Origin of the sequence: Pantoea sp. FN0305, assembly GCF_050113845.1 — a bacterium.
GTDB classification, from domain to species: Bacteria; Pseudomonadota; Gammaproteobacteria; order Enterobacterales; family Enterobacteriaceae; genus Mixta; species Mixta alhagi.
In genome coordinates, this window is record NZ_JBNJSN010000003.1 from 1 (window position 1) to 56,544 (window position 56,544).

Consider the following 56,544-nt stretch of genomic DNA (forward strand, 5'->3'; position numbering starts at 1 on the left):
CACGGGTCTGCGGCATCGGGCCGTCAGTCGCAGCAACAACCAGGATAGCGCCGTCCATCTGAGCAGCACCGGTGATCATGTTTTTCACATAGTCGGCGTGGCCCGGGCAGTCAACGTGCGCGTAGTGACGGGTCGGGGTTTCATATTCAACGTGAGAGGTGTTGATGGTGATACCACGAGCCTTCTCTTCCGGCGCGTTATCAATCTGATCGAACGCACGAGCCTGGCCACCGAAAGTTTTAGACAGAACGGTGGTGATAGCTGCGGTCAGAGTGGTTTTACCGTGGTCAACGTGGCCGATAGTACCAACGTTAACGTGCGTTTTGTTACGCTGAAATTGCTCTTTCGCCATGGCGATATTCCTTACTGTTATGCCCTCATCCATGATGAGGGCATCTGTTCAATATTCTAAAACCGTAGCTTATTTGCTACGAGATTCAATAACGGCCTGAGCGACGTTGTTCGGCGCTTCCGCGTACTTCAGGAACTCCATGGAGTAAGAAGCACGGCCCTGGGTCTGAGAACGCAGGTCAGTAGCATAACCAAACATTTCAGACAGCGGTACCTGAGCGCGAACGGTCTTACCGGTAGCGGTGTCATCCATACCTTCGATGATACCGCGACGACGGTTCAGGTCACCGATTACGTCACCCATGTTCTCTTCCGGCGTTTCAACTTCAACCTTCATGATAGGCTCAAGCAGAACCGGCTTCGCTTTCTTAAAGCCATCTTTAAACGCCAGAGAAGCAGCCAGTTTAAACGCCAGTTCAGAGGAGTCCACATCATGGTAAGAACCGAAGTGCAGACGAACGCCCAAGTCAACTACCGGATAACCAGCCAGCGGACCAGATTTCAGCTGTTCCTGGATACCTTTGTCAACCGCAGGGATGTATTCACCAGGAATCACACCGCCTTTGATGTCGTTGACAAATTCGTAGCCTTTGCCGCCCGGCTCCAGCGGGTACAGATCGATCACAACGTGACCGTACTGACCACGACCACCAGACTGTTTCGCGTGTTTACCTTCGACATCCTTAATGGTGTCGCGGATAGTTTCACGGTAAGCAACCTGCGGTTTACCTACGTTCGCTTCAACGTTGAACTCACGCTTCATACGGTCAACGATGATGTCGAGGTGCAGCTCACCCATACCAGCGATGATGGTCTGGTTAGATTCTTCATCAGTCCATACGCGGAATGATGGGTCTTCTTTCGCCAGACGGCCCAGAGCCAGACCCATTTTTTCCTGGTCAGCTTTGGTTTTCGGTTCAACCGCGATAGAGATAACCGGCTCCGGGAACTCCATACGTTCCAGGATGATCGGGTTGTTCGGATCACACAGGGTATCACCAGTGATCACGTCTTTCAGACCGATCGCCGCTGCGATATCGCCCGCGCGAACTTCTTTGATCTCTTCACGTTTGTTGGCGTGCATCTGTACGATACGACCAAAACGCTCACGCTGTGATTTCACAGAGTTCAGTACGGTATCACCTGAGTTAACCACGCCTGAGTAAACGCGGAAGAAGGTCAGGTTACCAACGAACGGGTCGTTCGCAATTTTGAACGCCAGAGCAGAGAACGGCTCTTTATCGTCAGAGTGACGCTCTGCCGGAGTATCTTTACCGTCGTCCAGCATACCTTTGATAGCCGGAACGTCGGTCGGTGCTGGCAGGAATTCAACCACTGCATCCAGCATCGCCTGAACACCTTTGTTCTTGAATGCAGAACCACAGGTAACCAGGATGATTTCGTTGTTCAGCACGCGCAGGCGCAGTGCTTTTTTGATCTCTTCTTCAGTCAGCTCTTCGCCGCCGAGGTATTTCTCCATCAGCTCTTCAGAGGCTTCTGCCGCAGATTCGATCAGGTTCTGATGCCATTCTTCAGCCAGGTCAACCATGTCAGCCGGGATCTCTTCATAAGTGAAGGTCACGCCTGCATCTTCTTCGTTCCAGTTGATGGCTTTCATTTTGATCAGGTCAACAACACCGGTGAATTTCTCTTCTGCACCGATAGCCAGCTGCAGAGGAACCGGGTTTGCACCCAGACGGGTTTTGATCTGACCAACAACTTTCAGGAAGTTAGCGCCCATGCGGTCCATTTTGTTAACGAACGCGATGCGCGGAACTTTATATTTGTTAGCCTGACGCCATACGGTTTCAGACTGCGGCTGAACACCACCAACCGCACAGTAAACCATTACCGCGCCATCAAGAACACGCATGGAACGTTCAACTTCGATAGTGAAGTCAACGTGTCCCGGGGTGTCGATGATGTTGATGCGGTGCGGCTCAAACTGCTTGGCCATACCTGACCAGAACGCGGTGGTCGCAGCAGAAGTAATGGTGATACCACGTTCCTGCTCCTGAGCCATCCAGTCCATGGTTGCAGCGCCATCATGTACTTCACCGATTTTGTGGTTAACGCCGGTGTAGAACAGGATACGCTCGGTGGTAGTGGTCTTACCGGCGTCGATGTGAGCACTGATACCGATGTTACGGTAACGTGAAATGGGTGTTGTACGAGCCATTTGATTCCTCTGATTCTCGGACGTTCAAAATAAGTCATCCCCAGCGGGTTGGCTAATTGAGCGCCCGCTGGGTTAACAATAACTACGCGGTTATTACCAGCGGTAGTGAGCGAACGCCTTGTTGGCTTCGGCCATACGGTGAACGTCTTCACGTTTCTTCACTGCAGTACCTTTGTTCTCAGCAGCATCAGAAAGTTCGTTCGCCAGGCGCAGAGCCATCGATTTATCACCGCGTTTACGAGCAGCTTCTACGATCCAACGCATTGCCAGAGCATTACGACGGACCGGACGGACTTCAACTGGTACCTGATAAGTAGAACCACCAACGCGACGTGACTTAACTTCTACAGTCGGGCGTACGTTGTCCAGAGCTACTTCAAAAGCTTCCAGTTCGGTTTTACCAGAACGCTGAGCCAGGGTCTCCAGCGCGGTATATACGATTGCTTCAGCGGTAGATTTTTTACCGTCTACCATCAGGATATTTACAAATTTGGCCAGCAGCTCAGATCCGAACTTAGGATCCGGCAGAATTTTACGTTGACCAATGACGCGACGACGTGGCATGGAAATACTCCGTTGTTAATTCAGGATTGTCCAAAACTCTACGAGTTTATTTTGACATTTAATTTAAAACGTTTGGCCTTACTTAACGGAGAACCATTAAGCCTTTGGCTTCTTCACGCCATACTTGGAGCGAGCCTGCTTACGGTCTTTAACACCAGAGCAGTCAAGCGCGCCACGAACGGTGTGGTAACGCACACCTGGCAGGTCTTTAACACGACCGCCACGAATCAGGATTACGGAGTGTTCCTGCAGGTTGTGGCCTTCACCACCGATGTAGGAAGTTACTTCGAAACCGTTGGTTAAACGAACACGGCATACTTTACGCAGTGCGGAGTTCGGTTTTTTCGGGGTAGTGGTGTACACACGGGTACAAACACCACGTTTTTGCGGGCAAGCTTCCAGCGCCGGCACGTTGCTTTTAGCAACTTTGCGTACGCGCGGTTTGCGAACCAGCTGATTAACTGTTGCCATTAAATAGCTCCTGGATTTAGCTTTTGCTTCGTAAACACGTAATAAATCGCCTCGTATTAATACGAGGACGCAGAATTTTAGGGCTGAGCAGAAAAGGTGTCAAGAAATAACCAGGCGTCTTATGTTCACCAGGGCATTTGTTGTTGCTGTTTTACCGTCAGCATGACGAAATCATTATAGTCGATAACGGTAATTTTGGATGAAATTTGCGCGGCCAATCCACGCGCCTCTACATCCTCTTTCAGCGCCCAAAGCCGCGCTGGTGCTTGCAACAGCTGCGGTAGCAGACAATTATTTTGCAGACCGGCCAGCACGCCATCCTGCATCAACAATAGATCATCATCTGCCCGTAGCATGCGCAGCAATAAATTATAATCACACTGCCAGGGGGAACTCATCAGCGTATGCAGCATTAGCGCTCCTTAAAAGGTCAGGATATGGTCAGCCTGCGACAGACGCGCACGTAGCGCCGCGCTATCAAGGACCTCAGCAGGCAGCACGCGTGGGCTCTCCGACGTGAGCCCGCGCTCCGCAAGCGAGTCCGCGCAAATATAACATTCCTCAACGTCATATAGCGGCAGTACGCCAAACGTGGCGATATAGTTACGCGCCAGCACTTTTTCTGGCTGTTGATGTTCGCTTAGCTGTAGCACGCCATCACCGATAAAAAAGAGTGAAACCTGTTCACACAGAGCCGCAGTGGCCAGCGCCGCGTCCAGCCCTTCTCTTCCGCTGCTGTTGCCGTGAGGCGCGCGGGTAAAAACAAAGGCGACCGATTTCATCAGAACTGTACCACTCTGTCGCTGGTGAGCATCGCTTCAGCTAATGCGCCAAGTCCCGCCAGCGTAAAACCAGGCTGAAGATTCGCTGCGGCTAATCCCAACCCAGCGGCCTCCTGCTCATCGGTTACGCCGCGCCTTAATGCTGCCGCCACACAGATGTTCAGCGTCACGCCCTGTTGCTGCAATGCCTGCCAGGCGCGTACGATATCAAATTCATCGCCAGCGGGAGCGGTAAGCTGATTACCGTTGAGCACGCCTTCCCGATAAAAAAAGATGCTGTTCAGCTGATGACCGGCTTTCAGCAGCGCACGTGCAAAAAGCAGCGCACTGCTCGCTTGCTGCGTGCCGTAAGCGGGTCCCGTTACCAAAAGCGTGTAATGCATTAACGTTCCTGCCCCTGCATATCGCCACTTTTAAACTGGCGGATATAGAGGTAGACCGTATGTTTGGAAATATTCAGACGGTCGGCGACCTGGTTAATCGCATCTTTAATATCAAAAATACCTTTTTCGTACAGATTGAGAACAATCTGACGATTCTTCATATTGTTTGCTACGTTGCGATCGGCGCTAACTTCTTCAATGGTGAACTCCAGCGTTTGCGTCACCAGATCCTCTACTGAGGAGGCGAAGTTAACCTGTGAAGCAACATCCGGCGTTTCCGGCGGCATAAAGGTCGACATAATCTGTGAGAATGGAACGTCCAGATTCATGTTGATGCACAGCAGGCCGATCACACGTTGTTGCCGATTACGGATAGCGATGGTTACCGACTTCATCAACACCCCGCTTTTCGCGCGGGTGAAATAGGCCCGGGAGACATTACTGTCGGCCCCGGTCATATCATGCAGCATACGCAACGCCAGATCGGTAATCGGCGAGCCGACTTTACGGCCAGTGTGTTCACCATTGGCGATACGCACTGCGGAACATTTCAAATCTTCCAGCGAGTGCAGCACGATTTCACAATGAGAGCCAATCAGCATCGCAAGGCCATCAACGACGGCTTCGTAAGATTTCAGGATATCGTAGTCCGTTTGATCGAACGGATGTTGCTCCAGTAAATCGATATCGGTCAGATCGCCTGGATTGAATGGATTAGACATGAAAGACATTACCCTAATTGGCTGGAGCCTGTCTCAGCGCGGCCAGGGCAGACTCATCATACAAATTTGCGCAGCGCTAGTCTGGCAAATGTCTGCAGGTTATGCCAGATTTTTGTCCAGCCGGGGAGTGCGAGTCATACAAATAAAACCGCCGCGTTAACGCGGCGGTTGCAGAATTACTGTGCTTTCTTCTCGTCAGCGACCGGAGCCTGCGCTTTCGCGTCAGCTTTCGGTGCCGGTTTGATATCCAGTAATTCAACATCAAACACCAGCGTGGAGTTAGCCGGAATTCCCGGCACGCCATTTTTACCATAAGCGAGCTGCGGTGGAATAACCAACTTGATTTTCCCGCCTTTCTTCACGTGCTTCAGGCCTTCGGTCCAGCCCGGGATCACGCCGTCAAGACGGAAAGAGAGCGGCTCGCCACGCGTGTAAGAGTTATCGAACTCCGTACCGTCAATCAGCGTGCCTTTATAGTTAACCACAACGGTATCGCTATCTTTCGGCGCGTCGCCGCTACCCGCTTTTTCTACCAGATAGAGCAGGCCGCTGTCGGTTTTCTTCACGCCCTTCTGTTTAGCGAATTTCGCGGTGTAGGCATCCCCTTTCTCCGCGTTTTCTTTCGCATCTTTTTCCATCTTCGCCTGAGCGGCACCCTTCACACGGCCTTCAAAAGACTGCAGGGTTTGTTCAATTTCCTGATCGGATAATTTGCTCTTACCGGCGAAAGCGTCCTGAACGCCAGCAATCAGCTGTGCTTTATCTAACTGAATGCCCAGTTTTTCCTGTTCTTTCAGCGAATTTTCCATATAGCGGCCCAGCGATGCGCCCAGTGCATAAGCGGACTGCTGGTCTTCGTTATTGAAAGCCGCATTTTTAGGGGCCTGAGGCGCAGCTTGTTCAGCCGGTGCGGAGTCTGCTGCCAATGCCACTGGTGCATTGAGCGTGGCGGCCATCGTGGCGGCTAACAGCGTAATTTTAAACAGTGATTTCATCCATTATCTCCAAAACCGAAGCCTCTCACCTCGGCAATCGTTGCAGACCATCAGGTCTGTACTATAACTGTGCGGAACAACTTATCATGCCCGCCCGGCAAACTTAAGTGTACATCCGACCCTTTTTTGTGTCGGGAAGTTCCAACGGATATGACGATAAGACTGTGCTTTTTCAACCATCGCGGGCAAAATCGGACAATCTAACGTTGGATATGCGGTTTTATCTTACACAAGGCAAGCCGACATGTCTGGCATGGGCAACAGGGGAACAGCTATGCAGCAATATACCTTTGAACAACAGTTGGAACGGCTGGAAAGTAAACTCGCCTTTCAGGAACAAACCATTGAAGATCTGAACCAAACGGTTGTACAGCACGAAATGGAAATGGCGAAGATGCGTGAGCAAATACGGCTGCTGATAGATAAACTTAAAGCTGCGGCACCTTCAATGGTCGCACATCCATCGGAAGAAACGCCGCCACCGCACTATTAACTGTCCCGCAGTCACTAACGCTGCGGCACCTTATTACGGGGTCGCTGCGTAGCTCGCTTGCTGCCAGCTCTGTTAGTTAGCGGTGGTAGGTTTTCTTTCAGAGGAGGCCAACGGCGGGCATAAAATGGAAGGATCGATGCGGCCTGACGCATTTTCTTGCGTTTAATGCGAGGGATATACTGAAAGGAAACCGTACTATTGGGCTGTGCAAAATGCCCCGTTCTGGAAAGCATTAAGGCAAAAATAATAAGGGCAGAGCGCGCACCGCACTCTGCCCCCTGTCATGCTGTACGTACGATTAGTGACAGCCGCAGCCGCCAGTACCGCAGCCGCCTTTACCATGTTCATGACCGTGGTCATGGTCATGATGGTGATCGTGTTCGCCGTGTACATGACCATGAGCCAGTTCTTCCGGCGTCGCTTCACGGATAGCAACCACTTCTACGTGGAAGTTCAGGTCCTGACCCGCCAGCATATGGTTACCATCAACCACAACGTGATCGTCTTCCACTTCGGTGATTTCTACCGGTACCGGACCCTGATCGGTTTCAGCCAGGAAGCGCATGCCAACCTGCAGTTCATCCACGCCCATAAACACATCTTTAGGCACACGCTGAACCAGGTTGTCATCATACTGGCCGTAAGCGTCATTGGCGGCAATATGCACGTCAAAGTTGTCGCCGACTTCATGATCTTCCAGTGCCTTTTCCAGACCAGAAATCAGGGAACCATGACCGTGCAGATAGTCCAACGGCGCGCTCACCGGAGACTCGTCGACCAACACACCGTCTTCTGTACGTACCTGGTAAGCCAGGCTGACCACCAGGTCTTTTGCTACTTTCATGATATCTCCTAACCGTTGAGAGCTTTGATCCCGACTCATTGGTCTATTTTTGCGTGCAATAACACCAACCAGAAAGATCCAGATGCTGACCCTTTGCGTGCCATACAGGCAATACGCTCAGGCAATGTTAACGATGCCGATTGTAACGGAATTCAGTGCCGCTGTAAGGGTAAGCTTAAAAAAAGCTGCGCTGTTCCGCTACTCTGGATGAAAAATTCCGATGACTTGCTCCTGACTGCGGATCTGATCGCGTACCTGCTTATCCGCCTCGCGCATTTGATGACCGCATTTCACGCACTCCACCACATCGACATTATTTTCACGCCACATTGCCAACGTATCTTTCTGTTGGCAGTGCGGGCAGGTTGCATCAGCAATAAAACGTTTACGCATTTCTCTTTCCTGCAGTTTTGGGTCAACGCGCTCAGCAGCGCCAGTTATTCAAATTCATCCCAGCTGTCCAGCTGGCGCTTCTCCTGCTGCATCTCGCGCTGGAAAATATCTTCAAGCTCGCGCCGCGCCTCACGCGCACGGGAGATTTGCGCATTATCCGTATGGACAGGCATCAGCTCGCGTAGCATACGCATATCCAGCCGCCGGAAGTGCTCCTGCGCGCGGTGCGCCTGATGCGGATGCATGCCCAACGACATCAATGTTTTACGTCCCAGCTCCAGTGCGCTGGAGAACGTCTCGCGGGAAAATTGCGTCACCCCCGCCTGCAGCAGTTCATGGGCCTCAACGCGCCCGCGCGCCCGCGCCAGAATATGCAGGTGGGGGAAATGCTGCTGACAGAGATGAACAATATTCATGGTGTCTTCTGGCGTGTTACAGGTAATCACGATCGACTGCGCGCTGGCAGCGCCTGCGGCCCGTAGCAGCTCCAGTTCTGTTGCATCTCCATAGTATACTTTATAACCATAATTGCGCATCAGACTCACGGCGCTGATGTCCCGCTCAAGCACGGTAATGCGTTTTTTATTCGCCATCAGCAGACGTCCAATCACCTGACCGAAACGACCAAATCCCACCACGATCACCTGCGGCTGATCGTCATCTACCCAGGGTTTTTCCGTTTGCTCATCCCCATCGTTAAAGCGCCGCACCAGAATGCGGTCTACGCCCCGCATCAGTAACGGCGTGGTCATCATAGAGAGGGTAACGGTCACCAGCAGCAGCGGCAGTTGATCGTCATGAAACAGCCGCACTGCCGAGGCGGCAGAAAACAGTACAAACGCGAACTCACCGCCCTGACTCAGCACGCTGGCGAACTGCAAACGCTCCGAGCTACCCAGGCCATAAATCCGCGCCAGCAGATAAAGCACCAGCGTTTTGACCGCCACCAGCACCAGCACACCGAGCAGCACCGTAAAAATATGCGTATAGAGCACGCCCAAATTCAGCGCCATGCCAACGGAAATAAAAAACAGCCCAAGCAGCAAACCTTTAAATGGCTCAATGGCGATCTCCAGCTCATGGCGATATTCGCTTTCCGCCAGCAGAATGCCGGAAATAAAGGTGCCCAGCGCCATCGACAGCCCCAACGCATCCATAAACAGTGCCGAACTCAGCACCAGCAGCAGCGCCGCAGCGGTAAAAACTTCGCGTACGCCGGAAGCGGCGATATAGCGGAAGATCGGTCGCAGCAGTAGCCTGCCGCCAATCAGCATGCCCGCAAAAGCCAGCACCTTGATGCCTACCTTCATCCAGTCGGTATGGCCGCTATCAGTGCCAGCCAGCAGCGGCACCAGCGCCAGCGCCGGGATCACCGCCAGGTCCTGAAACAGCAGTACGGAAAAGCCCAGTTGCCCCGCCTCGCTGCGATTCATTCCCTTATCGCGCATCAGCTGTAAAGCCATCGCCGTTGAAGACATCGCCAGGCCGATCCCGCCAACCACTGCCGCCTGCCATGAAAAATCGGTTAACAGCAGCAGCCCGGCCAGCACCGCAGTGCTAAAGATAACCTGAGCGGCACCTACGCCGAAAATCGAGCGGCGCAGCGCCCATAGCTTCGAAGGATTCAGCTCCAGGCCAATCAGGAACATCAGGAATACCACGCCGATTTCCGAAAAGTGCAGGATCTCGTCAACGTCACTGATAAAGCCCAGGCCCCAGGGACCAATCGCAATACCCGCCAGCAAATAGCCCAGTACCGCGCCAATTCCCAGCCGGGCGGCGATGGGGACAGCGACCACGGCGGCGAACAGATAGACCACGCCCGCCGACAGTAAAGTATGCCCTTCCATTTATAATGCTCCAGCAGACAAAGGAGAGGAAAGCCAGCTGCCATAGGCCTCGGCATAATTTTTCATGACTTCCGGCGGTTGACGACGCGCCCAGTAAACAACCATCGGCGATAACCAGTGCATACGACACATCTGAGCCGTCAGCTCAAAGGGCCGCATAATCTCCGTCATGGGATAGCGATTAAGGCCATCCTGATGATAGGCCGTCTCCGGTTCGCCGGTGGTAATCACGCTGCGCCAATATTTTCCCTTTAGCGCATCACCGCCGACGCCGCTGGCAAAGCCACGCGAAAGCACGCGATCCAGCCACTCTTTCAGCAATGCCGGACAGCTCCAGGTATAAAGAGGATGCTGGAAAATAATGATCTGATGCTCCCGCAGCAACTGCTGTTCAAAATGAATATCGATAAAAAAATCGGGATAGTGTGCATACAGGTCGTGTACGGTAACGTGGGATAATTGCTGCGCCGGCTGCAGCAAGATCCGATTGGCTATCGAATCTTGTGATTCCGGATGGGCATACAGCAGCAAAACCTTAGGCGGCTGCGCCATCTCTCTCCTCCAAATCGTCGTCATGATGCAGGATTTCCGCTACCATGCACGACATAACGGAATCTATGATTCCTGACTGATTATGATGACAATAAATTAACATATTCTGACAATACGGCGCTTATGATTGTATTCTCTTCGTTACAGATCCGACGCGGTACCCGCGTGCTGCTGGACAATGCCACTGCCACCATCAATCCTGGCCAAAAAGTTGGGCTGGTGGGTAAAAACGGCTGTGGCAAATCGACGCTGCTGTCGCTGTTAAAAAATGAGCTCAGCGCCGATGCGGGCAGCGTCACCTTTCCCGGCACCTGGTCGCTGGCCTGGGTTAACCAGGAAACGCCAGCGCTGTCGGTGGCCGCCATTGAGTACGTTATTGATGGCGATCGTGAATATCGACAGCTTGAAGCCGAGCTACAGCGCGCCAATGAAAAAAACGACGGCAACGCAATCGCGCTGCTGCACGGCAAGCTGGATGCGATACAGGCATGGAGCATACAGGCGCGCGCCGCCAGTCTGCTTCACGGTTTGGGTTTTAGCCAGCAACAGCTGCAGCGCCCGGTCAGTGACTTTTCCGGCGGCTGGCGCATGCGTCTCAATCTGGCGCAGGCGTTGATATGCCGTTCCGATCTGCTGCTGCTGGATGAACCCACCAACCACCTCGACCTGGATGCGGTTATCTGGCTGGAGCGCTGGCTGAAGAGTTACGACGGCACGCTGCTTCTGATTTCGCACGATCGCGATTTTCTCGATCCGGTGGTGGATAAAATCCTGCATATCGAACAGCAGTCCCTGTTTGAATATACCGGCAACTACAGCTCTTTTGAGCAGCAGCGAGCCACCAGGCTTTCTCAGCAGCAGTCGCAGTATGAGCATCAGCAGCGTAAAGTGGCGCATCTGCAAAGCTATATCGATCGTTTCCGCGCCAAAGCCAGTAAAGCGAAACAGGCGCAGAGCCGTATCAAAATGCTTGAGCGCATGGAGTTTCTCTCCCCCGCACATGTGGATAATCCCTTTAGTTTCAGCTTCCGCCCGCCGGAAAACTTGCCTAATCCGATACTGAATATGGAGAAGGTCACCGCTGGCTATGATGATCGCGTTGTGCTGGATTCGATCAAACTGAATCTGGTGCCCGGCTCGCGTATTGGCCTGCTCGGCCGCAACGGTGCGGGGAAATCCACGCTAATTAAACTGCTGGCAGGCGAACTCGCGCCGCAAAAAGGGGAGATCGGCCTGGCGAAAGGCGTCCAGCTGGGTTATTTCGCCCAGCATCAGCTGGAATTTTTACGCGCCGGAGAGTCTCCTCTACAGCATCTGGCGCGTCTGGCACCAAAACTGCCGGAGCAGCAGCTGCGCGATTACCTGGGCGGCTTCGGCTTCCAGGGCGATAAAGTCAGCGAACCGACTGAGCGTTTCTCCGGCGGCGAAAAAGCGCGTCTGGTGCTGGCGCTAATCGTCTGGCAGCGTCCCAATCTGCTGCTGCTGGATGAACCAACCAACCATCTCGATCTTGATATGCGGCAGGCATTAACCGAAGCGCTGATCGATTTTGAGGGCGCGCTGGTGGTGGTTTCGCACGATCGTCATTTGCTGCGTTCCACCACTGACGATCTTTATCTGGTGCATGACGGCAAAGTGGAAGTGTTCGCCGGCGATCTGGATGATTACCAGCAGTGGTTAAACGATTTACAAAAACGGCAGACGCAAGAGAGCGAGCCAAAACAGGATAACGGCAACAGTGCTCAGGCGCGTAAAGATCAGAAGCGTCGCGAAGCCGAGCTGCGCGCGCAAACGCAACCGCTGCGTAAACAGATCGAAAAGCTGGAAAAAGAGATGGAGACGTTTAACGCTCAGCTCTCCGCTGCAGAGGCGAAGCTGGCCGATGCGGCTATTTACGATGCGAGTCGTAAAACCGATCTGACCGCCGCGTTACAGCAGCAGGCCGCGGCGAAATCGGCGCTGGAAGAGTGCGAAATGGCCTGGCTGGATGCTCAGGAACAGCTGGAAGCCATGCTGACTCATTAACTCTTGCTACGGCCTTATTTTGCTGAGGTTTTTAAATGCAAAATAAGGCCGGGCTTTCGACTGGCGAGCAGCGCCTGTTAACAATTCAAAGCGGCGAAGCGCTTTTCAAATAAAAAGAAACGGTTCGCTGAACTTCACCTGGCTGCGTTGTACCTTTTCCGCATCATTTTCTTCATAAACAACCAACGTTTATCGAATTTTTTACGTTCTGTTTCCTTGTGCGCAGAGTTCAATGTTTTTACTATTGCGCCCTGCATAAATTGCTTATTTTTTGAACTCAGGGTAAACCGTGTCAGAGCGCTGCGTAAATCTGCTGAAAAAAAACCTGACGGCTTTTGGGCTGTTGATTTTTTTCACGCCTCTTGCCCATTTTTTATCACCTTTGTACCTGGTTGCAGATCGCACTGTTTACCTTTGCTATTTGCCCTACGGTTTAGCGATCGCCGCCATCTATATTTTCGGCCGCTCCGCCGTGGTTCCCCTTTATCTGGCTTTCTTTATTACGTTCCAGCTCTGCTTTTCGCTATTCTCGCTGGCGGCGGCGCTCGCCTTTGCTTTTTTAACGCCATTGTTTGTTAGCTGTTGGCTGATTCGCCGCTGGTCTGGCCGCCGCTGGCGCTATAACCTCGGTAACCAGGGACTGGGTGTCCGGCTGCTCCTGCTGAATACGCTGGCCCCTGTCCTGACGATGCTGCTGCTGGCAGCGCTTGGGCAAAAACTGCCGGTGATCCCAGAGATGCCCGGCAGCTATTTTACCGGCAGGCTGGATATGTTCAGCATACTCAGTCTGCAAAACCTGATGCTCTCTGCGACGCTATTTACCATTCTTTTTTACTTTCCGCTGCGTATGCTGGCCGCGCCGCGCAGCGGCTTTACTTTCTGTCGTCGGGCCAGGCATGCCCTGTATGGAAACTGTCTGAGCGCGCTTTGGTGGGGCTGCCTGCTGGCCGCGCTGATGCTGCTGCTTTGTTTTCCGGTGCGCCATATGCTGATTTCCAGCTATCTGGTCCCGCTGGTTTTCGTTATCTTCACTTACGGCATTATGCGCTTCACCTCACGGAGCGTGCTCTGGCTCTGGGCGCTCTGCTGTCTGTTGCTGATGCACTTTAACCTTGATGTGCTGCCGTTAAAGTCCATCTTTTCCGCCACCTTTTTATCCTCAGCGTTTATCGCTTTTACCATCAGCCTGCTTTATATCGCGGCGGGATACTGGAAAAGTCGTCGCCTGCAGCGCATTGCGCTTAACCTTGCCGTGACCGATCCGGTGGTCCAGCGGCTTAATCTGCGAGCGCTACAGAAAAAGCTTAAACAGCACCCATCGGGCACCCTTTGCTATCTCTATCTGCATCAGCTGAAATTTCTTGGCTGCCATTATGGCCTGATGATGAAAACCTATACCAAACGCTGCATCATTGATGAGATTGGCACGCAGCTGCGGGAAAATGAAGGGGTTTACCAAATCACCTGCGACGGCGTTATTGTGCTGCTACAGGGTGAAGGCATCGGCGAGCGTCTGTCGCAGCTACGCACGCGCCTAAAGCAGCAACAGATTTTCTGGCACAACCAGCTGATAGATATCGATTATGCTTTTGCCGCCGGTAAATTCACCAGGGAAAACAGTAATCTTTACCGTCTGGCAGGGCAGCTGAATTATCTGGCAGAACAGGCCCTGATGTCGGGCGGCGTAGCGCTGCTGGATAAGGATAATTCACGCTTGCTTGGTCATGTCTCCGACCAGGTTTTACTGCTACAAAAAATCAAACAGGCGCTAACCGGGCAGGATATCGTGCTGTTTGCACAGCCGATTGTCCCCTGTAAACAGGGTTGCCTTTATTACGAAGTGCTGACGCGGCTACGTTCGGCAGACGAACTTATTATGCCGGATCGGTTTATTCCGCTGATTGCAGAGTTTCGCCTTAGCGCCCAGTTTGATCGCCTGGTAGTAAAGGAAACCGTGGCGTTTATTCATCAGCGTCAACGCGTGAATAACCCGCCGCCGCGCCTGGCCATTAATCTGTTGCCAATGACGCTGACCGAGCCGGGAGTAGCAGAGGAGATCATTGCCCTTTTTCAGCGCTTTTCCGTCTCCTCTGAAGCGGTTATTTTCGAAGTGACCGAGCAGCAGGGATTGATCAATAATCTGCAGGTCAATAATGCGATTGCCACGCTGCGTCAGGCAGGCTTTCGTATTGCGATAGATGATTTCGGCACCGGTTTCGCCAACTATGAGCGCGTGAAACATCTTAGCGCCGATATTATTAAAATTGATGGCCTGTTTGTTAAAAACAGCCTTGATGACAATATCGATCGCATTATTATTAAATCGATCTGCGCCATCGCCCAGGAAAAACGCGTATCCGTTGTGGCGGAATATGTGGAAACCGAGGCGCAAAAAGCGCTGTTAACCGAGCTGGGCGTTGATTATATACAGGGCTGGCTAACCGGTCAGCCAGCCCCGCTGCTTTCCCTGCCCTGATCGGCTCAGGCGGGACGATAAAACGGCTTATCACCCAAAATGGTGGCGGGCTGCGAAGCCAGCAGGAAAACTTCAATCGGCAGCTTCTGACTGGCGGCGACCGCCAACGGACTGGAGCCGATATTGCCGATTTGTACATTCCCGGATGCCAGCGCACGAACGACACTGGAGCCACTGTCAAATTTACGCCAGTTAACCTGCGCGCCGCTTTGCTGAGCGAAAGTGTTATCCGCCTGAGCAACTTTCGCCGGTTCCGCCGAGGTCTGATAAGCCACTGTAACCTCAACGGCGTGCGCCTGGGTCGCCAGCAGCGATAACGTCGCTGCCCATGCTAAAAACCGCGTGATCCTCACCATCTTACGTTCCGCCTGTTGCTATCATCGTGATGGCTCAGTTGTAACTGAGAGGCGGATACAACATGAAGTAATTAAAAATTATGTTTAATCGCTAAATTGCCTTAGAAGAGATATCGCTATCTTTATCTGAAAATTAAAAAAGTCTGATTTTTCTGATGAAAAATGGACCTGAATCGGCCACTGTATAACGATGTTTTACAGGCTATTCATTGGTGAGTTGTCAGAGGGTTTTCCATGTCGATTGAGAAAGTTGCCCGTTTCGCTGGTGTATCGACCGCGACCGTTTCACGTGTGCTGAACGGTTATAAGGGCGTTCGGCCTGCAACCCGTGAACGCGTTTTAGCTGCTATTGCCGCCTGTCAATACCAGCCTAACCTGCTGGCGCGCCAGCTACGCACCTCTCAGAGCCATATGTTACTGGTGCTGGTTTCCAATATTATCAATCCTTTCTGTTCACGCGTGGTGCGCGGCATTGAGGCAGAAGCGGAGGCGCACGGCTACCATATTCTGCTGTGCAATTCCGATTCACAAACCCAGCGCGAATCTGCTTATCTCACGCTGCTGAGCGGCAAAGTGGTGGATGGCGTTATTACCATGGATGCGGCAAGCAACCTGCCTGAACTGCGCCGAATGATTGGCGATTCCCCCTGGGTACAATGTGCCGAAGGCGATCCTGATGTCGCTGGCTCATCGGTCACTATTGATAATCAACAGGCCGCGCGGGCGGCAGTGCAACATCTGGCGCAGCGCGGACGGCGACGGATTGCGATGATCAACGGCGATCCACGCTATCTCTATGCGCAACAGCGTGAGTTGGGATATCGATCGGCGTTAGCCGAACTGGGTTTGTCATGGTCCGGCGTTGAATATGCTAATGAAGTAGAGTGCGAGGCGGGCTTTGCGGCCATGAAACGGCTGCTGGAAACAAAAGAGCCGCCAGACGCCGTGTTTACCGTATCTGATGTGCTGGCAGTAGGCGCGATACACTGCGCACGTCAGTACCAGCTCGCCATCCCTGAGGATATCGCCGTGCTGGGCTTTGACGGCCTGCCGTGGAGCGCAATGCTGTCGCCGCCACTCAGTACGCTGGAACAGCCAATGCATCAGTTGGGCACGCGCAGCGTACAGCTGCTGTTACAGCGCATTCAGGATCCGCTGACGCCACAGGTTCATGAGCGGCTCCCCTGTGAGCTGGTGGTACGCGCCTCCAGCTAATCAGTGCCATATCAACAGTACGCAGGCGGCAGTCAGCACGCCCATCGTCAAATTAAAAATTTTCCATGCGCGGCGGCTACGCAGCAGACGGCCTATCAGGGTGCCAAAGCCAAGCCAAAGAATGCCAGCGACCAGATTAACCAACGCCATCCCCATGCTGATAGCCACAACTGAACTGCGATAGGCTTCACCTGCCAGGCTAAAGCTGGCCACGGCCCCCAGCGCCATTAACCAGGCTTTGGGATTAACCAACTGCAGCAGTCCTCCCTGCCATAAAGGCATAGGACGAGGCGGCGCTTCACCCATCTCAATCTTTTCATAGGCCGCCGTTGCAATTTTCCATGCCAGCCACAGCAGATAGAGACTACCCACAATTTTCAAAAACAGGTGCAGAGAGGGGTAAACCAGAATCAGCCCGCCCACGCCAAACGCCACCAGCAACAGCATAAGCTGCATACCGAGCATAATTCCTGCCATTAAAGGGAGCGAACGCAGAAAACCAAAATTGGCGCCAGCCGTGGTCAATAGCGTATTATTTGGCCCTGGCGTAATCGCCGCCACCCAGAGAAAACCAAGCATCGATAAAAACAGACTGAGTTCCATAAAATGGGTGCTCCTCACCCGGTAAAATGTTAACCCGTTTAAACTAACAGTGCGCCTGAATGCGTACAAGCGTGAAACGATGAGCTTTGATCACAGTCAGGAATCCTTTATTCCCTTGAAAGGACTGCATAATCCCCACCTGCAAACGGTGCTGCCGCGTCTGTTTCGCCGTCGGGTCTCTTTACGCCCTCACTGGCAGCGTCTGGATCTGCCGGACGGCGATTTTATCGATCTTGCCTGGAGCGAAGATCCCATGCAGGCGCGGCATAAACCGCGTGCGGTGTTGTTTCACGGACTGGAAGGAAGCTTCCATAGCCCCTATGCGCACGGCCTGCTGCAGGTGTGGCAACAGCGCGGCTGGCTGGGCGTGGTGATGCACTTTCGCGGCTGCAGCGGCGTGCCTAACCGCATGGGGCGCATTTATCACTCCGGCGAAACCGGGGACGCCAGCTACTTTTTACGCTGGCTGCGAACCACTCTGGGCCATGCGCCGACCGTGGCTGTCGGCGTGTCGCTGGGCGGAAACATGCTGGCCTGTTTGCTGGGCCAACAGGGCGATGATTGTCCGCTGGATGCCGCCGTTACGGTCTCGGCGCCGCTAATGCTGGAACCGTGCAGCGCCAAACTTGAGCAGGGATTTTCCCGCGTCTATCAGCGTTATCTGTTAAGCCAGCTCAAGCTCAACGCCCGCCGCAAGCTACAGGCCTGGCCCGGCACGCTGCCGGTAGATCTGTTACAGCTGAACGCGCTAAAGCGCCTGCGTGACTTTGATGATGCCATCACCGCCCGCGCCCACGGTTTTTCCGATGCCGGTGACTATTACCGACGGGCCAGCGCCATGCCGCTGCTGCCCGGCATACGTAAACCGCTGTTAATTATCCATGCGCAGGACGATCCCTTTATGACCGATGAGGTGATCCCGGATATGGCGCGGTTACCTGCTAACATTGAATATCAACTAACGGAATATGGTGGCCATGTCGGTTTTGTCGGCGGCACGTTACGTCGTCCGCAAATGTGGCTGGAGCAGCGTATTCCTCAATGGCTATCACCTTATCTGGATAACTAAGCTGTGATTATTCCCTGGCAAGATCTCTCCCCGGAAACTCTGGAAAACCTGATTGAAGGTTTTGTATTGCGCGAAGGCACGGATTATGGCGAGCAGGAGCGCTCCCTGTCGGAAAAGGTGGAAGATGTCCGTCGCCAGCTGAAAAGCGGCGAAGCCGTGCTGGTCTGGTCGGAACTGCATGAAACGGTCAATATTATGCCGCGCGGTCAGTTCCGCGAGGGATAGTGATGCGGTCAGCTCTGTGCGGCTCGTCACATTAACGTGGTCTGGCGGACCTGCCCGATGATGACACCTCTGACCGAAACGTGATAACAATGCTCATCGCCCGATTTAATCCAGAGAGTATTTATGTCAGCCAGACATCCGATCATCGCGGTGACCGGCTCCAGCGGAGCGGGAACCACCACCACCAGCCTTGCCTTTCGTAAGATTTTTCAGCAGCTTAATCTGCATGCCGCTGAACTGGAGGGTGACAGTTTCCATCGCTATACGCGCCCGGAAATGGATATGGCGATCCGCAAAGCCCGCGATTTGGGGCGTCATATCAGTTACTTTGGACCAGAAGCCAACGACTTTGGCCTGCTTGAGCAAACCTTTGTTGAATATGGCGAAAATGGCCGTGGCCAGTCGCGTAAATACCTGCATACCTATGATGAGGCGGTGCCGTGGAATCAGGTGCCTGGTACCTTTACGCCGTGGCAGCCATTGCCGGAGCCAACGGATGTGTTGTTTTATGAAGGACTGCACGGCGGCGTGGTGACGCAGCAGCATAACGTGGCAGAAAAAGTGGATTTGCTGGTTGGCGTGGTGCCCATCGTGAACCTGGAGTGGATTCAGAAGCTGGTGCGCGATACCAGCGAGCGCGGCCATTCTCGCGAAGCGGTGATGGATTCCGTGGTGCGCTCAATGGAAGATTATATTAACTACATTACGCCACAGTTCTCACGTACCCATCTTAACTTCCAGCGCGTACCCACAATAGACACCTCAAACCCTTTTGCCGCACGCGCTATTCCTTCGCTGGATGAAAGCTTTGTGGTGATTCATTTTCGCGGGCTGGAAGATATCGATTTCCCCTACCTGCTTGCCATGCTGCAGGGCTCCTTTATTTCACATATTAATACGCTGGTGGTGCCGGGCGGAAAAATGGGACTGGCGATGGAGCTGATTATGCTGCCGCTGGTGAAACGCCTGATAGAAGGCAAAAAAATTGAATAAGAGGCTTGCCACTGTCTCTTGTCTGACTCCTGATAAGTAAGCAAATTGTCAGCCGGGGCGTTCATCAGCTAAACGGCAATTGTCCGATTCAGCACAAGCTGAAGCGAGACAACAGGAGACAGTAAGATAAAGCTGTGCTACAAACAAAGCTGTAATATTTTCGTTCTATGAAACGAAAACGGGACGACGGCACGCCTTGAGGCCTCGCAGTTGCCCGTATAAATTTCCAGCAGGAAACGCTTGAAGATTTCAACGCCTGACAGGGAAAACTGCCCCCTGTATTTAGGGCACGATTACAACAGAGGATAATAGCGAATGGTTCTCGGCAAACCGCAAACAGACCCTACACTCGAATGGTTCCTGTCACATTGCCATATTCACAAATATCCATCAAAAAGCACATTGATTCATCAGGGTGAAAAGGCCGAGACGCTCTATTACATTGTAAAAGGTGCGGTTGCGGTACTGATCAAAGATGAAGAAGGCAAAGAGATGATCCTTTCCTATCTTAATCAGGGTGATTTCATTGGCGAGCTTGGCCTGTTTGAAGAAGGTCAGGAACGCAGTGCATGGGTACGCGCGAAAACCGCCTGTGAAGTGGCTGAAATTTCGTATAAAAAATTCCGTCAGCTGATTCAGGTTAATCCTGACATTCTGATGCGTCTCTCTTCCCAGATGGCTCGTCGCCTGCAGGTGACTTCAGAGAAAGTAGGCAATTTAGCTTTCCTTGACGTGACCGGCCGTATTGCACAGACGTTGCTCAACCTTGCTAAACAGCCGGATGCGATGACGCACCCGGACGGGATGCAAATCAAGATTACCCGTCAGGAGATCGGCCAGATCGTCGGCTGCTCACGTGAGACGGTGGGCCGTATTCTGAAAATGCTGGAAGATCAAAACCTGATCTCCGCTCACGGTAAAACGATTGTCGTTTACGGCACCCGTTAAGCTACGCTGAAGACACGGCGTGGTGCCTGGCATCACGCCGTGTCTGTTTTGGTGATGTAGCGATGTGGCGGAGAATTATTTATCATCCCGAAGTGAACTATGCCCTGCGTCAGACGCTGGTGCTCTGTTTACCGGTGGCCTTTGGCTGGCTGCTGGGGGATTTGCAAAAAGGATTGCTCTTCTCGCTGGTTCCCGCCTGCTGCAATATTGCCGGACTCGATACCCCACACCGCCGCTTCTTTAAACGCCTGATTACAGGCGGCTCGCTGTTCGCACTCAGCAGTTTTCTTCTTCAGTGGCTATCGCTACAGCAGGTGCCCCTGCCCGCGACGCTGTTTGTCATGGCATTATTGCTGGGCGTTACCGGCGAAATCGGCCCGCTTCATGCACGTCTGCTGCCAGCTTCCTTGATTGCCGCTATTTTTACGCTCGGTCTGGTGGGCAATATACCGATCTGGGGGCCGCCGTTGCTCTATATCGGCGGCACCTTCTGGTACGGGCTGTTTAACTGGTTCTGGTTCCGGCTGTGGAAAGAGCAGCCGATGCGGGAAACGCTCAGCCTGCTCTATCGCGAACTGGCGGATTACTGCGAAGCTAAATATACCCTGCTGACGCAGCTTACCGATCCGGAAAAAGCCTTGCCTCCGCTGCTGGCGCGCCAGCAGAAGGTGGTTGATCTGATTAACACCTGTTATCAGCAAATGCATATGCTGGCCGCCAACCGCGATCATAACCATCGACGCCTGACGCGCGCTTTTCAGGTGGCGCTGGATCTGCAGGAGCATATTGCCGTTAGTCTGCATCAGCCGGAAGAGGTGCAAAAGCTGGTAGAGCAAAGCCATGCGGAAGCGGTCATCCGCTGGAACGCGCAAACCATCGCCGCACGGCTACGCGAGCTGGCGGACGATATGCTTTATCACCGGCTGCCAGCACGTTTCACCATGGAAAAGCCGCTGCTGGGACTGGAGAAAATTGCGCGTCGGCATCCGGAGAATCCGGTCGGCCACTTCTGCTATTACCATTTCAGCCGCATCGCTCGCGTGCTGCGTACCCAGCGCCCTCTTTATCGTCGCGATCTTATGGCCGATCGCCAGCGCCGGCTGCCGCTGCTTTCCGCACTGCGCAGCTATCTGTCATTTAAATCTTCCGCTCTGCGTACCGCGGCTCGCTTTGCGGTGATGCTGGTATTCGGCAGCGTGCTGGCGCTGGCGTTCAACGTACCGAAACCCTGGTGGATCTTAATGACCATCATGTTCGTCAGTCAGAATGGCTACAGCGCAACGCGTGTGCGTATCCAGCACCGCGCGCTTGGCACGCTGGCTGGGCTGATTATCGCCGCTGCAGCCCTGCGTCTTGCGGTACCGGAATCGCTGGTGCTGTTAATCATGCTGATCATTACCTTAGTCAGCTATCTGTTTATCCGTAAATATTACGGCTGGGCGACAATCGGTTTTACCGTGACCGCCGTTTATTCATTACAGCTGCTGTCGTTGAACGGCGCGCATTTCCTGTTGCCGCGTCTGATGGATACGCTGATGGGATGCTGCATCGCTTTTGGCGGCATGGTCTGGCTGTGGCCGCAGTGGCAAAGCGGGCTGCTGCGACAGAATGCGCATGATGCACTGGAAGCGTATCAGGATGCTTTACGGATGCTGCTGGGGAGCGAGGCATCACCGCAGAAGCTTGCCTGGCAGCGGGTACGCGTTAATCAGGCGCATAATGCGCTGTTTAACTCCCTGAGCCAGGCGATGCAGGAGCCAGCGTTTAATACCCGCTATCTGAATGATATGAAACTTTGGGTCACGCACAGCCAGTTTATCGTTGAGCATATCAATGCGATGACTATTCTGGCCCGTGAGCACACCATGCTGACGCCTGCGCTGGCGCAAAGTTATCTGCAGTCGTGTGAAATTGCGCTGCAGCGCTGTCAGCAGCGGCTGGCATATGACGGGCCGGGACAGGATACCAATATCCTGCAAGGAGATGCAGAGAACCAGGAAGGGCCGATGACCATTATGGAGCGTCATGTAAAGCGTATCCTTGAGCACCTTTCAGTGATGCATACTATCTCATCTCTGGCGTGGAGCCAGCGGCCGCACCACGGTAAATGGCTGGTACGCCGCCTGCGTAAGGATAAGCGCGCCCTGACATCGGGCGCGCCCTGAATCATGCGGGTTTTAATACTTTTTCGGCAGCCCTGGCCAGACGCGCCATGCCATCACCAATATCCGCCAGCGGAATCACCAGCGAAGGCGCAAAGCGCAGAACATCGGTGCCCGCCGTTAAAATCATCAGGCCTTCCGCAGCGGCGGCGTTAAGAATATCGCGCGCTTTGCCTTTATGCTGCGGCTGAAGCTCCGCCCCGATCAGCAACCCTTTGCCACGGATTTCGCTGAAGATATCCAGCTTGGCGTTGATGGCTTCCAGTGCCTCAATAAAGCGCTGACGGCGTTGCTCAATGCCATCCAGCACCGAAGGCGTATTAATTACATCCAGCGCAGCTTCCGCTACTGCGCAGGCCAGCGGATTACCGCCATAGGTGGTGCCGTGTACGCCAGGCGCCATCGCCGAGGCGATCTCATTAGTGGTCAGCATCGCACTAATGGGGAAGCCGCCGCCCAGCGCTTTCGCTGAGGTCAGAATATCGGGCTGCACACCATAATGCTGATAGGCAAACAGCTTACCGCTGCGCCCCATCCCACTCTGGACCTCATCCAGTACCAGCAGCGCCTGATATTGATCGCACAGCTGGCGCAGGCCCTGCATAAATTCCTGCGTGGCGGGCATAACGCCGCCTTCGCCCTGAATCGGCTCAACCACAATGGCACAGGTGTGATCGTCGATCACGGCCTTCACCGCCGCAAGATCGTTAAAAGGTACGTGGACGATATCGGCCGGTTTGGGTCCAAAACCATCAGAGTATTTCGGCTGCCCGCCGACGGAAACGGTAAACAGCGTGCGGCCATGAAACGCGTTATGGAACGCGATGATTTTGCTTTTATAAGGGCTGTGGCGCGTGGAAGCATAGTAGCGCGCCAGTTTGAAGGCGGCCTCGTTGGCTTCAGCCCCTGAGTTCGCAAAGAAAACGCGCTCAGCGAAAGTCGCGTTAATCAGCTTGCTGGCAAGACGCAGCGCGGGTTCATTAGTGAAAACGTTGCTGGTATGCCACAGCATTTCGCCCTGAGTTTTCAGCGCCTCTACTAACGCCGGATGGCAGTGACCCAGCGCGGTTACGGCGATACCGGCGGTAAAATCGATATATTCGTTGCCCTGCTGATCCCACACCCGGCTGCCTTTGCCTTTTACCGGCACAAACTGTGCTGGTGCATAAACCGGCAATATAACCTCATCAAAGGTCTGCCGCGTAACCGCCATTTTTTCCGCTGCCATTCGCTACCTCATTTAATTTCACACAGATACCCAGTGAAAAAATAATCATTAAATATGCATAATAAGTCAAACGGAATCGCAGCGTATGCAATTAAACAGCGGCCTGTCTACGCAAAAAATTAGCCAGCAACGCATGTCCCTGCTGGCTCAGGATGCTTTCCGGATGAAACTGCACGCCCTCAACATCCAGCGTCTTATGACGTAATCCCATGATTTCATCCGGCTTGCCATCACGCAGGCTCCATGCGGTAACCTCCAGACAGGCTGGCAGCGTCTCTTTTTCCACAATCAACGAGTGATAGCGCGTCACCGTCAGTGGCTGCGCCAATCCGGCAAATACGCCAGCCTGTTGATGAGCAATCGCGGAGGTTTTACCGTGCATAACCTGACGCGCGCGGATCACGCGTGCGCCGAAAACCTGCGCCAGCGCCTGATGGCCCAGGCAAACGCCAAGCAGCGGCAGCCGCCCGGCAAAGGTGCGGATAGCGTCCAGAGAGATACCTGATTCATCAGGCGTGCAGGGACCAGGAGAGATCACCAGATGCGTCAGCGGCAGCGCGTGCATTTCCGCCAGCGTAATTTCATCGTTGCGGCGCACCAGTACTTCCACTCCCAGCTCGCAGAAGTACTGGTACAGGTTCCAGGTAAAAGAGTCGTAGTTATCAATAAGCAGCAGCATTTTTACTCCGGGCTGACCAAAACGCCGCTATTCTACGCGCTTACTTCGGCTCGCTCACTACGTTACTAAAGATATCGGTCAGCCCCTGCAGATCGCCGTTCACGCTCTCTTCATTTGCCCGCAGCCAGGCTGCGCGTTCAGTCTTGCTCCAGTCAATGTCATAACCTGCATGAATAATTAACTGTTCAAAGAAGAGGCGCTGCGCGCGGCCGTTGCCGTCGCGAAAGGGATGCAGCATATTGATTTCGCAGTAATAGTGCGCCAGCCGCGCCACAAACTGCTCAAAAGGAAGATCGGCCAGGCCATTCTCTTCCTCAAGCGCTTCCATCAGGGCGTTACCCTCTTTCTCAATATATTCAAAGTGGCAGAAAGGCGTATCGCCGAGATAGAGATCGATTTTGCGAATTTCTCCAGCCCAGTCATAGAGATCCTGAAACAGCGTCCGGTGGATAGCGCACAGATAAGGAAAACCCAGATTGCGTGGCCCCAGCTCAATGGTTGCCGCCCGCAGCGAAGTAAAGGCGACCTCCGCTTTTTGCAGTTGGGCGGTATCATGTAAATTGAACCGGTTGCGCAGTACGTCATCGTTCTGCCAGTAGTAAGGATCGCGCCCGTTCATTGCATTAGCCGCCATATTGCCTCCGTAATGCCTCTAAGCGCTGTGCGGCCTGTTCAGCATCCAGCGTCACTTCCGCAAAAGATAAGCCTTCCAGTTTACTACTGGCCAAAAAATTCGCGTTGCGCCGCTGTTGCCATAATGTGGCTTTCTGCTTTTCGGTCAGTTTTGTTGGCATACCGCCTCCGGTCAGAGAATAAGTGACCTAAGTATAAGCAGCAAATTACTGCTCTGCAGAAGGCTGGCGTGCCGCCGCAGACGCGACGGCAGAGAAATCAGGGCAGGACTTTCGCGGAAAGGATAACAACCGGCTTGCTGGGGACATTTTGATAAGGCCCGATATTTTTGGTCGGCACCTGAGATATTTTGTCGGCTACATCCATGCCTTTCACTACTTTACCAAACACGGCATAGCCAAAATCACGCTGCCCATGATCCAGGAAAGCGTTATCGGCAACGTTGATAAAGAACTGGCTGGTAGCGCTGTCTTTTTCAGCAGTACGCGCCATAGCAATCGTGCCGCGCGTGTTACGCAGGCCGTTATCCGCTTCGTTTTTGATCGGCGCGTTGGTGGGCTTCTGCTGCATATCGGTCAGGAAGCCGCCGCCCTGAATCATAAAGCCGGGGATCACACGATGAAAAGTCGTATTGTTATAAAAACCGTTATTAACGTAATCAATAAAGTTCTTAACAGAGACCGGTGCTTTCTGATTATTCAGTTCAAGTTCAATATTACCGGCTGACGTGGTCAGGAGGACGTGCGTATCGCCCTGCGCAGCGAAAGTTGGGGCAGAAAAAGTGGACAGCGCCAAAAGTGCCGCGACCGCTGTCAAAGTACGTTTCACCATGAATAATTCCTTACTGAGGCCACAAAAACTAAACGAAATTGATTGTAAAGAGCATGCCAGGCAAGAGCCAGCGTTTTACCTTTATTTACGTAAACAAACCTGATAAGCAAACGTTAACGTCACACAAATAAAGGGTGATTTAAATCACATTATTGATGAAATCAATGAATGTGATTTCATCGTTGGTTTGATCGCGGCTGAAATTTCTTTACACTTCCGGCGACAACCCCTGCGCTGCTTCAGCCAGGCCCTTTGGCTCAAGGTTTCCCCAACTATGACTAATCGTAACCGCATTGGACTGACGTGGATCAGTTTCTTTTCCTATGCGCTCACCGGCGCACTGGTAATTGTCACCGGGATGGTTTTAGGCGATATCGCTAACTATTTCCAGCTTCCGGTCTCTGAAATGAGCAACACCTTTACTTTCCTCAACACCGGCATCCTGGTGGCGGTATTTTTAAACGCCTGGCTGATGGAAATCGTGCCGCTGAAACGCCAGCTGATTTTTGGCTTTGTGTTGATGGTGTTAGCGGTGCTGGGCCTGATGACCAGCCATAGCCTGAGCGTTTTCTCGCTGTGCATGTTTGTGCTGGGCGTGGTCAGCGGTATTACGATGTCGATCGGCACCTTCCTGATCACCCATCTTTATGAAGGGCGTCAGCGCGGATCGCGCCTGCTTTTTACCGACTCCTTTTTTAGCATGGCCGGTACGATTTTCCCGGTTATCGCCGGGATGTTGCTGGCGCGTCATCTGCCCTGGTACTGGGTTTATGTCTGCATCGGCGTGATCTACCTGGCGATCTTTGTGCTGACGCTGAGCGTTGAGTTCCCGGTATTAGGCAAGAAACAACATAATGCACAGCCGGTAGTTAAAGAGAAATGGGGCGTGGGCGTACTGCTGCTTTCCATTGCCGCGCTCTGCTATATCCTCGGCCAGCTCGGCTTTATTTCATGGGTACCGGAATACGCCACTAAAACCATGGGCATGGATATTAGCGCTGCCGGACAGCTGGTGGGTAACTTCTGGACCTCCTATATGATCGGCATGTGGGTGTTCAGTTTTGTGCTGCGCTTCTTTGATTTGCAACGCATTCTGATGGTGCTGGCTGCGCTGGCAACGCTGCTGATGTACTGGTTTGTCAGCAGCAGCGAGCCTGACATGCTGAAGTGGATCATTATCGCTCTTGGCTTCTTCTCCAGCGCGATCTATACCACCATTATCACGCTCGGCTCGCAGCAGACCCGCGTTTCCTCGCCGAAACTGGTGAACTTTATTCTGACCTGCGGCACCGTTGGCACCATGCTGACCTTTGTGGTCACCGGCCCAATTGTGGCAAAAGGCGGCGCACATGCCGCGCTGTTTACCGCTAACGGGCTTTACGCCGTGGTGTTTGTAATGTGTCTGCTGCTGGGCTTTGTCACTAAGCATCGTCAGTTCGGTCACGCCGATCATTGATCTTTACGGGCGGAACGGATGTTCCGCTCTTTAATTCAAGGTGCAGGCGCGGGACGCTTTACTCTTCTGCCTGCACCTCACACGCTTTGAGTTCATGCGTCGTCTGGTGGTAAAACGCGAGTTCCGCCTGCCCCCTTAATTGCGTTTAAAACTCACCTCTTCCGCCTCATTGAGCCAGATCTGCGTACGCGCCGGTTCGGTGGCGGCAATCACTCTTCCCTGCCGGATTGAGTAACGCACCGGCACCTGACGCCGTACCGCATCAAAGCCGTTTTCCGCTGGCAAAATAATCAGGCTGGCGCTGTTGCCGACCTGGATGCCGTAATCGGTCAGCTGCAGAGTTTTTGCACTGTTATGGGTAATTAAATTGAGTCCCTGTTCTATTTGCTCATAGCCCATTAGCTGACAAACATGCAGCCCCATATGCAGCACCTGCAACATGCTGGCGGTGCCAAGCGGATACCAGGGATCAAACACATCATCATGGCCAAAACAGACATTAATGCCTGCCTCCAGCAACTCTTTTACCCGTGTCACGCCGCGTCGTTTGGGATAATCATCAAAGCGCCCCTGCAGATGAATATTCACCAGCGGGTTGGCGACAAAATTAATTCCGGAGAGCGCCAGCAGCCGAAACAGACGCGAAGTGTAAGCGCCGTTATAAGAGTGCATCGCCGTTGTATGGCTGGCGGTAACGCGTGCGCCCATGTTTTCCCGGTGCGCCAGCGCCGCCACGGTTTCTACAAAGCGCGACTGCTCATCATCAATTTCATCGCAGTGAACATCCACCTGGCGCTGATATTTCTGTGCCAGCGCAAAGGCGATATGCAGTGATTCAACGCCATACTCGCGAGTAAATTCAAAATGCGGAATAGCGCCTGCTACATTGGCACCCAGTTGCAGCGCCTCTTCCAGCAGCTTCGCGCCGTCAGGATAAGAAAGAATGCCTTCCTGCGGAAAGGCGACAATCTGTATATCGATCCACGCCGCCATCTCCTGCTTTAATGCCAGCATCGCTTTCAGTGCCGTCAGGCTGGGATCGGAAACGTCCACATGCGTACGCACATGCTGAATACCGTTGGCGATTTGCCATTTCAGCGTTTGGGCGGCCCGTTGTTTCACATCTTCCGGCGACAGTAGCGCCTTACGCTCGGCCCAGCGCTCAATGCCTTCAAACAGCGTGCCGGATTGATTCCAGGCGGGCTCGCCGGCGGTTTGCGTGGTATCAAGGTGGATATGCGGCTCGACAAAAGGCGGCAGAGCCAGTCCGCCTTCCGCATCAAGGGCGTTAGCGCTACGATCGGCCAACGCTGGCTGCGGCCTGATCGCGGCAATTTTCCCGCCAGCGATTTCAATTTGCCACAGACCTTCACGCTGGGGCAGACGCAGATGATTAATCCATTGCAGTTCAGTGGAAGCCATAACGGACTCCTGAAGAAAAGAGGGGGACATTCAGGCTAGCATGGATTAGGACCAACGACGTAGACAACGCTTCACTAAGTTACAGATATTACAAACATTCCTGAAAAATCCCATAATTCAACCACATACCACCTTGGAGGTATATTGCGCCTCAATTGATGCATATCAATAAGCTTGCTAATAATCGCGTTATTGTGGCGCCAATTAGATCAATTTTGAGGCAAAAATGAGCACTGTCAAACTCGCCATCATTGGTAATGGCATGGTTGGCCACCGCTTCATTGAAGAACTGATCGATAAAGCCGAGCCTGGCCAGTTCGAAATCACTGTCTTCTGTGAAGAACCTCGTGTGGCATATGACCGCGTCCATCTCTCCGCATACTTTTCCCATCATACCGCTGACGAACTCTCGCTGGTTCGCGAAGGCTACTATGAAAAACATGGCGTCCGCGTGCTGCTTGGTGAACGCGCCATCACCCTGAACCGTCAGGAAAAGGTGATTCACTCCAGCAGCGGCCGCGCCGTTCAGTATGACAAGCTGATTCTGGCGACCGGTTCTTATCCGTGGATCCCGCCGATTCAGGGCTCTGATGGCCCGGACTGCTTTGTCTACCGCACTATTGAAGATCTCAACGCCATTGAAGAGTGCGCGCGCCGCAGTAAAAGCGGTGCGGTCATCGGCGGTGGTCTGCTGGGTCTGGAAGCGGCCGGCGCGCTGAAAAACCTTGGTATTGAGACCCACGTTATCGAATTTGCGCCAGTGCTGATGGCTGAACAGCTTGATGTGCAAGGCGGCGGCCAGCTGCGTCAAAAAATCGAACAGATGGGCGTGCGGGTGCATACCAGCAAAAACACTAAAAATATTGCTCATCATGCGTCAGGCAAAACCCTGGAGTTTGCCGACGGCACCAGCCTGGATGTCGATTTTATCGTGTTCTCTACCGGCATTCGTGCGCAGGATAAACTGGCGCGCCAGAGTGAACTGCCGGTAGGGCCACGCGGCGGCGTCCAGATTAACGATTGTTGCCAGACCGCCGATCCGGATATTTACGCCATCGGCGAATGCGCATCCTGGAACGAGAAAATTTTCGGTCTGGTGGCACCAGGTTATAAAATGGCGCAGGTCGCCAGCGATCACCTGTTAGGCCGTGAAAACCAGTTCAGCGGTGCGGATCTCAGCGCCAAACTGAAGCTGCTGGGCGTTGACGTAGGCGGCATCGGCGATGCGCATGGCCGTACGCCGGGCGCACGCAGCTACGTTTACCTGAATGAGCAAAGCGGCGTCTACAAACGTCTGGTGGTCAGCCCGGATAATCAGTATCTGCTGGGTGCGGTGCTGGTTGGCGATACCAGCGACTATGGTCAGCTGCAGCAACTGGTGCTTAACCAAATCACGCTGCCGGAGCATCCGGACAGCCTGATTCTGCCTGCGCATGCCGGCAGCGAGAAACCGGCGCTGGGCGTGGAATCGCTACCGGACAGCGCGCAGATCTGCTCCTGCTTCGATGTCTCGAAAGGCGATATCATTCAGGCCGTGGCGAAAGGTTGCCATACCGTTGCCGCTATCAAAGCGGAAACGCGTGCCGGTACCGGCTGCGGCGGCTGCATCCCACTGGTTACCCAGGTACTGAATGCCGAACTGAGCCGTCAGGGCATTGAAGTTAACAATCATCTGTGCGAACACTTCGCCTGGTCGCGCCAGGAGCTGTATCACCTGATTCGTGTGGAAGGCATTAAAAGCTTCGATGAGCTGCTGAAAAAATATGGTAAAGGGTACGGCTGTGAGGTCTGTAAGCCCACCGTTGGTTCTCTGCTTGCCTCTTGCTGGAACGACTATGTGCTGCAACCCCAGCACGCGCCACTGCAGGACAGTAACGATAACTTCCTCGGCAATATCCAGAAAGATGGTACCTATTCGGTGATCCCGCGCTCGCAGGGCGGCGAGATCACGCCTGAAGGGCTGATGGTGATTGGGCAGATTGCACGTCAGTATAACCTTTACACCAAAATCACCGGTTCACAGCGTATCGGCCTGTTCGGCGCACAGAAAGATGATTTGCCTGCGATTTGGCGTCAGCTGATTGACGCCGGATTCGAAACCGGCCACGCCTACGCGAAAGCATTGCGTATGGCGAAAACCTGTATCGGCAGCACCTGGTGCCGCTATGGCGTTGGCGACAGCCTTGGCTTCGGGATTGAGCTGGAAAACCGCTATAAAGGCATCCGTACCCCGCACAAAATGAAGTTCGGCGTTTCCGGCTGTACGCGTGAATGCGCCGAAGCCCAGGGCAAAGATGTCGGTATTATCGCTACCGATAAAGGCTGGAATCTCTATGTGTGCGGTAACGGCGGGATGAAACCGCGTCATGCCGATCTGCTGGCAGCCGATCTCGATAAAGAAACGCTGTTACGCTACCTCGACCGCTTTATGATGCTCTATATCCGCACTGCGGATAAGCTGCAACGCACCTCAACCTGGCTGGAAAGTCTGGAAGGCGGTATCGGCTATGTACGCAGTATCGTTATTGATGACAAGTTAGGCCTGAATGAACAGCTGGAAAGCGATATGGCCCAGCTACGCAGCCGCGTTATTTGCGAATGGAAAGCCACGCTTGAACAGCCTGAAGCGCAAAACCGTTTCGCTCACTTTATCAATAGCCCGCAGCGCGATCCTTTGGTGCAGGTTGTTGAAGAACGTGGACAGCATCGTCCGGCGCGTCCCCACGAGCGTATCGCGATTAAACTGGTTGAAGAGGAGGAACAGGCATGAGCCGCTGGCAAACCGTCTGTAAATTAGAAGCGATCCTGCCTGCTACCGGCGTCTGCGCTCTGGTTGATGGTGAACAGGTTGCGATTTTCCGCCCGCGTGCGGACGAAGAACTGTACGCTATCAGCAATATCGATCCTTTCGCCGAAGCCAGCGTGCTGTCGCGTGGCATCATAGCTGAGCATCAACAGGATTTATGGGTCGCCAGCCCGCTGAAAAAACAGCGTTTCCGTCTGCGCGATGGGCTCTGCATGGAAGACGCCAGTCGTTCTGTACGCAGCTGGCCAGTGCGCGTGCGTGAAGGCCAGGTCGAGGTCGCCTGCGGCTAAAGCTTGGGCTCAGCGCAAGCGTGGTTAAAATAAGTTTGTTCCTGCCCGCGGCGCACCCTGTGCGCCGCATCACCTGCGAATCACGATAAAAACCGGCAAACCGGGAGAACACCATGGATTACCTACCGCTATTTTGTCAGCTGCGCGGCAGAACCTGCCTGCTGGTTGGCGCAGGCGATGTCGCCGCACGTAAAGCACGGCTACTGCTGGATGCCGGCGCTCAGCTTCGGGTTTGCGCGCTTGATTTCAGTACGCCATTTTATGAGTGGCAGCAGACTGGCGAAGTCACGCTGTTGCCCCAGCCTTTTTCCGCCGAGCTGCTGGATGAATGCTGGCTGGTTATCGCCGCAACCAGCGATGAACAGGTTAATCGGCTGGTGAGCGAGGCAGCAGAAGCGCGTCGTCTGTTTTGTAACGTTGTAGATGCCCCCGCGCAGGCCAGTGTGATTATGCCTTCAATTATCGATCGTTCTCCGCTAATGATTGCCGTTTCCTCTGGCGGGCGGGCGCCCGTGCTGGCCCGCCTGCTGCGGGAAAAGCTGGAGGCGTCGCTGCCGCAGCATTTAGGCCGGTTGGCCGCGCTGGCAGGATCGCTGCGTCAGCGGGTTAAACAGCAATATGCAACCGGAGCTGAGCGCCGTCGCTTCTGGGAAAAGCTGTTCGTCAGCGATCGTCTGGCGCAATCGCTGGCCAATAATGATACAGAACGGGCGGCTGCATTAACCGATGAACTCTTTAGCCAGCCGCTGGATAAACGTGGCGAACTGGTGCTGGTGGGTGCCGGTCCGGGCGATGCTGGCCTGTTGACGCTGAAAGGGTTACAGCAAATCCAGCAGGCGGACATTGTGGTTTACGATCGACTGGTTTCCGATGATGTCCTGCAGCTGGCGCGTCGCGATGCGGAGAAGATTTTTGTCGGTAAGCGCGCTGGTCATCACTGCGTGCCGCAGGAAGAGATCAATCAGATCCTGCTGGAGCAGGCACGGCGCGGTAAACGCGTAGTGCGCTTAAAAGGCGGCGATCCCTTTATCTTTGGACGCGGCGGAGAAGAGCTGGAGGCGTTAAAGGACAGTAATATCCCCTTTTCCGTCGTGCCCGGTATTACTGCCGCCTCTGGCTGCTCCGCTTACAGCGGGATCCCATTAACCCATCGCGATTACGCTCACAGCGTGCGCTTTGTTACCGGCCACCGTAAGCAGGATTACCAGCCCGACTGGGCTAACCTGGCGGCTGAACAGCAAACGCTGGTGTTTTATATGGGGCTGGCACAGGCAGGTGAGATTCAGCATCAGCTGCAGGCGCACGGCATGGCTGCATCAATGCCGGTCGCGCTGGTTGAAAACGGTACCAGCACGCGCCAGCGTGTGGTCAGCGGTGAACTGGCCCAGCTGGAAACGCTGGCGACACAGGTGGTCAGCCCCAGCCTGATTATCGTTGGACGGGTGGTTGCGCTACGCGATAGCCTGAACTGGTTCTCTTCATAGTCAAACATGAGTTCAAACACGCTTTCTGATATGACATAAACTGTCAGCGGTCTTGCAAAGAGCCCTTTGCAAGACGCTATTTTTTAGTGATGCCCTGCCCGCCGGGGTGGGATAACGCAGGCAGGGATTTTTGCTTAAGGCTGAGCGACGAAGCCTACCGCCTCATAAACTTTTTTCAGCGTTTCCTGCGCGTGCGCGCGCGCTTTTGCCGCACCATCACGCATTACCTGCTCAAGGAAAGCTTCATCTTCGCGATAACGCTGATAGCGCACCTGAAGCTCGGTCAGCATGCCGGAAACCGCCTCTGCTACCTCGCCCTTGAGATGACCATACATCTTGCCTTCAAATTCCTGCTCAAGCTGGCTGATGCTTTTGCCTGAAATGGCGGAGAGAATATCCAGCAGGTTAGAAACGCCCGCTTTGTTCTGCACGTCGTAACGCACCACCGGCGGCTCGTCGGAGTCGGTAACCGCACGCTTGATCTTTTTCACTACTGCTTTCGGATCTTCCAACAGGCCGATAACGTTATTGCGGTTATCGTCCGATTTGGACATCTTTTTCGTCGGCTCAAGCAGCGACATCACGCGCGCGCCTGATTTGGGAATAAACGGCTCTGGCACCTTAAACACGTCGCCATACAGCGCGTTAAAGCGCTGGGCAATATCACGGCTCAGCTCCAGATGCTGCTTTTGATCTTCGCCAACCGGCACCTGATTGGTTTGATACAGCAGAATATCCGCTGCCATCAGTACCGGATAATCAAACAGCCCGGCGTTGATGTTCTCTGCGTAGCGAGCAGATTTATCTTTGAACTGGGTCATGCGGCTCAGCTCGCCGAAATAGGTGTAACAGTTCAGCACCCAGCTCAGTTGAGTATGTTCTGGCACATGTGACTGGACGAAGATCGTGCTTTTTTCGGGATCGATGCCGCAGGCAAGGTAAAGCGCCAGCGTATCCAGCGTTGCTTTACGCAGCGCGGTCGGGTCCTGACGTACGGTGATGGCGTGCAAATCGACAATACAGTAGATGCAGTGATAATCGTCCTGCATCTGTACCCACTGACGCATCGCACCCATGTAGTTACCAATGGTCAGTTCGCCGGAGGGCTGTGCGCCGCTAAATACGATGGGTTTGCTCATGCTTTTAAATCCTGATAATTACCGCCCCAATGCGGGCAAAAGGTCGTTGAAATCGTCCAGAACAAGGTTTGGTTCACTGGTGGCAATCGGCTCGCCATAGTTATAGCCGTATGACATCCCCACGCAGGGACAACCCGCCGCCTGCGCCGCCTGGATATCATTGCGTGAATCGCCAACAAACAGCAACTCCTGCGGCAGCAGACCAAACTTGCCTAACACTAAAAACAGCGGCGCCGGATGCGGCTTTTTCGCCGCCACGTCATCGCCGCCGATCACTAACGAAAAGTAGCTTTCGATACCAAGCGCGTTTAGCAGCGGCGCAATAAAAGGTGTCGGCTTGTTGGTCACCAGCGCCAGCGGCAGCCCAGTGGCGCTCAGCTTTTCCAGCGTCTGCGCCACGTGCGGAAAGAGCGTCGTGCCCGACTCCGCCGTTTCGGTATAAAACCGATCAAACAGCGCTCTGCCGTCGCGCAGTTCGTTCGCTTCGGGCTGACGCTGCAGCGCCCAGCTTAGCGCTCGCTGCACCATAATATCGGCGCCGTTTCCTATCCAGGTGGTAACGCGCGGGACACCGGCCGCAGGCAAGTTTAAAGCAATCAGCGCCCGATCCACTGCCGCTGCCAGCCCCGGCACGCTATCAACCAGCGTACCGTCAAGATCGAAGGCCAATGCGCGAATATTAGTGAAAGGCGCCATGACGACTTTTCTCCAGTTCATTACGCATATCATCAATCACTTTTTTATAGTCTGGCTGACCAAAGATGGCCGACCCGGCAACAAACATATCCGCGCCAGCGGCAGCGATTTCGGCAATATTATCCACTTTCACGCCGCCATCGACTTCAAGCCGAATATCGTAACCGCTATCGTCAATGCGCTTACGCGCCTCGCGCAGTTTATCCAGCGTACCGGGAATGAAAGACTGACCGCCGAAGCCCGGATTGACCGACATCAACAGGATGATATCCAGTTTATCCATCACATAATCGAGATAGCTCAGTGGAGTGGCAGGATTAAAGACTAAACCGGCTTTGCAACCATGCTCTTTAATGAGCTGCAGGCTGCGGTCGATATGTTCGCTGGCTTCAGGGTGGAAGGTAATAAAGCTGGCGCCCGCTTCGGCAAACTGAGGGATCAGGCTGTCGACCGGCTTCACCATCAGATGAACATCGATCGGCGCGGTAATACCATAATCGCGCAGGGCTTTTAACACCATCGGCCCCATGGTCAGGTTGGGAACATAATGGTTATCCATAACGTCGAAATGCACCACGTCTCCTCCCGCTGCCATAGCTTTCGCTGTGTCTTCGCCCAGACGGGCGAAGTCTGCAGAGAGGATTGAAGGGGCCAGCAAAAATTGTTTCATCCGTATCTCCCACTGTATGCGCCAGTAAAAATACTGACAGATTGCGCTGGTCGCGGACGAAACTGCCTAGCAAAAAAGGGCCAGTAGCTCGTCCACTTTAGTACGACCGCTAATGCTTCTGCTGATCGAGCGGCGCGCTTTAACCACGTGCAGCACCGCATCCTGATACCACAGCCGGGTCAGCTCGGTATCGTGGTTAGAAATCAGTACTGGAATCGCGCTTTCCTGCGCCAGTTTTACCGCCAGCTCAGCCAGATGTTGCTGCTCGCGCAGGCTAAAGCTGTTGGTATGATAGGCGGTAAAGTTCGCTGTTGTCGAAAGCGGCGCATAAGGCGGATCGCAGTAAACCACCGATCCTGCCTGCGCCTTACTCAGGGTAACATCGTACGATTCACAAACAAAAACCGCTTTTTGCGCGCGTTCGGCAAATCCGTAGAGCTCTTCTTCCGGAAAATAGGGCTTACGGTAACGCCCAAAAGGAACGTTAAATTCACCGCGCAGGTTATAGCGGCACAGACCGTTGTAACCGTGACGATTCAGATAAAGAAACAGCAGCGCCCGGCGATAAGCATCGTCGCTGGCATTAAATTCGCTGCGGTACGCGTAGTAAGCATCCGCCTCATTGTTGCGTGGCGTAAAGAGCTGGCGCGCATCGCTGACAAACTCGACGGTGCGCCCTTTTACAATGTTATACAGGCCGATCAGATCGTTATTGATATCGGCCAGCACATAGCGCGGATAATCGGTGTTAAGGAACACGGAGCCGGCGCCGACAAAAGGCTCGACTAAGCAGTCACCTTGCGGCAAATGGCGGCGGATATCCTCCAGAAGAGGATATTTACCGCCAGCCCATTTCAGGAAAGCGCGATTTTTTTTCATGCCGTCGTTTTGGTTACTTCTGTTCATCTGGCTGTGGCTATAGCGACAGCATATCTGCGCTTATGAATCTGACTTACGACAAAAATGGCAACCAGGTTGCCATTTTAAAGCCGTTGCAACGGCTGTGATAATTCGCTGCCAGAGCACATTATCACAGTAATATGGAGGTGAACGGCTTAGCGTCCCGCCTCTTTTTTCACCTGGCTAACCGGCTTAACCCAGGGCTTTTTCGCCTGGACTTCCGCTGGCAGCGAGGCGACAGCACGCTTAGCATCCGCTGGCGTAGCATAAGAACCACTTACCAGCACATACCACGGCTGTCCGTTGCGTGTGGTCTGATAGACATGGTAGTTGCTCAGGTTCTGTTTCTTCGCCCAGGCATTCAGCGTATCTGAACGCGAGGCGCTGCTCAGCTGTAACGTATAGCTGCCGCCGGGCACGCTTTGTTGCGCAGCAGGTGCCGCATGGCCAGTGGCAGGCTTGCTGCTCTGCTTAGCCGCTGGCTGATGACTCTGTTTAACTGGCGGCTGGCTGGCAACCGGCTTGCGCGTCGGCGCTGGCTTGCTGCCTGGTACGATCGGCGCAACGTGAGCATTGCTGCTATCGACGCCGTTTCCGCTCACTGTGGCGGGCGCAGTCGGCAGCGAACTGGTGCTCATCGCATCCTGGGCTGCAGAATCAACCTGCCCCTGTTGATTGGTCAAGGCATTATTAAGATCGCCCGGCAGCTCTACGCGCTGCTGATTTTGCGGCGTCTCAATCGGCGCGGCTTGCGTTGGCGTAGAAGAGACTGGCGGAACGGAAACCGACTGCGGCGCCTCGTTTGCTGTGCCATTGTCTAATGCAGCCTCATTACTGCCAGCCGCGCTACCGTTCTGACCGCTCATGGCTGATGAGCCGGAAAGGTCGATATTCTTTTCATTGCCGCCGGAGGTGGCTGCGCCGTTCTCCGCCGGAGCGGATGGTTTTTTAGAATCAGGCCCGTTTAAAGCTGAACCAATGCCAATTACCAGCAGCAAAAGGACCAGCACACCGATGCCCATCATCATACGCTGGCGCGATACCGGCGTTTTAGGTGCAGAAGACGTTTTGCGAGGCCGTGTCGGACGGCGATCGCTGGTATCAGGTTTTAACTCGTCTTCCGGTTTAAACTCATCCATTCAACCTCCCCGTCTTACGGCAAACGCCGCCAACATCCCGTTTGCGGCAGACATCACTATCAGGCCTTACGGCAATCATCAATTGCGGCAAGCACAATATCATGCGACACGCCGCTACGCACCTCGGCTTTGCCTATCGCCAGCGGCAAAACCAGACGCAGCTCTCCCGCCAGCACTTTTTTATCCCGCATCATATGCGGCAAATAGTCCTGCGCGGTCATTTCCTGCGGCCCTGTTACCGGCAGGCCGGCACGGACAAGCAACGCGATAATACGGTCAGTATCGGCAGAGCTGAACTGCCCCAGCCTTTCAGCAGTACGTGCAGCCATCACCATCCCGGCGGCTACGGCCTCGCCGTGTAGCCAGTTACCGTAGCCCATCTGCGCTTCAATCGCATGGCCATAGGTATGGCCCAGATTTAACAGCGCCCGTAGTCCGGTTTCGCGTTCATCAGCGGCAACAACCTCCGCTTTCAGCTCGCAGCAGCGGCGAATACAAAAGGCCAGCGCCTCCCCATCCAGCGCCATCAGCGCATCCAGGTTCTGCTCAAGCCAGTTAAAAAAGTTGCCGTCAAGGATAATGCCATATTTGATCACTTCAGCCATGCCGGATGCCAGCTCGCGAGGCGGCAGGCTACGCAGGCAGTCGAGATCGATAACCACTGAAGCAGGCTGATAGAACGCGCCTATCATATTTTTGCCCAGCGGATGATTGACGGCGGTTTTACCGCCAACGGAAGAGTCCACCTGCGATAACAGCGTGGTTGGCACCTGAATAAAGCGTACGCCGCGCTGATAGCTGGCGGCGGCGAAACCGGTCAGATCGCCAATCACACCGCCGCCCAGCGCGACCAGTGTGGTATCACGCCCGTGGGGCTTTTGCAGCAGAGCGGTAAAGACCTGATCCATTACCGCCAGGGTTTTATACTGTTCGCCATCGGGAAGGATAACCTGATCCACCTTAACGCCCGCCACCTCCAGCCGCTGTCGCAGCGGCGCGAGGTAAAGCGGAGCCAGCGTCTCATTGGTTACCAACATAGCCTGGTCACCTGCTTTCAGCGGCCAAAAGGCAGCCGCATAATTGAACAGACCGGCAGCGATGGTGATCGGGTAGCTGCGCTCCCCAAGGGTAACGGTGATCCTCTCCATGACGCTGTATAACCTTTTCGCTATGCCCTAAGGCGTTGGATTAATTCTTTTCCAGTAAATTAATGATTTGATTAGCGACGACTTTCGCACTTTGATCATCAGTGCGGATGGTAACATCAGCGATCTCTTCATACAGGGGATTGCGTTCATCCGCCAGCGCTTCCAGCACTTCACGTGGCGGTGCATCGACCTGTAATAAAGGACGCTTTTTATCGCGCTGCGTACGCGCCAGTTGCTTCTCAATAGTGGTTTCAAGATAGACCACAACGCCACGGGCGGAGAGACGATTACGGGTTTCGCGGGATTTTACAGAGCCACCGCCGGTAGCCAGCACGATGCCCTGTTTTTCTGTGAGTTCATTAATGATTTTCTCTTCACGTTCGCGAAAACCTGCTTCGCCTTCAACGTCAAAAACCCAGCCCACATCCGCTCCGGTACGTCGCTCAATTTCCTGATCGGAATCATAAAATTCCATATTGAGTTGCTGAGCTAACTGACGACCAATAGTGCTTTTGCCGGCACCCATAGGCCCAACCAGAAAGATATTGCGTTTCTCTGCCATTTTTTCGGTATTACTAAGACAATGCGTTGATGATACCCCGTCTGCAACGGCCGAGCCGCTGGCGGGACATGAACTGAAACCTCATGAGCGATAGTGCGAGAGTCAGATGAAAAATTATCTCAACACTCAAGGTCGTTTGGCAACCGAATAAATTGCCCGGCTCAGAACGCGCAGTCTGCGCGTCACACAGTTCGCTAAGAGTCAAAACCGCCGCCCTTCAGGCAGCGTCCTGTCACGGTATCCTGGCAACAAACCATAAGTCTGTGCTGCCATAAGTCAAAATCGCTAAACCTTGTAAGCTAATTCCGCTCCTGCGTCAAACGCATATGATACCCGGTCGGGAAAAAAAACGCTGCTGGTTACTCTTCATGCACCAGGCGCGGGGTGATAAAAATTACCAGCTCCCGGCGCTTGTCATTCTGAACTTCATGACGAAAAAGCGCACCCAGCAACGGTATATCGCCCAGGAAAGGGACTTTATCACGATTACGCGCTGATTCCTGTTGAAATATGCCGCCCAGCGTTAACGTCTGACCATCTTTCAGCGTAACCTCAGTGCTAATTTCTTGCTTATTAATAGTCAGAATTTCTCTTTCGCCGTTGTTAATGTTGCGTCCGGGCACGTTTTGACTGATGTGCAACGCCAGACGAATACGCCCGTTGGGCTGCACCGTCGGCGTCACCTCCATCCCTAACACCGCCTCTTTAAATTCGATGCTGGTTGCGCCGTCGCTGCCGCTGGAAACTTCATAGGGTATTTCAGCGCCCTGCTTGATGCTGGCCGGTTGCTGATGTGAGGTAATGAGATGCGGACTGGCAATAATATCAATTTGGTTCTCCTGCTCCAGCGCGCTAAGCTCCAAATCAAGCAGCCGCCCATCTACCCGCGCCAGCGTTAAGCCAGCCGCCAGCGAGGGCGAAGCAGCGGCAAGGCCGATATTGATTGCAGGGTTACGCAACGCCTGGGTGATCACCTCTTCGCCAGAGAGTTGCCAGCTGACGCCCAGCTCATGCAAATGCTCTGCGCTGATGCTAACGATATGGGCTGTCAGCTCAACCTGCTCCCGCGCCACATCCAGCGCCTGAACCCAGGTCTCAACATTTTTTAACGCCGCTGGCGTATCACGTAACAGCAGCATATTCGCACGCGCATCAAGGGTGATGCTGCCGCGAGGCGTCATTAATTTGCCGCGCTCGGCCTGCAGGCTGGCGCTGACGGCTGCGACATCCGCATGCTGCAAGGCTAATGCCAGATCCTGTAAAGGCTGCTGCTGCACTTTTTCCTGTGCTTCTTTCTGCTCCCAGCCCTGCGGGAAAACCAGCAGCACCGAATCTTCCCGCGTAATGTCCAGCCTGGCCATACGCGCCACCAGCGATAACGCCTGCCGCCAGGGGACATCCTGCAGGCGCAGCGTAATGTTTCCCTCCACGCCTGGCGCAACCAACAGATTAAACTGCTGATAATCCGCCAAAGCCTGTAAAACTTGCTCAACCGGCGCATCCTGAAAGGCCAGTGAAAGCGGCTCGTCACTGGCCTGTACCACGGTGCTTAGCAGCAGCAGCGCGACTCCGATCCTTGTCATGATATTTCCCTGTAATGTGCAACGTGACCTGCTGCGGCACGCAACTGTGCGGCGTGCTGAGCGTTAAACGAAATGGGGTAAAGGCATCAATCTGCCATGCCATGAAAGGCGAAGGCTGGTCGCTGGCAATTGCCACCCGCTCGCCCTGCGTTGAACGCAGCCATCCCCGATAACGGTTTCCCTTCCCTACCATGCCCTGGAGCTGCCAGCGATCTAATGACATCACTGACAAAGCACAGGGAGCCTGTAACTGAGCAAAGGGATCGCGCGCTATAGCTGGCGGCAGACAGGCGAAAAACAGCCCGCTAATCAAGAGGTGTTTCATTATCAAACGCCAGATGGAAGGTGGCGTGCAGGCGATCGGCCTTACGCTGTACGATAAAAGAGGTCAGGATGGGAGCTGGTTCACAGCTCACCAGATAAGCAAACAGCCGCTTTAGCTGAGACCAGTCCAGCCAAAGCTCAAGCTGGCTGGTTTGCCGATCAGGATGCCAGTTCGCCAGTTCGCCGCCGCTGTGTTTTAGCAGGGTATAGAGGGAAAAGGGCTGCCCCTGGCGAACAATCTCTGCCAGCAGCTGCTGGTTTCGCATCTCTATCTTCTGCAGCGCAGGCTGTTGCCACAGCGGCGTCAGCAGCCGTTGATAGTGCAGCTGCTGTTGCTGCGTTTTATCCTGCAAACGCAGCTGCCCGGCGCGCGCTGGTGCTATCCACAAATAAACAGCCAACAGCACTACGCTGGTCAACAGACCCATCAGACTCAACCAACGCCATTTCGCCGGCATCAGCAGCCAGCGCAGCACAATGTCATGGTTCATGACTATCGTCCTCCGCTTTTCCCGTGGTTAGCGTAAAACCATATGACCCCTCAGCACTCTTCTTTAACGCTCCCGGCAGCCAGATCTGAAAAAAGCGCGATTTCCTGAGCCGATGATGTAACAGCTGCGTTGCCTCTGGCCGCAGGCTTAACCCATCCAGCCGTAATGTTCCCTGCTGATGGGTTAATGAAGAAAGCCAGGCGTCATCCGGTATATCGCTCTCTAGCTGCAGCATAAAGGCCTGCCACTCTGCCAGCCGTTGCTGCTTCCGCTTACTCAGCTCCGCCTGATTACGCAATGCCTGCTGCTGTTTTTGCGCTTCGCTATAGCGCTGATCAAGCTGCTGTGCCTGCCGTGCCGCCTGCTGCCACAGCGTTAACTGGGCTTGCCACCGCTGCGTATGCTCTGCCAGCCCTCGCCACCAGCACAGCAGCGCAACATGAACCAATACCAACAACGCTCCACTTAACCCCAGCCAGCGCCTTAGCTGGCGTTTTCTGACTTTCTGACGCCAGTTCAGCAGGTTAACCGCAATCATCAGCTCTCCTCCGGGCGCAGCGCTAACCCCAGCGCCAGCGTGAACATTCCGCCATTAGCGGGCAGCGGCTGCTGCATAAACTGCAGCAGGCTTAGCGGCTGAAGAGGCTGCATCCCTGTCAGCAGTTCGCCGGAGATGTTCGCGCTGAACCAGAGGTCATGCGCGTCGGGCAGGTGCTGTCGGAGTTGCTCGCTATCGGTTGATAACAGGCCGGGCACCCAGCCAGAGGCTGTTTCCCGCTCTCCCGGCAGATACCATAACCAGTGGTCGCTGAGCTGATGAATCAGCGCCGCCTCATCAGAGAGCTGCATGGCTTTGCCGACCTGCGCCAGCGCTCCACAGGTGAGTTCGACGACATCAGGGATCAGCCCGGCCAGAGCCAGCGTAGACAGCCATTGCTGCAGCACGCTCTGACGCGCGGCGGTCAGATAAAGACGCGACTGCGGCTGAACGGCGACCCGATAATCCAGCGCCAGTTCATTGACGGAAAGCGGAAAGAGCCGTTCGGCCGCCGCCGCGGCATAGCGCCCCAGCTCAGGTTCGCGTAGTTGCAGTGAGGGGGCCGCCAGAGCGCGCTGCATGACCGCCTGCGGCGGAAAGCCGACGCGTAATGAGAGGCTACGGGGAAGCTGTTTACGCCAGCGGCGCAAAACGGCAAGCAGCGTCGGCGAGCATTGCAGCGCGCCATAAGATAACGTATCGTGCGGCAGCGCATGTTGCCACCAGTGACGCAGCTGCCAACCGTTACGGCGACGTTGAATACCTAAAGCACAGAGCTGACCATTCTGAATATCCAGCCCTACTTGCCATTTCTGAAAAGCCATGTTCGCGCGATCTCCATATCCACGTAAAAATAAAAGGACGTATCAAAGCGTCTGGCTTGCATTTATACTACCGCGCGATTGTTTATAAACTGCCCAAACGACATTAAATGGGAAATCTCAGGTGAAGTTCGTAAAGTATTTATTGATTCTTGCAGTGTGTTGCATTTTGCTGGGCGTCGGCTCGGTTTACGGGTTGTACAAATACATTGAACCGCAGCTACCGGATGTGAACACGCTGAAGGATATTCGTCTGCAGACGCCAATGCAGGTCTACAGCGCCGACGGCGAGCTGATCGCGCAGTATGGCGAAAAGCGCCGTATTCCTCTGACGCTGTCGCAGATGCCGCCTGAGCTGGTGAAAGCCTTTATCGCCACCGAAGATAGCCGCTTCTATGAACATCACGGCGTTGATCCGATCGGCATCTTCCGTGCCGCCAGCGTGGCGCTGATTTCAGGTCACGCTTCTCAGGGGGCGAGTACTATCACTCAGCAGCTGGCGCGAAACTTCTTCCTCAGCCCTGAGCGCACGCTGATGCGTAAAATCAAGGAAGCGTTTCTGGCTATTCGCATCGAGCAACTGCTCAGTAAAGATGAAATCCTTGAGCTTTATTTAAATAAAATTTATCTGGGCTACCGCGCATACGGCGTTGGCGCTGCCGCTCAGGTCTATTTCGGCAAAAGCATCGATCAGCTAACGCTGAGCGAAATGGCGATGATCGCCGGGCTGCCGAAAGCGCCTTCCACGTTTAACCCGCTCTATTCTCCTGCGCGTGCTCAGGCGCGCCGTAACGTCGTGCTGTCCCGCATGCTGGATCAGAACTACATTACGCAGCAGCAGTATATTGAAGCGCGTAGCGAGCCGCTTGAAGCCAGCTATCACGTGCCGGAAATCGCTTTCTCCGCCCCTTATCTGACGGAGATGGTGCGCCAGGAGATGCTGAAGCGCTACGGCGAGAACGCTTATAGCGATGGTTTTAAGGTTTACACCACCGTGACCCGTAAGCTGCAGCTGGCGGCACAGGAAGCGGTGCGCAATAACGTGCTGGATTACGATATGCGTCACGGCTATCGTGGCCCGGCTAATGTTTTGTGGCGCGTGGGTGAGTTAGCCTGGGATCATACGCGCATTCTGAAAACCCTGAAGGCGCTGCCGGTTTACGGCCCGCTGTGGCCCGCCGTGGTGACCACCGCCAACAGCAATGAAGCCACGGCGCTGATGCGTGACGGCAGCAGCGTTTCGCTGACGATGGAAGGCGTACGCTGGGCGCGTCCTTATAAGTCCGATACGTTGCAGGGCCCGACGCCGCGCAGCGTGACGCAAGTGCTGCAGCCAGGCCAGCAGATCTGGGTACGCAAAGTTGAAAACAGCTGGTGGCTGGCGCAGGTGCCAGACGTTAACTCTTCGCTGATCTCTCTCGACCCGCACGATGGCGCCGTTCGTGCGCTGGTTGGCGGTTTTGATTTCAACCAGAGCAAATTTAACCGCGTAACGCAGTCGCTGCGGCAGGTCGGTTCGAATATCAAGCCTTTCCTCTACACCGCCGCCATGGATCGCGGCCTGACGCTGGCTTCGATTCTTAACGATGTGCCGATTTCGCGCTGGGACGCGGGAGCGGGCTCTGACTGGCGGCCAAAAAACTCACCGGCGACCTATGATGGCCCGATCCGCCTGCGTCAGGGACTGGGACAGTCGAAAAACGTCGTCATGGTTCGTGCGATGCGAGCGATGGGCGTCGATTATGCTGCAGAGTATCTGCAACGTTTCGGTTTCCCGGCGCAGAATATCGTGCACACCGAATCGCTGGCGCTGGGCGCGGCCTCTTTTACGCCGCTGCAAATGGCGCGCGGCTATGCGGTTATGGCAAACGGCGGCTTCCTGGTTGACCCTTATTTCATTAAGAAGATTGAAAATGAAAATGGCGAAACGCTGTTTGAAAACCAGCCGCGCATCGCCTGCCCGGAATGTAATCTGCCGGTGATTTACGGTGAGACGAAAAAATCGGTGGCGCTGGGTGAAGAAAGCGTAGAAAACGTGGCGATCTCTCAGGAAAACCACAATCCAGGCGTGCCGCAGCCAGTGCTGCAAAAGGTAGGGGCCGATAAGCCCGAAGTCACCCAGCAGTATGCGCCGCATGTGATTAATACGCCGCTCTCCTTTTTGATTAAAAGCGCGCTGAACTCGAATATCTTTGGCGAACCGGGCTGGATGGGCACCGGCTGGCGTGCCGGCCGCGATCTGAAGCGGAAAGACATTGGCGGCAAAACCGGTACAACCAACAGTTCGAAAGATGCCTGGTTCTCTGGTTATGGTCCTGGCGTAGTGACCACTGTCTGGATTGGCTTTGACGATCATCGCCGCGACCTGGGCCGTTCGAGCGCGTCCGGCGCGATTGACGATCAGATTTCAGGTTACGAAGGCGGTGCCAAGAGTGCTCAGCCCGCGTGGGATAACTTTATGAAGGCCGCGCTGGATGGCGTGCCGGAGCAGCCGCTAACGCCTCCGCCGGGCATAGTGACTGTCACTATCGATCGCACTACCGGCAAGCTGGCTAACGGCGGCGGCAATACGCGTCAGGAGTACTTTATTGAAGGGACACAGCCCACCGAGTATTCCGTACAAGACGTGGGAACCACGCTGATGGATAACGGCGAAACGCAAGAACTCTTTTAACAGCAAAAGGGGCGATTTTCGCCCCTTTTACTTTTCCGCTACGATCGCCCCGATCAGTAATCAATTCGCTGCTGCTTAGCCAGCCACTCCCGCACCAGGAACAGCGCGCTAACATTGCGAGCCTCGTTAAAATCAGGTTCTTCTAACAGCGACATCATGTTTTCCAGCGGCCAGCGGATCACCGGCAGCGGTTCCGGCTCATCCCCTTCCAGCTTTTCAGGATAGAGCCCTTCCGCCACCACAATATTCATTTTGCTGGAAAAGTAAGAGGGAGCCATAGTGAGCTTGCTAAGCGCTTCCATCTGCTGCGCGCCAAAGCCCGCTTCTTCTTTGAGCTCGCGATTAGCCGCCTCGAATACCGTTTCGCCAGCATCGATCAATCCTTTTGGAAAGCCCAACTCATAGGTTTCCAGCCCGACCACATACTCCTGAATCAGCAACAGATGATTATCGATGATTGGCACGATCATCACCGCTTCGCGCTCTGAAGGACGCATACGTTCATAAACGCGCTGCGCGCCGTTACTGAACACCAGATCTACCGATTCAATGGTAAACAGGCGAGAGTGGGCCACAGGCTCAACGTTTAAAATTTTAGGTTTCTCTAATTTTCTTGGCATGGGGGCCCCAGATAAAGCGCGGTTGATCATCGCCTGCCCGTCGTTGTCCTGAACAAAAAGCGGCAAAGAGACATTGTGCGACAGGCCTTACGGGAATCCAATCATCAGATGATTTAATTTACTTTTTTATAACAATCGTTTGCAATATTGGGGAAAAAACTTTATGACAAAGTCAATAAGTGACAAGGAAATAGGATAATGCCGATATTCACCTCGACACTCGCCAGCTAATATTCCGGCAAGGAATTCTGTATAGTAGTTCTAATTTTATGATTTTGTGCGCTATTTTAGTTATCAGGTTGGTTGCCACCACTGCCCAATCCCGCCAAAATTAGTGAACTCCCTATAACTTAGCCCGGAGCGAGCAATCACAGTGACGGCAGCAGTTTGGCTGGAATGAGCATAGCATGAGCACAATTATCATTATTCTGGGTGTAATGCTTACCTGCTCAATTATTGCAGGTATCTGTTTTTGGTACGCTATGCGGCATCGTCCGCCGTTGGCGAAACCGCTGCCGTTTATTAATCCGCCCCATCGTCTTCTGACGGGTGAAGAGCGCGATGCCGTAGAGCGCTATCTCGATCTGCTGGCAAAAAAGCAGCGTGTTATTCAGCCGGGCGGCGCCAGCGCCGCGCCGGAGATGCTGACGCTTAGCTCGCAGAGCAACAAAGTTTATCCTGTTACCCGCGCCATCACCCGCTATGGGCTTTCTACCGACGATCCGCAGAAATGGCGTTACTATCTTGACGCGCTTGAGGTGCATCTTCCTCCGCTGTGGGAACAGTATATCGCCGAAGAAAACTTCGTGGAGTTAATCAAAACCCACTCTATTCCGCTGGTAATCTCCCTTAACGGTCACTCGCTGGTGAACTATGCCGGTGAGCAGAGCATGCTGCCAACGGCGGTGCATCCCAGCGCCACTAACGCCTCGATCCGGCAAGAGCAGAGCGAAAACGTTGAGTTGCTTCAGGTACGTAAAGAGACGCCGGAAGAGCATTGCCTGTCTCGCAGCGACGGCACCCGCGAAGCGGCGGTGATCTGCTGCGGTCTGCTGCTGTTTTTTATTAGCCTGTTAACTCCGTTGCTTCTTATGCCGTGGCTGGTCAGCGCCAGCGTGGTGATGATTCTGGTTAGTCTGTGGTTTATGTATCGTCGGCCCAGCGAAAAGGATTTGCGTGAAATTCATTGCCTGCGCGGCGCGCCGAAACGCTGGGGGCTGTTTAGCGAATCCAATCAGGGGCAGGTCAACAACATCTCGCTTGGGATTATCGATCTGGTTTATCCGCCGCACTGGCAGCCTTATGTTACTCACGATCTTGGCCAGACCACCGAGGTGGATATCTATCTGAACCGTCAGGTGGTGCGCCAGGGGCGTTTTCTGTCGCTACAGGATGAGGTGCGCAACTTCCCTATCCAGCGCTGGAAGAAGAATATGGTGCTGGCCTGCGGCTCTCTGTTGGTGCTGGCCTTGCTGATTAGCTGGGTGCCTCTGGCGATGCCGCTAAAGCTCAGCATGGCGTGGCTGACCGGCTCTGAACGCATTGAAGTTAACTCGGTGGCCGCGCTGGAGCAGGCAACGCTGCATGTGGGCGACAGCCTGAAAGTCAGCGGCACCGGGATGTGTTCCGTGCCTGCCAGCTATCAAAGCAACCGCAGTTACGCTTTTATGCCGTTCGACTGTTCAGCCATTTACTGGAATATGGCGACGCCCCTGCCGCTGCCGCAGTCGGAAATCATTGATAAAGCGTCTGCACTGTTGAATTTGACCAATCAGCAGCTGCATCCGCAAAATAATATCGATAGCAAGCTTAACCCGCAGCTTGCTACGGCGATTCAAAAATCAGGCATGATCCTGTTGGATGATTTTTCTGATCTGGTGCTGAAAACCCAGGAGTTATGCAGCCAGCAGCAGGACTGCGTACGACTGAAAAACGCCCTGGTTAACCTCGGCAACGCAAAGGACTGGGATACGCTGGTCAGCCGCGCCGCCACAGGTTCGTTAGATGGCATGAACGTGCTGTTGCGTCCGGTCAGCGCCGAGGCGCTGGAAAATCTGGTGAATACCGCGACCTCAACCTTTTTTTATCGTGAAACCCATCGCGCCGCCGAGGCGCTCAATAGTCCTCCGCCTGGCGGATTCCTGATTGTCAGCGATGAGGGACGTCAGTTGGTTAGCCATCCTCAACCCACCGTTTCGCTGTTTGACTTCAATGCGCCGGATCAGTGGGACGAACTCCAGCGCCTGGCGGGCATGCTGCTGCATACGCCTTTCAGCGCCGCCGGGATCATCACCAGTATCCATACGGATGCCAACGGCACCCAACATATCGCTCTGCACAGCGAGCCGGATATGCTGACGCTGTGGCGCTATCTGTGCACTTCGCTGCTGCTGGTTATTCTCAGCCTGAGCGTAGTGGTTAACGGTCTGCTGGCGCTGAATCGCATCCACCGCAACCGCAAACGCATCGTGGAAATTCAGCAATATTACGATAAGTGCTTTAACCATACGCTGTCGCCGATGCCGGATATGCGTCCGCTGTTCTGAGCCACTTTCAACTGTGCTACCCTGTCGCCTTTCTTTTGGAGGGTGGCATGGCAATCAACATTAACTGGCGCGATATTGATACCGTGCTGCTGGATATGGACGGTACGCTGCTCGATCTGGCGTTTGACAGCTATTTCTGGCTGACGCTGGTGCCTGAGAGCATCAGTCAACAGCGCGGCATCTCGCTGGAGAAAGCCAGCCAGTTAATCATGGCGAAGTATCAGGCGGTTCAGCATACGCTAAACTGGTATTGTCTGGATTACTGGAGCCGTGAACTGGATCTGGATATCCGTACCATGACCTGGGAAATGCGCAGCCGGGCGCGTTTACGCGATGATACCCTTCCCTTGTTGCAGGCGTTACGCGCCAGCGGCAAGCGCACCATCCTGCTTACCAACGCGCACCCCTGGAATCTGGAAGTAAAGCTAAAGCAAACTGGCCTTGGGCAGCACCTTGATTTATTACTTTCGACCCATACATTTGGCTTTCCGAAAGAAGATCAGCGCCTGTGGCAGGCCGTGCAGCAGCATACCGGTTTTGAAAACCAGCGAACGCTGTTTATTGATGACAGCGAGCCGGTGTTGGATGCGGCAAAGCGCTGGGGAATAGCCTGGTGTCTTGGTGTCAGCAACCCCGACTCCGGTATGCCGACCAAAACCTTCGCCCACCATCAGAGCGTGAGCGATTACCGAACGCTTCTCGGCGCGCTGGCGCGTTAAGCGCGGTAAACCGACGGGAGCAGTGATGAAAGAGAAAACCGCAGAAGGCGTCCGACTCGACAAGTGGCTGTGGGCCGCGCGCTTTTATAAAACCCGCGCGCTGGCGCGTGAAATGATCGAAGGCGGAAAGGTTCACTATAATGGCCAGCGCAGCAAACCCAGCAAACTGGTTGAGCTGAATGCCGAAGTGAAATTACGTCAGGGCAATGATGAGCGCACGGTGGTCATCTGTGCCGTTACCGATCAGCGTCGCCCCGCCGCTGAAGCACAGCTGCTGTACAGCGAAACGGCAGAAAGCGTGGAAAAGCGCGAAAAGGTGGCGCAGGCGCGCAAGCTGAACGCGCTGACTATGCCGCATCCGGATCGACGGCCTGATAAAAAAGAGCGCCGCGACCTGATGAAATTCAAATTTTCTGGCGACGAATAACGCGCCGCCAATACGAGAGAAAAACTATGGCTCATCAAGACCAAATGCATCGTTACCTGTTCGAAAACCACGCGGTCCGTGGCGAACTGGTTAATCTGTCCGCGACATGGCGCGAAATTGTCGCCGGCCACGATTACCCACAGCCGGTACAACAGCTGCTGGGCGAACTGCTGGTGGCAACCAGTCTGCTTACCGCCACGCTGAAGTTTGAAGGCGATATCACCGTGCAGCTCCAGGGCGACGGTACGTTAACGCTGGCGGTGATTAACGGTAATAACCGTCAGGAAATGCGCGGCGTTGCGCGCGTTCAGGGTGAGATCGCCCCTGGCAGCTCGCTGAAAGAGATGGTGGGCAACGGCTATCTGGTGATCACCATTTCGCCGGAAAAAGGCGAACGCTATCAGGGCGTCGTTGGGCTGGAAGGCGATACGCTGGCAGCCTGCCTGGAAGATTACTTTATGCGTTCTGAGCAGCTGCCGACGCGTCTGTTTATCCGTACCGGCGAGCATGAAGGCCAGGCGGGCGCTGCGGGTATTCTGCTGCAGGTGTTGCCGGCGCAGGATACCGATAAAGAAGATTTCAACCATCTGGCCACGCTGACGGAAACCATCAAAACCGAAGAGCTGATCGGCCTGCCGGCGAATGAGGTGCTGTGGCGTCTCTATAACCAGGAAGAGGTGACCATCTATGAACCACAGAATGTCAGCTTCAAATGTACCTGCTCGCGCGAGCGCTGCGGTGAAGTGCTGAAAACGCTGCCTCAGGAAGAAGTGGATCAAATCCTGCAGGAAGATGGTCAAATCGATATGCACTGTGACTATTGCGGCAGCCACTACATTTACGATGCGGTAGATATTGCGGCGATTCGTAATGATTCCGGTAGCGGCAGCGCCCAGATTCATTAAGATATCCGGCAAATTTATAAAGGCGACGCAGGTCGCCTTTATTTTGTGCTAAAGTCCATTCTTCACCTTCCCTTCTTATTGACTCGCCTTACTGATTAACCCCACTGCGCCAGGTAGACGTTGATGAAAAACTACTAGCGGCGGCGCATATAGGGAGGATCAATCTTTCTTTTACGGTTCAGTCTCCAGTGCAGAATAAAGGCGGCGATTGCCAATGCAGTGAGGAATACAATAACTATTAATTTAATCATTATAATCTGTTGCTTTAAGAGTTTATTGAAAGGTTTTAAATAGCATTTAAACGCCTGAGTTGGAATTAACCTTTGTTTAATTACGACTAAAAATTATGACATCACTCTGGTGTTTATTCACCAGCTCACTTTCTGGCAAAAGGGAGAAGGTGCGGCAACGCATGCTGAAGCCTTCTGTCTGAGAATATTTTTGTTGTTAACAGTAAACGTTAGCCTTCCCACTTAGTGCCAGTTTTATCGCCGAGCAAATCGATGTTGGCCTGAAAGAAGGTTACCGCATGAAATTTAGTCTGATTAATTTGTAGAGCAGCAAAAACTTAAGGATGCTTATCCCAACGATTTTGAGGATTAAGGCTTATGGTGGAGAGCAGAAACAGCATCAATAGTCCCTGCCAAATAGATCACCAATCCTCGGGGCTTTCATCATAGATTTTACGCACAGCAAATTTAAAGATGTAGTAACCCATAACAAGCCCCAGCAGGGAAAAGACAGAAAGCAAATATCGGTAATCGCTGTATGAGAAAAACAGAAACCAACCCGCATAAAGCAGGGACAAACCACATATGCCTATGCCTATGCCCTGCACTAAGCGAGATGAAACAACAAGCAGTAATTTTTTCATATTTTAATTTTCTCAAAAAAATAGCAGCAGGTTTGGTGAAATTTTTAAGCTCATCAGTAAAAGAGGTAGTCTGGCTCGCGTTTTTCATTAACAAACTACAACGGCGCGGCCAGCAGAGTCTTAGCCAGGCGGATCGGTTGGAGATTGCGCTTAACCCAGCGGACAAACGCCACGTTTCGCCAGAAAATTAAAATGATGTTTCATAATCCTTCGGCAATAGTCATAACTTTTCATCAGATTTTGATGAATTTCTATAAAAAAACGTTTCGTCTCTCATTTCTGTCACTCTCTCCTTCCGCTGCTTGTTCACAGTAGTAGACTGCCGCAATTGTAAAGCAGCGTGAATCGCTTCGTGCTGTTTTACGACAAGTGGCAGCAAGTCACCCCAACATTTGTTGCAGTACAAACCGATAAAGGAACAGTAATATGCGCCCTAATGGCCTGACGCCACAGGACCTCGTCGCTTATGGCATCACTGATACGGTTGAAGTCATCCATAATCCCGATTATGAAACTTTATTTAAGGAAGAAACCCTGCCCGGCCTCACCGGTTATGAGCGCGGCACGCTAACGCAGTCCGGGGCGATCGCCGTGGACACCGGCATTTTTACCGGCCGCTCGCCGAAAGATAAATATATTGTGCGTGACGACACGACGCGCGATACCTTGTGGTGGAACGACCAGGGCAAAGGCAAAAATGATAATCAGCCTTTGTCGCAGGAAACCTGGCAAGCGCTAAAGAGTTGTGTAACACAGCAGCTTTCCGGTAAGCGCCTGTTTGTGGTTGACGCCTGGTGCGGTGCCAATCCTGATACCCGCCTGAGCGTGCGCTTTATTACCGAAGTCGCCTGGCAGGCACACTTCGTCAAAAACATGTTTATTCGCCCTGATGAAGCTAGCCTGGCCAGCTTCACGCCTGATTTTATCGTGATGAACGGCGCAAAATGCACCAACCCCAACTGGCAGCAACAGGGCCTGCATTCAGAAAACTTTGTCGCCTTTAATCTCACCGAAAAGATGCAGCTCATCGGCGGCACATGGTACGGCGGCGAGATGAAGAAAGGCCTGTTTGCGGTGATGAATTATCTGCTGCCGCTGAAAGGCGTGGCCTCGATGCACTGCTCGGCTAACGTTGGCGAGCAGGGTGACGTCGCGGTGTTCTTTGGCCTTTCCGGCACCGGGAAAACCACCCTTTCCACCGATCCGAAACGTCAGTTGATTGGCGATGATGAGCATGGCTGGGATGATGACGGCGTGTTTAACTTCGAAGGCGGCTGCTACGCAAAAACCATTAAGCTGTCAGAGCAGGCGGAGCCGGAGATTTATCATGCCATCCGGCGCGATGCGCTGCTGGAAAACGTGGTGGTACGCAGCGATGGGTCTGTCGATTTCGATGACGCCAGCAAAACGGAGAATACGCGCGTCTCCTATCCGATTTACCATATCGATAATATCGTTAAGCCAGTATCAAAAGCGGGTCATGCGAAAAAGGTTATTTTCCTGACTGCCGATGCGTTTGGCGTGCTGCCGCCGGTTTCGCGTCTCTCTTCCGATCAAACTCAGTATCACTTCCTGTCGGGCTTTACCGCCAAGCTGGCGGGCACTGAGCGCGGTATTACCGAGCCGACGCCAACCTTTTCCGCCTGCTTTGGCGCGGCGTTTTTAACGCTGCATCCAACAAAATATGCCGAAGTGCTGGTGAAGCGTATGCAGGATGCGGGCGCGGAAGCCTGGCTGGTCAATACCGGCTGGAACGGCACCGGGAAGCGTATCTCACTGAAGGATACGCGAGCGATCATCAACGCGATTCTTAGTGGCGAGCTGGCACAGACGGAGACGCAGACGCTGCCTGTATTCAATCTACAGATGCCGGTCGCGGTGCCAGGCATCGATCCGCATATTCTCGACCCGCGCAATACCTGGCAAGATCCGGCGCAGTGGGAAAGTCGCGCGCTGGATCTGGCGCAGCGCTTTATCACTAATTTTGAGAAGTATACCGATACGCCTGCGGGCGCCGCGCTGGTGTCAGCCGGACCGCAAATTTAATCCTGTCGCAGTAAAGAAAACCCCCGCTGTTTGGCGGGGGTTTTTATTTTTCTGACGCAGGCTTTCAGCTATTCGCTCTTAGGCAATGGCAACGGGCTCACCGGGCCGCCGGTTGGTGACGCCGATGCAGATAAGGGCAGCCAGGCGCGAATACGCAGGCCGCCACGCTCACTGACGCCCATCTCCAGCGACCCCTGATGCGCATCGATAATACGCTGTACAATCGCCAGCCCCAGTCCGGTGCCGCTGGTGCTGCGGGCGCTGTCGCCGCGAACAAAAGGCTGTAGCAGATGCTTTAACTGTTCCGGCTTAATGCCCGGCCCATCATCTTCCACCTGGAACCAGGCTCGCTGTAGCTCATAGCCGCTGCTGACCTTGATCCAGCCGTTGCCGTAGCGCGCCGCGTTCACCACCATATTCGCCGCCGCTCGCTTGATAGAAAGCGGATTGATATCCAGTATGAGTTCTTCAGGCATGATGGCGTCTTCAATTTCACGCTCGTAGCCGCTCTCCGCCGCAACAACTTCGTTCAGCACAACGTTCAGATCGGCGCGTTCGGTCTGCATCTCCTGCCCGGTACGCAGATAATCGATGAACTGTTCGATAATCGCATTGCACTCTTCAATATCCTTATTAATCGATTCCGCCAGATAGCCATCTTCTTCGCTCATCATCTCCGTGGCCAGGCGAATACGCGTCAGCGGCGTACGCAGATCGTGACTTACGCCCGCCATCAACAGCGTACGATCGTCCGCCAGCTGTTTAACGCCTGACGCCATCTGGTTAAAGGCGCGCGTCACCGAGCGCACCTCCGATGCGCCATATTCCCGCAGCGGCGGCGGGATGATGCCTTTCCCTACCTGTAACGCCGCATGCTCCAGATCCACCAGCGGACGGTTCTGAATACGGATAAACAGCCAGGCGCCGCCTATCGCCAATAGCATAATCGCCAGCGTATAGCGGAACAGCGGCGAGAAGTCGCCCTGATGAATTTCGGTCAGCGGCACGCGTACCCAAATATCGGGTGAGAGCCAGGTTTTCAGCCACACTACAGGCGAGTTTTTATTGACTTCGACCCGTACATCCGTTGGCCCGCCGAGCTGGCGCGCCATCTGATCGCTTAAAAACTGGTAATGCTGTGCCCAGCGTAATCCGCTCTCCTCCGCCGCCGCGTTGGTATAAAGAGAAATTCCCAGCTCGCGGTAAATTTCACGCCGAAACGCAGGCGGCACTTCCAGTTGCGTGCCATCTTCTAACTGCAGCCGATCGGTCATTAACATGCGCACTTCATACGCCAGCACCTTGTTAAACTGCTGCAGGCTGGGAAGAATGGCAAAGTTAAGCACCACCAGATAGGTGGTTACCAGGCTGACAAACAGTAGCGTGACAATCAGCAGCAGCGTGCGCGCAAAGGAACTGCGGGGAGAAAAGCGGAGCCGCCTCATGCTTTAGTGCCGTCCGGAACAAACACGTAGCCCAGGCCCCAAACGGTCTGGATATAGCGCGGATGCGCAGGATCTTCTTCCACCATGCGGCGCAGGCGTGAAATCTGCACGTCGATGGAGCGTTCCATCGCGCTGTACTCGCGACCACGGGCAAGGTTCATCAGCTTATCGCGTGACAGCGGCTCACGCGGATGGCTCACCAGCGCTTTCAGCACGGCAAATTCGCCGCTGGTTAACGGCATCGGCTCATCTTCGCGGAACATTTCACGGGTGCCGAGATTCAGCTTGAACTTGCCGAAGGCGATAACCGCTTCTTCCTGAGAAGGTGCGCCCGGCAGTTCATTCGCCTGACGACGCAGCACGGCACGAATACGCGCCAGCAGCTCACGCGGGTTGAACGGTTTTGGAATGTAGTCATCCGCGCCGATCTCCAGCCCAACAATACGATCGACCTCTTCGCCTTTTGCCGTCACCATAATGATCGGCATCGGATTACTTTGGCTACGCAAGCGACGACAAATCGACAGGCCATCTTCGCCCGGCAACATTAAGTCGAGCACCATCAGGTGAAAGGATTCGCGGGTTAACAGGCGATCCATTTGCTCGGCGTTAGCGACGCTGCGCACCTGAAAACCCTGTTCGGTCAGATAACGCTCCAGCAGTGCGCGCAGGCGCATGTCATCATCGACGACCAGAATTTTGTAGTTTTCTTGCATTTCGATACTCCCAAAGGCGCTATTGCCCGAGCTGGTATTGTTAAAAAAGAAGCGTAACTGTGACAGCCATTAATGGTTTAT

At 54.0% G+C, this 56,544-nt stretch carries 55 protein-coding genes and 1 pseudogene; 19 read left to right on the top strand and 37 right to left on the bottom strand.

Going from position 1 to position 56,544, the window contains the following annotated elements; translation table 11 throughout:
• The 9 genes from ACQE3Y_RS07060 to fkpA form a co-directional block, all read right to left on the bottom strand.
• Window positions 1-352, bottom strand: a 352-nt coding sequence (locus ACQE3Y_RS07060; protein WP_426974069.1) for a GTP-binding protein, incomplete at its 3' end; no start/stop codon positions are given.
• A gap of 69 nt (window positions 353-421) precedes the next feature.
• Complete coding sequence (gene fusA / locus ACQE3Y_RS07065; protein WP_249893122.1) at window positions 422-2,530, bottom strand: elongation factor G; 2,109 nt, start codon at window positions 2,528-2,530, stop codon at window positions 422-424.
• 93 nt (window positions 2,531-2,623) lie between these two features.
• Window positions 2,624-3,094 carry a 30S ribosomal protein S7 gene (rpsG, locus tag ACQE3Y_RS07070; protein ID WP_038629748.1) on the bottom strand — a complete coding sequence of 157 codons (471 nt, stop codon included), beginning with the start codon at window positions 3,092-3,094 and terminating at the stop codon, window positions 2,624-2,626.
• A gap of 96 nt (window positions 3,095-3,190) precedes the next feature.
• A complete protein-coding gene (gene rpsL / locus ACQE3Y_RS07075) occupies window positions 3,191-3,565 on the bottom strand; it encodes a 30S ribosomal protein S12 (protein ID WP_003852912.1) in 375 nt (124 codons plus the stop codon).
• Between the two features lie 125 nt (window positions 3,566-3,690).
• Window positions 3,691-3,978, bottom strand: coding sequence for a sulfurtransferase complex subunit TusB (gene tusB / locus ACQE3Y_RS07080; protein ID WP_426974068.1), 288 nt, complete (start codon window positions 3,976-3,978; stop codon window positions 3,691-3,693).
• A 9-nt stretch (window positions 3,979-3,987) separates the two neighbouring features.
• Entirely contained in the window at window positions 3,988-4,347 is a 360-nt protein-coding gene (tusC, locus tag ACQE3Y_RS07085) for a sulfurtransferase complex subunit TusC (RefSeq protein ID WP_426974067.1), read from the bottom strand.
• Window positions 4,347-4,730 (bottom strand): sulfurtransferase complex subunit TusD, encoded by a 384-nt coding sequence (gene tusD / locus ACQE3Y_RS07090; protein ID WP_426981204.1) that lies wholly within the window; start codon window positions 4,728-4,730, stop codon window positions 4,347-4,349. The genes tusC and tusD overlap by 1 nt, the downstream gene beginning before the upstream one ends.
• Window positions 4,730-5,452, bottom strand: coding sequence for a helix-turn-helix transcriptional regulator (locus ACQE3Y_RS07095; protein WP_085068494.1), 723 nt, complete (start codon window positions 5,450-5,452; stop codon window positions 4,730-4,732). Before ACQE3Y_RS07095 ends, tusD begins: the two co-directional genes overlap by 1 nt.
• 176 nt (window positions 5,453-5,628) lie before the next feature.
• Complete coding sequence (gene fkpA / locus ACQE3Y_RS07100; RefSeq protein ID WP_426974065.1) at window positions 5,629-6,447, bottom strand: FKBP-type peptidyl-prolyl cis-trans isomerase; 819 nt, start codon at window positions 6,445-6,447, stop codon at window positions 5,629-5,631.
• A gap of 274 nt (window positions 6,448-6,721) precedes the next feature.
• On the opposite strand from fkpA, the gene ACQE3Y_RS07105 reads away from it, so the two are divergent.
• Window positions 6,722-6,940, top strand: a complete 219-nt coding sequence (locus tag ACQE3Y_RS07105; protein ID WP_085068499.1) for a protein SlyX — start codon at window positions 6,722-6,724, stop codon at window positions 6,938-6,940.
• Window positions 6,941-7,238: 298 nt separating this feature from the next.
• Here the strand turns inward: ACQE3Y_RS07105 and slyD are convergent, their stop codons facing one another.
• From slyD to kefG, 4 genes are all read right to left on the bottom strand, one after another.
• On the bottom strand, window positions 7,239-7,784 hold the full coding sequence (gene slyD / locus ACQE3Y_RS07110; RefSeq protein ID WP_426974064.1) for a peptidylprolyl isomerase: 546 nt from the start codon (window positions 7,782-7,784) through the stop codon (window positions 7,239-7,241).
• A gap of 198 nt (window positions 7,785-7,982) precedes the next feature.
• On the bottom strand, window positions 7,983-8,177 hold the full coding sequence (locus ACQE3Y_RS07115; protein WP_085068503.1) for a YheV family putative zinc ribbon protein: 195 nt from the start codon (window positions 8,175-8,177) through the stop codon (window positions 7,983-7,985).
• A 44-nt stretch (window positions 8,178-8,221) separates the two neighbouring features.
• Entirely contained in the window at window positions 8,222-10,027 is a 1,806-nt protein-coding gene (gene kefB / locus ACQE3Y_RS07120; RefSeq protein ID WP_426974063.1) for a glutathione-regulated potassium-efflux system protein KefB, read from the bottom strand.
• Window positions 10,028-10,579, bottom strand: coding sequence for a glutathione-regulated potassium-efflux system ancillary protein KefG (gene kefG / locus ACQE3Y_RS07125; protein ID WP_426981206.1), 552 nt, complete (start codon window positions 10,577-10,579; stop codon window positions 10,028-10,030).
• A 123-nt stretch (window positions 10,580-10,702) separates the two neighbouring features.
• Between kefG and ACQE3Y_RS07130 the strand changes: the two genes are divergently transcribed.
• The gene (locus tag ACQE3Y_RS07130; protein WP_426981208.1) at window positions 10,703-12,604 is read left to right on the top strand and encodes an ABC transporter ATP-binding protein; all 1,902 of its coding nucleotides are present in this window, start codon (window positions 10,703-10,705) and stop codon (window positions 12,602-12,604) included.
• A 289-nt stretch (window positions 12,605-12,893) separates the two neighbouring features.
• The gene (locus ACQE3Y_RS07135) at window positions 12,894-15,080 is read left to right on the top strand and encodes an EAL domain-containing protein (protein WP_426981210.1); all 2,187 of its coding nucleotides are present in this window, start codon (window positions 12,894-12,896) and stop codon (window positions 15,078-15,080) included.
• Window positions 15,081-15,130: 50 nt separating this feature from the next.
• On the opposite strand, the pseudogene ACQE3Y_RS07140 reads toward ACQE3Y_RS07135, so the two are convergent.
• A pseudogene (locus tag ACQE3Y_RS07140) lies at window positions 15,131-15,436 on the bottom strand (glycine betaine ABC transporter substrate-binding protein); the annotation flags it as partial.
• Between the two features lie 234 nt (window positions 15,437-15,670).
• Between ACQE3Y_RS07140 and ACQE3Y_RS07145 the strand changes: the two are divergent.
• Complete coding sequence (locus tag ACQE3Y_RS07145; protein WP_426974055.1) at window positions 15,671-16,651, top strand: LacI family DNA-binding transcriptional regulator; 981 nt, start codon at window positions 15,671-15,673, stop codon at window positions 16,649-16,651.
• On the opposite strand, the gene ACQE3Y_RS07150 is transcribed toward ACQE3Y_RS07145, so the two are convergent.
• Complete coding sequence (locus tag ACQE3Y_RS07150; protein ID WP_426981212.1) at window positions 16,652-17,254, bottom strand: LysE family translocator; 603 nt, start codon at window positions 17,252-17,254, stop codon at window positions 16,652-16,654. It abuts the gene before it with no gap.
• 79 nt (window positions 17,255-17,333) lie between these two features.
• Between ACQE3Y_RS07150 and ACQE3Y_RS07155 the strand changes: the two genes are divergently transcribed.
• The 5 genes from ACQE3Y_RS07155 (at window position 17,334) to ACQE3Y_RS07175 (ending at window position 22,654) form a co-directional block, all read left to right on the top strand.
• Window positions 17,334-18,323: a hydrolase gene (locus ACQE3Y_RS07155; protein WP_250651539.1), complete on the top strand. Its 990-nt coding sequence runs from the start codon at window positions 17,334-17,336 to the stop codon at window positions 18,321-18,323.
• A 3-nt stretch (window positions 18,324-18,326) separates the two neighbouring features.
• Window positions 18,327-18,548 (top strand): YheU family protein, encoded by a 222-nt coding sequence (locus tag ACQE3Y_RS07160; RefSeq protein WP_426974054.1) that lies wholly within the window; start codon window positions 18,327-18,329, stop codon window positions 18,546-18,548.
• A 123-nt stretch (window positions 18,549-18,671) separates the two neighbouring features.
• Window positions 18,672-19,541 (top strand): phosphoribulokinase, encoded by an 870-nt coding sequence (locus ACQE3Y_RS07165; RefSeq protein WP_085068519.1) that lies wholly within the window; start codon window positions 18,672-18,674, stop codon window positions 19,539-19,541.
• A gap of 315 nt (window positions 19,542-19,856) precedes the next feature.
• A complete protein-coding gene (crp, locus tag ACQE3Y_RS07170) occupies window positions 19,857-20,489 on the top strand; it encodes a cAMP-activated global transcriptional regulator CRP (protein WP_017803012.1) in 633 nt (210 codons plus the stop codon).
• 62 nt (window positions 20,490-20,551) lie between these two features.
• Entirely contained in the window at window positions 20,552-22,654 is a 2,103-nt protein-coding gene (locus ACQE3Y_RS07175; RefSeq protein WP_426981214.1) for a YccS/YhfK family putative transporter, read from the top strand.
• A gap of 1 nt (window position 22,655) precedes the next feature.
• On the opposite strand, the gene argD is transcribed toward ACQE3Y_RS07175, so the two are convergent.
• The 5 genes from argD to ppiA all read right to left on the bottom strand — a co-directional run bounded on the left by argD (window position 22,656) and on the right by ppiA (window position 26,022).
• Window positions 22,656-23,879 carry a bifunctional acetylornithine/succinyldiaminopimelate transaminase gene (argD, locus tag ACQE3Y_RS07180; RefSeq protein WP_426981216.1) on the bottom strand — a complete coding sequence of 408 codons (1,224 nt, stop codon included), beginning with the start codon at window positions 23,877-23,879 and terminating at the stop codon, window positions 22,656-22,658.
• A 91-nt stretch (window positions 23,880-23,970) separates the two neighbouring features.
• A complete protein-coding gene (locus tag ACQE3Y_RS07185) occupies window positions 23,971-24,558 on the bottom strand; it encodes an aminodeoxychorismate synthase component II (RefSeq protein WP_426974051.1) in 588 nt (195 codons plus the stop codon).
• A gap of 40 nt (window positions 24,559-24,598) precedes the next feature.
• On the bottom strand, window positions 24,599-25,192 hold the full coding sequence (locus tag ACQE3Y_RS07190; protein ID WP_426981217.1) for a putative adenosine monophosphate-protein transferase Fic: 594 nt from the start codon (window positions 25,190-25,192) through the stop codon (window positions 24,599-24,601).
• Entirely contained in the window at window positions 25,182-25,352 is a 171-nt protein-coding gene (locus ACQE3Y_RS07195) for a YhfG family protein (protein WP_085068529.1), read from the bottom strand. Before ACQE3Y_RS07195 ends, ACQE3Y_RS07190 begins: the two co-directional genes overlap by 11 nt.
• 97 nt (window positions 25,353-25,449) lie before the next feature.
• Window positions 25,450-26,022 (bottom strand): peptidylprolyl isomerase A, encoded by a 573-nt coding sequence (ppiA, locus tag ACQE3Y_RS07200; RefSeq protein ID WP_085068531.1) that lies wholly within the window; start codon window positions 26,020-26,022, stop codon window positions 25,450-25,452.
• Window positions 26,023-26,296: 274 nt separating this feature from the next.
• On the opposite strand from ppiA, the gene tsgA reads away from it, so the two are divergent.
• Window positions 26,297-27,478, top strand: coding sequence for an MFS transporter TsgA (gene tsgA / locus ACQE3Y_RS07205; RefSeq protein WP_250651534.1), 1,182 nt, complete (start codon window positions 26,297-26,299; stop codon window positions 27,476-27,478).
• 135 nt (window positions 27,479-27,613) lie between these two features.
• Here the strand turns inward: tsgA and ACQE3Y_RS07210 are convergent, their stop codons facing one another.
• Window positions 27,614-28,900, bottom strand: a complete 1,287-nt coding sequence (locus ACQE3Y_RS07210; protein ID WP_426981219.1) for a cytosine deaminase — start codon at window positions 28,898-28,900, stop codon at window positions 27,614-27,616.
• Between the two features lie 226 nt (window positions 28,901-29,126).
• Between ACQE3Y_RS07210 and nirB the strand changes: the two genes are divergently transcribed.
• The 3 genes from nirB (at window position 29,127) to cysG (ending at window position 33,480) form a co-directional block, all read left to right on the top strand.
• Window positions 29,127-31,670, top strand: coding sequence for a nitrite reductase large subunit NirB (gene nirB, locus ACQE3Y_RS07215; protein ID WP_426974046.1), 2,544 nt, complete (start codon window positions 29,127-29,129; stop codon window positions 31,668-31,670).
• The gene (nirD, locus tag ACQE3Y_RS07220; protein WP_250651531.1) at window positions 31,667-31,996 is read left to right on the top strand and encodes a nitrite reductase small subunit NirD; all 330 of its coding nucleotides are present in this window, start codon (window positions 31,667-31,669) and stop codon (window positions 31,994-31,996) included. Before nirB ends, nirD begins: the two co-directional genes overlap by 4 nt.
• 113 nt (window positions 31,997-32,109) lie before the next feature.
• Window positions 32,110-33,480, top strand: a complete 1,371-nt coding sequence (gene cysG / locus ACQE3Y_RS07225; RefSeq protein ID WP_426981221.1) for a siroheme synthase CysG — start codon at window positions 32,110-32,112, stop codon at window positions 33,478-33,480.
• Window positions 33,481-33,614: 134 nt separating this feature from the next.
• Here cysG and trpS read toward each other — a convergent pair whose 3' ends face one another.
• From trpS to pilM, 12 genes are all read right to left on the bottom strand, one after another.
• Window positions 33,615-34,619 carry a tryptophan--tRNA ligase gene (trpS, locus tag ACQE3Y_RS07230; RefSeq protein ID WP_085068543.1) on the bottom strand — a complete coding sequence of 335 codons (1,005 nt, stop codon included), beginning with the start codon at window positions 34,617-34,619 and terminating at the stop codon, window positions 33,615-33,617.
• Window positions 34,620-34,637: 18 nt separating this feature from the next.
• Window positions 34,638-35,315 (bottom strand): phosphoglycolate phosphatase, encoded by a 678-nt coding sequence (locus tag ACQE3Y_RS07235; RefSeq protein WP_426974044.1) that lies wholly within the window; start codon window positions 35,313-35,315, stop codon window positions 34,638-34,640.
• Window positions 35,299-35,985 carry a ribulose-phosphate 3-epimerase gene (gene rpe / locus ACQE3Y_RS07240; RefSeq protein ID WP_426974043.1) on the bottom strand — a complete coding sequence of 229 codons (687 nt, stop codon included), beginning with the start codon at window positions 35,983-35,985 and terminating at the stop codon, window positions 35,299-35,301. Before rpe ends, ACQE3Y_RS07235 begins: the two co-directional genes overlap by 17 nt.
• A 66-nt stretch (window positions 35,986-36,051) precedes the next feature.
• Window positions 36,052-36,864 carry an adenine-specific DNA-methyltransferase gene (dam, locus tag ACQE3Y_RS07245; protein ID WP_250651528.1) on the bottom strand — a complete coding sequence of 271 codons (813 nt, stop codon included), beginning with the start codon at window positions 36,862-36,864 and terminating at the stop codon, window positions 36,052-36,054.
• Between the two features lie 176 nt (window positions 36,865-37,040).
• Window positions 37,041-38,024: an SPOR domain-containing protein gene (locus tag ACQE3Y_RS07250; protein ID WP_426981223.1), complete on the bottom strand. Its 984-nt coding sequence runs from the start codon at window positions 38,022-38,024 to the stop codon at window positions 37,041-37,043.
• 59 nt (window positions 38,025-38,083) lie between these two features.
• Window positions 38,084-39,172 (bottom strand): 3-dehydroquinate synthase, encoded by a 1,089-nt coding sequence (gene aroB, locus ACQE3Y_RS07255; protein ID WP_426981225.1) that lies wholly within the window; start codon window positions 39,170-39,172, stop codon window positions 38,084-38,086.
• Between the two features lie 40 nt (window positions 39,173-39,212).
• Window positions 39,213-39,734 (bottom strand): shikimate kinase AroK, encoded by a 522-nt coding sequence (gene aroK / locus ACQE3Y_RS07260; protein ID WP_085068555.1) that lies wholly within the window; start codon window positions 39,732-39,734, stop codon window positions 39,213-39,215.
• A 359-nt stretch (window positions 39,735-40,093) separates the two neighbouring features.
• The gene (hofQ, locus tag ACQE3Y_RS07265) at window positions 40,094-41,317 is read right to left on the bottom strand and encodes a DNA uptake porin HofQ (RefSeq protein ID WP_426974040.1); all 1,224 of its coding nucleotides are present in this window, start codon (window positions 41,315-41,317) and stop codon (window positions 40,094-40,096) included.
• Window positions 41,262-41,642 (bottom strand): HofP DNA utilization family protein, encoded by a 381-nt coding sequence (locus ACQE3Y_RS07270; RefSeq protein ID WP_426981227.1) that lies wholly within the window; start codon window positions 41,640-41,642, stop codon window positions 41,262-41,264. Before ACQE3Y_RS07270 ends, hofQ begins: the two co-directional genes overlap by 56 nt.
• A complete protein-coding gene (locus ACQE3Y_RS07275) occupies window positions 41,623-42,132 on the bottom strand; it encodes a hypothetical protein (RefSeq protein ID WP_426981229.1) in 510 nt (169 codons plus the stop codon). Before ACQE3Y_RS07275 ends, ACQE3Y_RS07270 begins: the two co-directional genes overlap by 20 nt.
• Window positions 42,122-42,670 (bottom strand): PilN domain-containing protein, encoded by a 549-nt coding sequence (locus ACQE3Y_RS07280; protein WP_426981230.1) that lies wholly within the window; start codon window positions 42,668-42,670, stop codon window positions 42,122-42,124. The genes ACQE3Y_RS07275 and ACQE3Y_RS07280 overlap by 11 nt, the downstream gene beginning before the upstream one ends.
• Window positions 42,670-43,494: a pilus assembly protein PilM gene (gene pilM / locus ACQE3Y_RS07285; protein ID WP_426981231.1), complete on the bottom strand. Its 825-nt coding sequence runs from the start codon at window positions 43,492-43,494 to the stop codon at window positions 42,670-42,672. Before pilM ends, ACQE3Y_RS07280 begins: the two co-directional genes overlap by 1 nt.
• Before the next feature lie 121 nt (window positions 43,495-43,615).
• On the opposite strand from pilM, the gene mrcA reads away from it, so the two are divergent.
• Window positions 43,616-46,165, top strand: coding sequence for a peptidoglycan glycosyltransferase/peptidoglycan DD-transpeptidase MrcA (gene mrcA / locus ACQE3Y_RS07290; protein ID WP_426974035.1), 2,550 nt, complete (start codon window positions 43,616-43,618; stop codon window positions 46,163-46,165).
• Between the two features lie 53 nt (window positions 46,166-46,218).
• Here mrcA and nudE read toward each other — a convergent pair whose 3' ends face one another.
• Window positions 46,219-46,785, bottom strand: a complete 567-nt coding sequence (gene nudE / locus ACQE3Y_RS07295; protein WP_426981233.1) for an ADP compounds hydrolase NudE — start codon at window positions 46,783-46,785, stop codon at window positions 46,219-46,221.
• Between the two features lie 407 nt (window positions 46,786-47,192).
• Here nudE and ACQE3Y_RS07300 point away from each other — a divergent pair, with 407 nt between their 5' ends.
• Genes ACQE3Y_RS07300 through hslO form a run of 4 tightly spaced genes read left to right on the top strand, consistent with a single transcriptional unit; the run spans window position 47,193 to window position 51,382 of the window.
• Window positions 47,193-49,331: an intracellular growth attenuator family protein gene (locus tag ACQE3Y_RS07300; protein ID WP_426981235.1), complete on the top strand. Its 2,139-nt coding sequence runs from the start codon at window positions 47,193-47,195 to the stop codon at window positions 49,329-49,331.
• Between the two features lie 47 nt (window positions 49,332-49,378).
• A complete protein-coding gene (yrfG, locus tag ACQE3Y_RS07305; RefSeq protein ID WP_426974032.1) occupies window positions 49,379-50,050 on the top strand; it encodes a GMP/IMP nucleotidase in 672 nt (223 codons plus the stop codon).
• Window positions 50,051-50,075: 25 nt separating this feature from the next.
• On the top strand, window positions 50,076-50,477 hold the full coding sequence (gene hslR, locus ACQE3Y_RS07310; RefSeq protein ID WP_250651519.1) for a ribosome-associated heat shock protein Hsp15: 402 nt from the start codon (window positions 50,076-50,078) through the stop codon (window positions 50,475-50,477).
• Window positions 50,478-50,503: 26 nt separating this feature from the next.
• Window positions 50,504-51,382: an Hsp33 family molecular chaperone HslO gene (gene hslO, locus ACQE3Y_RS07315; protein WP_426981237.1), complete on the top strand. Its 879-nt coding sequence runs from the start codon at window positions 50,504-50,506 to the stop codon at window positions 51,380-51,382.
• A 652-nt stretch (window positions 51,383-52,034) separates the two neighbouring features.
• Here hslO and ACQE3Y_RS07320 read toward each other — a convergent pair.
• Window positions 52,035-52,256, bottom strand: a complete 222-nt coding sequence (locus ACQE3Y_RS07320; RefSeq protein WP_250651517.1) for a hypothetical protein — start codon at window positions 52,254-52,256, stop codon at window positions 52,035-52,037.
• Between the two features lie 426 nt (window positions 52,257-52,682).
• Between ACQE3Y_RS07320 and pckA the strand changes: the two genes are divergently transcribed.
• Window positions 52,683-54,302, top strand: coding sequence for a phosphoenolpyruvate carboxykinase (ATP) (pckA, locus tag ACQE3Y_RS07325; RefSeq protein WP_426974030.1), 1,620 nt, complete (start codon window positions 52,683-52,685; stop codon window positions 54,300-54,302).
• 68 nt (window positions 54,303-54,370) lie between these two features.
• On the opposite strand, the gene envZ is transcribed toward pckA, so the two are convergent.
• Window positions 54,371-55,747, bottom strand: a complete 1,377-nt coding sequence (envZ, locus tag ACQE3Y_RS07330; protein ID WP_250651514.1) for a two-component system sensor histidine kinase EnvZ — start codon at window positions 55,745-55,747, stop codon at window positions 54,371-54,373.
• A complete protein-coding gene (gene ompR, locus ACQE3Y_RS07335; RefSeq protein ID WP_038629697.1) occupies window positions 55,744-56,463 on the bottom strand; it encodes a two-component system response regulator OmpR in 720 nt (239 codons plus the stop codon). The genes envZ and ompR overlap by 4 nt, the downstream gene beginning before the upstream one ends.
• Between the last annotated feature and the right edge of the window lie 81 nt (window positions 56,464-56,544).

Coding starts and splice junctions, on each gene's coding strand:
- nirB (WP_426974046.1), top strand. CDS start 29,127: ATGAGCACTGTCAAACTCGCCATCATTGGTAATGGCATGGTTGGCCAC.
- aroB (WP_426981225.1), bottom strand. CDS start 39,172: ATGGAGAGGATCACCGTTACCCTTGGGGAGCGCAGCTACCCGATCACC.
- kefB (WP_426974063.1), bottom strand. CDS start 10,027: ATGGAAGGGCATACTTTACTGTCGGCGGGCGTGGTCTATCTGTTCGCC.
- hslO (WP_426981237.1), top strand. CDS start 50,504: ATGGCTCATCAAGACCAAATGCATCGTTACCTGTTCGAAAACCACGCG.
- ACQE3Y_RS07165 (WP_085068519.1), top strand. CDS start 18,672: ATGTCAGCCAGACATCCGATCATCGCGGTGACCGGCTCCAGCGGAGCG.
- pckA (WP_426974030.1), top strand. CDS start 52,683: ATGCGCCCTAATGGCCTGACGCCACAGGACCTCGTCGCTTATGGCATC.
- ACQE3Y_RS07275 (WP_426981229.1), bottom strand. CDS start 42,132: ATGAACCATGACATTGTGCTGCGCTGGCTGCTGATGCCGGCGAAATGG.
- ACQE3Y_RS07185 (WP_426974051.1), bottom strand. CDS start 24,558: ATGCTGCTGCTTATTGATAACTACGACTCTTTTACCTGGAACCTGTAC.
- ACQE3Y_RS07280 (WP_426981230.1), bottom strand. CDS start 42,670: ATGATTGCGGTTAACCTGCTGAACTGGCGTCAGAAAGTCAGAAAACGC.
- hslR (WP_250651519.1), top strand. CDS start 50,076: ATGAAAGAGAAAACCGCAGAAGGCGTCCGACTCGACAAGTGGCTGTGG.
- ACQE3Y_RS07175 (WP_426981214.1), top strand. CDS start 20,552: ATGTGGCGGAGAATTATTTATCATCCCGAAGTGAACTATGCCCTGCGT.
- tusC (WP_426974067.1), bottom strand. CDS start 4,347: ATGAAATCGGTCGCCTTTGTTTTTACCCGCGCGCCTCACGGCAACAGC.
- trpS (WP_085068543.1), bottom strand. CDS start 34,619: ATGAGCAAACCCATCGTATTTAGCGGCGCACAGCCCTCCGGCGAACTG.
- pilM (WP_426981231.1), bottom strand. CDS start 43,494: ATGGCTTTTCAGAAATGGCAAGTAGGGCTGGATATTCAGAATGGTCAG.
- nirD (WP_250651531.1), top strand. CDS start 31,667: ATGAGCCGCTGGCAAACCGTCTGTAAATTAGAAGCGATCCTGCCTGCT.
- ACQE3Y_RS07095 (WP_085068494.1), bottom strand. CDS start 5,452: ATGTCTAATCCATTCAATCCAGGCGATCTGACCGATATCGATTTACTG.
- aroK (WP_085068555.1), bottom strand. CDS start 39,734: ATGGCAGAGAAACGCAATATCTTTCTGGTTGGGCCTATGGGTGCCGGC.
- argD (WP_426981216.1), bottom strand. CDS start 23,879: ATGGCAGCGGAAAAAATGGCGGTTACGCGGCAGACCTTTGATGAGGTT.
- ACQE3Y_RS07105 (WP_085068499.1), top strand. CDS start 6,722: ATGCAGCAATATACCTTTGAACAACAGTTGGAACGGCTGGAAAGTAAA.
- ACQE3Y_RS07190 (WP_426981217.1), bottom strand. CDS start 25,192: ATGGCGGCTAATGCAATGAACGGGCGCGATCCTTACTACTGGCAGAAC.
- ACQE3Y_RS07320 (WP_250651517.1), bottom strand. CDS start 52,256: ATGAAAAAATTACTGCTTGTTGTTTCATCTCGCTTAGTGCAGGGCATA.
- crp (WP_017803012.1), top strand. CDS start 19,857: ATGGTTCTCGGCAAACCGCAAACAGACCCTACACTCGAATGGTTCCTG.
- ACQE3Y_RS07210 (WP_426981219.1), bottom strand. CDS start 28,900: ATGGCTTCCACTGAACTGCAATGGATTAATCATCTGCGTCTGCCCCAG.
- ACQE3Y_RS07270 (WP_426981227.1), bottom strand. CDS start 41,642: ATGAAACACCTCTTGATTAGCGGGCTGTTTTTCGCCTGTCTGCCGCCA.
- tusB (WP_426974068.1), bottom strand. CDS start 3,978: ATGCTGCATACGCTGATGAGTTCCCCCTGGCAGTGTGATTATAATTTA.
- ACQE3Y_RS07130 (WP_426981208.1), top strand. CDS start 10,703: ATGATTGTATTCTCTTCGTTACAGATCCGACGCGGTACCCGCGTGCTG.
- ACQE3Y_RS07300 (WP_426981235.1), top strand. CDS start 47,193: ATGAGCACAATTATCATTATTCTGGGTGTAATGCTTACCTGCTCAATT.
- rpsL (WP_003852912.1), bottom strand. CDS start 3,565: ATGGCAACAGTTAATCAGCTGGTTCGCAAACCGCGCGTACGCAAAGTT.
- ACQE3Y_RS07195 (WP_085068529.1), bottom strand. CDS start 25,352: ATGCCAACAAAACTGACCGAAAAGCAGAAAGCCACATTATGGCAACAG.
- yrfG (WP_426974032.1), top strand. CDS start 49,379: ATGGCAATCAACATTAACTGGCGCGATATTGATACCGTGCTGCTGGAT.
- ACQE3Y_RS07150 (WP_426981212.1), bottom strand. CDS start 17,254: ATGGAACTCAGTCTGTTTTTATCGATGCTTGGTTTTCTCTGGGTGGCG.
- tsgA (WP_250651534.1), top strand. CDS start 26,297: ATGACTAATCGTAACCGCATTGGACTGACGTGGATCAGTTTCTTTTCC.
- envZ (WP_250651514.1), bottom strand. CDS start 55,747: ATGAGGCGGCTCCGCTTTTCTCCCCGCAGTTCCTTTGCGCGCACGCTG.
- rpe (WP_426974043.1), bottom strand. CDS start 35,985: ATGAAACAATTTTTGCTGGCCCCTTCAATCCTCTCTGCAGACTTCGCC.
- nudE (WP_426981233.1), bottom strand. CDS start 46,785: ATGCCAAGAAAATTAGAGAAACCTAAAATTTTAAACGTTGAGCCTGTG.
- ACQE3Y_RS07145 (WP_426974055.1), top strand. CDS start 15,671: ATGTCGATTGAGAAAGTTGCCCGTTTCGCTGGTGTATCGACCGCGACC.
- dam (WP_250651528.1), bottom strand. CDS start 36,864: ATGAAAAAAAATCGCGCTTTCCTGAAATGGGCTGGCGGTAAATATCCT.
- rpsG (WP_038629748.1), bottom strand. CDS start 3,094: ATGCCACGTCGTCGCGTCATTGGTCAACGTAAAATTCTGCCGGATCCT.
- ompR (WP_038629697.1), bottom strand. CDS start 56,463: ATGCAAGAAAACTACAAAATTCTGGTCGTCGATGATGACATGCGCCTG.
- ACQE3Y_RS07235 (WP_426974044.1), bottom strand. CDS start 35,315: ATGGCGCCTTTCACTAATATTCGCGCATTGGCCTTCGATCTTGACGGT.
- slyD (WP_426974064.1), bottom strand. CDS start 7,784: ATGAAAGTAGCAAAAGACCTGGTGGTCAGCCTGGCTTACCAGGTACGT.
- ACQE3Y_RS07115 (WP_085068503.1), bottom strand. CDS start 8,177: ATGCGTAAACGTTTTATTGCTGATGCAACCTGCCCGCACTGCCAACAG.
- tusD (WP_426981204.1), bottom strand. CDS start 4,730: ATGCATTACACGCTTTTGGTAACGGGACCCGCTTACGGCACGCAGCAA.
- cysG (WP_426981221.1), top strand. CDS start 32,110: ATGGATTACCTACCGCTATTTTGTCAGCTGCGCGGCAGAACCTGCCTG.
- fkpA (WP_426974065.1), bottom strand. CDS start 6,447: ATGAAATCACTGTTTAAAATTACGCTGTTAGCCGCCACGATGGCCGCC.
- ACQE3Y_RS07250 (WP_426981223.1), bottom strand. CDS start 38,024: ATGGATGAGTTTAAACCGGAAGACGAGTTAAAACCTGATACCAGCGAT.
- ppiA (WP_085068531.1), bottom strand. CDS start 26,022: ATGGTGAAACGTACTTTGACAGCGGTCGCGGCACTTTTGGCGCTGTCC.
- hofQ (WP_426974040.1), bottom strand. CDS start 41,317: ATGACAAGGATCGGAGTCGCGCTGCTGCTGCTAAGCACCGTGGTACAG.
- ACQE3Y_RS07155 (WP_250651539.1), top strand. CDS start 17,334: ATGAGCTTTGATCACAGTCAGGAATCCTTTATTCCCTTGAAAGGACTG.
- kefG (WP_426981206.1), bottom strand. CDS start 10,579: ATGGCGCAGCCGCCTAAGGTTTTGCTGCTGTATGCCCATCCGGAATCA.
- fusA (WP_249893122.1), bottom strand. CDS start 2,530: ATGGCTCGTACAACACCCATTTCACGTTACCGTAACATCGGTATCAGT.